This is a genomic window from Saprospiraceae bacterium (assembly GCA_016717265.1).
Classification (GTDB): Bacteria; Bacteroidota; Bacteroidia; order Chitinophagales; family Saprospiraceae; genus Vicinibacter.
Genome location: JADKFX010000001.1, coordinates 980414 through 1038084 on the forward strand (window position 1 = coordinate 980414; position 57671 = coordinate 1038084).

Consider the following 57671-nt stretch of genomic DNA (forward strand, 5'->3'; position numbering starts at 1 on the left):
TATTTGCAGTTTTCCCATTTGTGAATTTACCCATTACCTTTTTATTGTTTGAAATATGCAGTATTATGGCAATTAATACGGGTGCAGTCAAGCCATAAAGTATAGCAGAATAAATGAGTGCTTTAATTGGTGAAATGCCTATGTAATTTAAAGACAATCCTAATAATAAGGAAATTGCAATGATGATATAAAAAGCTCTGGCTTCATGAAATTTTTTATCGAGACCTTGTTCCCATCCAAAGGTTTCTGTTATAATATAGGAAAGGGAGCCACTTAAAACAGGTATTGCAATTAATCCGGTGCCAATAATTCCTATTGCAAATAATAAATATGCAGCATCACCGGCTAAAGGTTTTAATGCCATAGCAGCTTGTTCAACAGTATCTATCTGATGTATGCCACTATTGAATAATACAGTACCAGTTGTTAGTATAATAAAGAACATTACGATTCCTGAAAAAGACATTCCAAAATCGACATCTTGATTAATATCGTGAATTATTTTTTTGTTTACTATTAAATGGTGTTTTCTGTGTTTTGATTCTTCTACTTCCATGGAGGCTTGCCAAAAAAATAAATATGGAGAAATTGTAGTACCCAGAATACCGACAATCACACTAATAAATTCTTTATCAAACTTAAACGTTGGAATAAAACTAGACTTTAATATTAAAATCCAATCTTGTTTATATAAGAATGGAACCACAAGGTAAACTAGTAATGCAACACATAGATATTTTAAAATTGAAGCAATTTTATGATATGGTAAATAAATAATCAGGCCAAGTAACAGGATCGTAAATAGGACACTAAAATAGCTTGCGTCAATTTTTGGAAACAAAAGATTTCCTACAGCACCCATGCCAGCGATATCAGCTCCAATATTTAAGATAATACTTGGAAAACTAAACAATACCATAAGATATAGAACGGGTCTAGGATAATTTGCTTTTAATGCACCTGTTAATCCTTGTGAGGTAACTAATCCTATTCTTGCACACATTTGTTGTATGGAAGCCATTAAAGGAAATGCTATGAAAGCAGTCCATAATGTGGAGAGCCCAAAGGAGGCCCCAGCTTGAGAATACGTTGCAATTCCAGATGGATCATCATCACTTGCACCGGTAACTAAACCGGGTCCGAGTAGTTTCCAGAATTTGATAAGTCTATTTGAACTCACTTTTTTGGAAGTCATGTTTTATAGGAATTATAGCACAATTTAAGCTAAATTTGAAATGCAATTTTAAATTTAGGGATCTCTTGAGTCAAATATCATAAATTTAAATTGAAATTCGGGATTTACTTAATCCTTTATTTTAAGAAATTTAATTTGTATTTAATTTAAAATAGATTCTGTTTAATTTGGGGAATGGCATTTGGCTATGTATATTAAACTTAAACCTTTAGCGTAGTTGGATTGTTTCTTAACATTGCATATTGCTTCCTTTTAAATTTTAGCGCTCGAAATGTTGTTTCAGAAAGACTCTAATAAATTAATCCAATTTATTGTATTCCATTTAATTTTGGCATTGGTATTGTCGTATTGTAAATCAAAACAGGAAAGTACGAGCCCAATAATTGAAAATATTTCAGAATCCGTTTACGCTTCTGGTATTGTTAAAAGTAAAAATCAATACCAGGTATTTTCTACTGTTTCAGGAATCATTGATCAAATATTTGTAGAAGAAGGGGATACCCTAAAGAAGAATGAAGCTATTTTAAAAATTTTGAATGTTACTTCTGATATAAATGCAGAAAATGCAAAATTATCTGCCGATTTAGCAAACTTTAATACGAAAGGGGAACGGTTAAATGAATTAAAATCGAACATTGAACTTGCTCAAATTAAATTGAAAAGCGATTCTCTTCTTTGGTATCGTCAAAAAACTTTGTGGTCACAAAACATAGGAACTTTGGTAGAATTCGAACAACGCGAGTTGAATTATAAAAACGCAAAATCGAATTATCAAATAGCTGTTTTAAGATATCAGGAATCAAAAAGACAATTTGATATAGCGGCACAACAAGCTAAAAACACATTAAAGATAAGTACCTCATTAAAAAGTGATTTTATACTTCGAAGTGAGTCTGATGGTAAAGTTTACAGTATTCTTAGAGAGCGGGGAGAATTGATCAACCAAGCTAGTCCGGTTGCCATCGTTGGGGATGCAAATGATTTCATCCTGGAATTGGAAGTAGATGAGTTTGATATCACAAAACTTAAATTAAACCAAAGGCTTATCTTGAATTTGGATAGTTATAAAGGCCAGGTCTTTAATGCAAGAATTACGAAGATAAGTTCAATAATGAATGAGCGAGCCAGGTCTTTTAAAGTGGAAGCAGGTTTTACTGAAAAACCCCCATTGTTATTTCCAAATTTAACAGTAGAAGCGAATATTGTAATTCAATGGAAAGAAAATGCAATGACAATTCCTAGAGAATATTTAATAAATGATTCTTTTGTTTTAAATGCAGATAATAAACTTATCCAGCTTGAAATAGGATTGAAGGATTATAAAAAAGTAGAAATTCTTAATGGTTTGAAAATAACAGATGTGATTAACAAGCCAGGCAAATGAATTTAAAATTAATTATTGACATCTCTAAGTCTTTATTATTAGCCAGGTTCAAACAATCTTTGGTTGCTGCAATTGGCGTTACTTTTAGCATTACCATGTTTATTACATTATTAGGTTTTATGACTGGCCTTAATGATCTTTTAGATGGATTAATTTTAAATAGAACTGCACATATCAGATTGTTTAATGAAATTAAGCCAAATCAAAACCAAGCAATTAATTTATCACCTGAATTTAAAAGTTCATATAATTTTATTCAATCCATAAAGGCCAGATCAAGTCGAAGAGAAATTTACAATAGTGAATCCATTATGCAGGCTTTAAACAGTGATAAACGTGTTTTAGGAATCGCTCCAAAGATTTCCGCTCCTGTTTTCTTTAATGATGGTAATATTGAAATTACAGGAGTTATTCAGGGGATTGATGTTGTACAGGAAAGCAAGCTTTTCCATTTTTTAGATTATGTTACGGAAGGTCATTTCGAAGATATTGAATTCGTTACCAACAGTATTATATTGGGCAAAGGATTGGCAGATAAATTATTAGCGAATCTTGGTGATGTTGTGCAATTAACAACAGCACAAGGAGAGCGATTTTCTTTGAAGGTCGTTGGTTTTTTCCAATCTGGAATCGCCGAATATGATAAAGTCCAAAGTTATGCATCCATTGCAACAACGCAAAAAGTTCTCGGGAAAACAAAGAATTATATAACAGATATTCAAATTAAATTGCACAATGTAAACGAAGCAATAGGTTTAGCAAAGGAATATGAGAAATTGTTTGATACAGATGCGGAGGATATTCAAACCGCAAATGCACAATTTGAAACAGGAAGTACAGTGAGATCTATAATTTCCTATGCAGTTGGAATCACCTTGTTAATTGTAGCTGGATTTGGTATTTTTAATATCTTGAATATGATGATTTTTGAAAAAATGGAATCGATAGCCATTTTAAAAGCGACAGGATTTTCTGGAAAAGATGTGAAGAATATTTTTTTATACATAGCCTTGAGTATTGGTTTTTTTGGTGGTATAATGGGTTTATTATTCGGGTTTTTATTGTCTACAGGAATTGATCAGATTCCCTTTAAAACGGCTTCCTTACCTACGATCTCTACCTATCCAATAAACTATAGTATTAAATATTATTTGATTGGTTTAGTGTTTTCTTTGATTACTACTTATCTCGCTGGTTATTTTCCAGCCCGCAAAGCAAGTATGGTGGATCCAGTCGTTATAATTAGAGGTAAATAATATGGATAAAATTATACTGGAAGCGAAAGCAATTCGAAAATATTTTTACGATCCAGTAAAAGTGGAGATACTTAAAGATATCAATTTTTCAATTAATCGGGGTGAGTTTGTTTCTATAGTTGGAAAATCTGGTTGTGGAAAATCTACCTTATTGTATATACTTTCTACCATGGACACTGATTATGAAGGTGAATTATGGATAGATAATCAATGTATGGTCCATAAAAAGGAGGAAGAATTGGCACGGGTTCGAAATGAAAAAATTGGTTTTGTTTTTCAATTTCATTATTTATTGAATGAGTTTTCAGTATTGCGAAATGTGATGTTACCGGGAATTAAGCTTGGAAAGTATACGGAGGAAGAAGTGGAAATCAGAGCCATTGATCGACTAAAGCAATTAGGCATTGAAAAACTCGCGTTGCAAAAAGCAAGTAAATTGTCTGGAGGGGAAAAGCAAAGAGTTGCAATTGCAAGAGCACTGATTAATGATCCTTTAATTATAATGGGGGATGAACCAACGGGTAATCTTGATAAAAGTAATAGTCAAATAGTTTATAATATTTTCAAACAATTAACGGAAGAATTTAATCAAACACTATTGATTGTTACACATGACATAGAATTTGCTGAAAGAACCAATCGGATTATAGAAATGGAGGACGGAAGTATAATTAAGGAAACGTAAAAGGTGTTTCGTGGTTTTGATTGTATAGTATCCTTAGAAGTGGAACCTTAATATTTGTTTTATGTAACTTTTCTATTTTCTAATAATTTTTATTCATTTTTTTGAAGCGCTTTCCAATTTCCATTGAATTCCGTATTTGGATTGAAGGAAGAAGATTCACTTAGAATATATTCACCTCGATCATTTACCCAGGCATTTTGGTATCCCGAAGGAAGTTGAATGAGTGTTTGATTTCCATCTGTATATCGATCTACACCACGGACATAATCACTGAATTGATTATTAACACGCTCATTGGATTTTTGAGTTTGCCAATAACTGTCGGAAATGGATTTCGAAATCTGATCATTCGTTTGACTAATAATTTTACTAATTTGCCCAGCTTGATAAATTCGTTGATATACAACATCAGAAAGAATTTTTGTCACCTGTATAAATTTATTATAAAATTGAAGGGTGGGTCGACTTGATGCTTTTATGGTTAATGCAATTTTTCTACAAGCTTCTAATTTCCCTTTTGGCGCTTTAACACTATATAAATTATTAGCTGCCCAAATCGTACTTTGTAAGTTTACCATTCCTTGTGAACTCATATTGGAAATATCCAATTGACCATAAAACTCTTCCTCCAGAGTTTGATTATTTTCTTGATATTCTATTCGAATGAAGCCACTTTCCGAATTTGATTGAATAGCAGATCCTTGCTGGTATCCACTTTGAGATGGTGATTGATGGATTCGTTTTTCTTCGGTAATTTTAAATTGTAAATTTCCACGTTCTTTTTTCACGAGCTCTTTAAGACCCTGAAGGATTCCTCTTGGTGGTGGATAACCACTTGTTCCTGTAGGTCCGGAACTATAAACGGCGCGAACATCTGGAAAAGAATTTATCTGCAAATTTTGTGGAGGATTTTCAAATAGACCTTTATACCGAATTGGCAGTGTTGCATCATTGTATTCCCAATAGAGCTGATCTTTAACATTCCATCCTTCAGGGATCAGACAGGTAAAAGCAACCATACCGGTGCCCTCCCGATCTAGGATTTCATGTTTATTTAACTTTAAGTAATTTGAATTTTTTGTTTCTTGCCTACTGTAATTTACTTTGTTCTCCTGTTCCGGTTTTTCTTGTTTACTCGAACTTTGACCACAAGCAAAAAAGTAAGAGATAATACAAAGTAATCGAAAGAATATTGAAAAGTTCATATTCAAATTATTTGTTTCAAATATACCAAGAACTTATTAAAGCTTGATTATTTATTATGCAAATAAAAATTTCTTATTCAAAGTGATTAAGAAGGATCCATAGAAATTACTTTCTGAATCAGAACAATCTCGTATTTTAAGGAGTTCTTTTGGAAAAAAGCTAAATCACTTCAACTTGATTTTTAAATAGATCTTCTAATGTTTCTCGTTCTCTAATGAGATAATGTTTTCCTTCGTGAATTAATACTTCAGCAGGTCTAAAACGCGAATTATAATTAGAAGACATTGTGAAACAATATGCACCAGCATTTTTAAAGCAAAGGATATCACCAGGATGAATTTCAGCAACTACGCGATTACTAGCAAAGGTGTCTGTTTCACAGATGTAACCTACGATATTATATACTCTTGGCTTTCCAGCGGGTTTACTTACATTGATTATATGGTGGTAAGCATCATAAAACATGGGCCTTATTAAATGATTTAAACCTGAATCTACACCAGCAAAAACAGTGGATGGCGTTTGTTTAATGATATTCGTTTTTACAAAAAAGAAGCCACATTCTGAAACGAGATATTTTCCGGGTTCAAAATAGAGTTTAAGTTTTCTGCCATAGTCTTTGCAGAATTGATTAAAAGATGCAGATAAGATCTGGCCTAGTTCTTCAACATCTGTGCTTACATCATCAAGTTTATAAGGTACTTTTATGCCACTTCCAAAATCTATAAATTCGAGATCTGGGAATTTTTTAGCGGTGTCATACATGATCTCAGAGGCCAGGTTAAATACACCCGCATCAAGAATGTCTGATCCAGTATGCATATGCAAGCCATTTACTTTTAATTTTAGCGTTTCCACCAGTCGCAATACCAAAGGCATTTGGTAAATAGAAATTCCAAATTTACTATCAATGTGTCCTACAGATATTTTTTCATGACCACCTGCCATTACGTGAGGATTGATTCTCACTCCAATTTTCACATTTGGATGGTGATGTCCTATGTATTCTAAGGTTTCAATATGGTCAATATTGATCTGTACACCTAATTGAATAGCCATTTCTACTTCATCAGGTGCCACACAATTTGGAGTATAAATAATTTCTGAAGCTTTGAAACCTGCCTTTAATCCGGTCCAGATTTCCTGTACAGAAACCGTGTCAATTCCTACTCCCCATTGCCGTATAAGCTTTAAAATATTTATATTATTAAGGGCTTTGCAAGCAAAATGAATACCAAGTTCCGGCACATGAAATGCATTTTTTAGCCTATCTATTTGTCTTTTAATGATACTACTATCATAGACATACAAAGGCGTATGATAGGTTTCTATGAGTTCTTCTACAGGGATACCTTGTATAAAAAAGTGATCTTCTTTGATTTCCATTCTAAATTTTTCACAATATTAATAAGCTAATGGAATTGTTTTATGTTTTGTCCATTTTTTTAAGCATTTATAGACTAATTGTTTATCAGATTCTGAAAAATCTCTAATTCGGGTCCGATGTGCTCCATTATATTTAACCAATTTGAGAGCATTTGATTTATTGGATAGTTCAATAGCACAAGATGTCCATGGATCTTGGGCTCCATAGATATAAATCATGTTATTGCTATGGGATCTCGCTTTTTCATGCATTTTATTAATATATTCACCGTGAAAGGTCAAATCCGCATCCTTTGGAGCGAATTCCAGATTTGAAAGTTGTGGATAGATTAATAAATCACTGACTCCACTGGTATCAAAACCGTAGTATCCAAATTCAGTCATAAATTGATAATAAGCCGGTAAGAATCTTTTATAGGATACATTATCATAATAGTTAAAATCAACAACAGCCTCTATATGGTCAAATAGTTCATCTGCTTTAGCATCCTTGCTTGGAATGTCCTGACAGTCAAAACCCCATTGCCAAAATGAAAATGGATATTCCATAGATGCAAAATCAATAACTTTATCTTTATCAATTTCAAATTTTACCCCATCTCGATTTTCTAATTCAATAAGCAATAATTTTATTTCATTTCTGTGTTTCAGTAAATTTCTTTGAAATTCCCTGACTTTTTGTCGGCACTCAAGTCTGCCCACCTTTTTAGTATAGTGTTCTATAGTCCGCTTATCTTCTTGTTCTAATGCAAAGGGTGCAACATAAGCAATCGTTGCTTTTAAATCTTTAGGGTATGTTAAACTATAAAGTGCAGCGGTGGTACCTCCTTTTGAAATTCCAGTTGCTATCCAATTTTTTTTATAAATTTTAGCAAGTTTGGTTCGAATGCTATGTAAATCTTCCAGTGCCTGTTTATGATTTAATAAGCTCCAATTTATTTTTTCCGGACGAGAATCTCCAAAAAATCGATATTCAATTGAAAATTGGTTTGCATTTAAAATACTGCTTGCTTCATATATCCTATCAGCGATTTCATATCCTTCTGTAACTATTACATTTGGATTTTTAAATGCACGGTGGTACAAGAATATTTTTTGTGGAAAACTTACAGCATTCGAATCCCAATGATCTAAAGCTTGTTGAATTGTTAATTCCCAGCTAAATACAAACCCATCTTTCGAATCCATAGGTTGAATCAGAATTCCTGGAAATTCTTCTTCTAAAAAATTCTTAAGCACAAATTCATCAGTTGGTTTCTTTGCAAATAAAATGACAGAAGTAAAACAGCAAATTAAAGTAAAAAATCTTTGCATTCGTTTAGAATTGTAATAAATTAATTATTCAAACAGGAAATTATAGTCCATTGTTCAATAATAAGGAATTTTCGAATTCTATTATTATGCCTATTCTATTTTAAATAGAACTGTGAAACCATAAGGTAAATTTTAAAAAAGGATGGGCAATGGTACCTGTTTTGAATTATTATTTAATTTCTGTACCCCCGTCTCTAAAATGGCTTCAAACACATTTGGTTCGAATCCAAAACGATTTTTATAAGCACTTTTAATACCAACTATATATTTTTCTTTTGTCGATTTTTCAATTAAATGTAAGGTGCTTCCTCCAAAACCACCACCCATCATTCGGGCGCCATAAGCCATACTATTATGGGAAGCATAATTTATTAAGAAGTCTAATTCATCACAGCTGACAAGATACCATTTGCGAAGACCATCATGACCTTCAAATAGTAATTTTCCTGCTTGGGTAAAATCTGAATTTTTTAATGCTGCTACCATTGACTTTACACGAATATTTTCAGATAATACAAAATTCAGAAAATGTTGTTTTTGCAATGACAAATGTTTGCAAACTTCAATTTGTTGAAAATTATTTAATTGGCTTATTGATTTGATTTCTCCAAATAAATTTCTTGCAATAATGCGTATTTCTTCACAGGCTTTTGATCGTGCGTTATATTCTGTATCTACCAGCTTGTGCTTGATTTTTGTATCCACAACCAACCAACAAGTTTGAGAATCTGGTATTTGTATATATTGAATACTCCAGGTATCGCAATTTATTAAAAGAACATGATTTTTTTTGGCATTGAGAATTGTAATTTGATCCATCATACCGCCATCTAATCCAGAAGCTTTTTCCGCAATAACAGATAGTGAGGTTAGCTTGTCTTTTGATAAATTTAATTCTGCAAAATCATTAAGGATAGAAATAAAACCGCAGGTTATCGCTGATGAAGAAGAGAGTCCTGCACCGGATGGCAGATTTCCTCCAAATGCAAGCTTAAAATAAGGCCATTGATAAGCTTTTTCTTTTAATAAATCTAAAACACCTTTAAAATAGATTGCCCAATCAACGGGTGATTTTGATTGTCCTAGCAAATAGTGGTTCCCTTCATTTAATGAAATTATTTCCGTTTCGTAAGATGGGGTCAAGGCAAAATAAATAGATTTATCAATTGCAGCTGGAAGGCATAAGCCCCCATTGTAATCTGTATGTTCGCCAATGATATTAATTCTGCCAGGTGCTTTGTAAAAAATTGTCTTTTCGTTTTCAAAATCTTGTGGTAATTTATCTAGAAATTCCTTTAATTCCATATACAGTTTTTTATTAGGTTGCGAAAGCGTAAATTTAGATCCGGCTTCCGGTCAGCTATCGCTAAAATGGACACCTTGTTTTATTAAATTATAGGGTTGACATTTTTGTTAAACGCATATTCAAACATTTTTATTTTATTCATTCTTCATTGTTGCTCGCCTTCATTTTAGCTTGCTCCTTATTTCTATAGGCGATTTCATTTTACCATACTAACTAAATTCAATAGCCAAGACTGGCAATCAACATTATGCAAAAATATGCTCTTGTGATTATGAATCAAAATTAGTTCTGATTTTTCGATTTCGACTTACGAATCCAGGTTTTCTTTTTTGTCTGGCAACAGAAATGATGTAAGCTGTTCAAATGGGATTTTGATGGTGTAATTTTATTTTTGGACAAGACCTGAATTAAATTAAAATATCATTTGATGTTTATGCAAATTGTTTTTAGCCTTCTGGATTATCATTAATTTTAATTCTATATATTATTTTTCTGGATGTAGATTGCAGTTTGCTAGTTTCTTTTATATGTTATGATTTTGAAATATGAATTTTTTTTAAAAATATTTGGTGTTTTCAGACATTCGGGATTACATTTACACTTCGTTTAATAACACCCATTCTCAATTCTATTTTATTTAAGACACCCTGCTCAAAATCTCAACGCTATTTAATAACCCCGCTCGAAGCATTTGAGATTTTTGTAATTCATACCCTCGCTATATGGAAAAGCAATATTACCCCTTGCTAAATTTTTTAGCTATTGCAGGATTTTTTTTAAGCTTAAGTTTTGATCTTAATGCTCAAGTTGGTCGATTTAAAAATGTAAAACCTGGCAAGCTTCCTCTGGATTGCAATACAGCACCAGTCATTCATTGTCCGGCAGATTTCATTGCCTGTCCTGGCGCAAATACAACGACAGATGTTACAAAATTAGCAACCGCTGAACCCGGGAGTATAGAATGCGGAACACCCATGATTTCTTACATAGAAACGCTTGTTAAAAATGGGAGTTGTCCGGGCTCAAAATTACTTCGAAGAGTTTGGACTGCAACAGATCCAAATAATACAAATCTTCGATCTTTTTGTATACAATATATCAGTACTTTAGATACTACCGCCCCAATTTTTTTAAATTGTCCTAAGGACACGACAATACTTAGTAATTCTAAGTGTACCAGTTCTTATTATTGGACAATGCCATGGGTAACGGATGAATGTGGAAATTTTAATGTCACAAGTTCGCATATTAATGGAGGAGAATTTCCAATTGGAAATCATACTGTAGTTATAACAGCTACAGATGCCTGTGGTAATTCTTCGAGTTGCAGTTTTCATGTGGAAGTACTTTCCAATTGTTGTAATCTGGCCCCAACTATTGTCTGTCCTGCAGACTTTAATGCATGTCCAGGTTCCTCAACGAATCCATCTGTAACAGGCACAGCAGTTGCTCGTAAAGCAAGTGAGAATTGCAAAGAACCAATCGTATTTTATATTGATAAAACAACCCAAACTTCAAGTTGTAGTATTCTTATTGAACGTACTTGGTATGCTTCAGATCCAGAAAATAATCTTCTGAGTTCAAGTTGTATTCAAATAATTCGCTTAATAGACAACACCGCACCAAAATTTACTTTTTGTCCTTCAAATATTATAGTTCAATCTGAAGATGATTGCACCGCTGTAGTTACATGGCCAAACGCAATTGCTACAGATAATTGTAATCAAGTAAGTTTAATTTCCACAATTCCGTCTGGATTTAGGTTCCAATTAGGGAGCGCTGCAGTCGTTTTTATTGCAACGGATGCTTGTGGAAATACAAGCAAGTGTGAATTTTTAGTCACGGTAGAAGAAAATTGTTGTAAAAATCCACCGGTATTAAATTGTCCTGCAGATTATTCAGCTTGTCCAAGTACAAGCATTAATCCTTTAACTACTGGGATCGCTCAGGCCTTAGCCGGCAGTCCAAAATGTGGTCAACCAATAGTCAGCTTTACAGATGATACACTTCACTTTACAAATTGTTTTGTTTCCGTAAATAGAACCTGGAAAGCGGTGGATCCAAACCATCCAAATTTATTTGCATCGTGTATACAAAAAATAATACTTGAAGATAAAGTATCTCCAGTAATAACATTTTGTCCGGCAAATATAACAGTTCAATCAGGCGATGATTGCACAGCAGAAGTGAGTTGGCCAAATCCATTAGCCACAGATCAATGTGGTCCTGTTACAATAACGACCTCTGTTCCTTCTGGATTTCGTTTTCAATTAGGATTAGCAGCGGTTTCTGTACTTGCAACAGATGTATGTGGTAACACTTCCCATTGTGAATTTTTAGTCACTGTAGAAGAAAATTGTTGTAAATCAAATCCAATTATTCAATGCCCGGCAAATTTTGAATCCTGTCCTGGTTCTTTAACAGATCCAACAACTACAGGAACTGCAACGGCACAAGCTGGAAGCCCAAAATGCAATCAGCCGATCCTAAACTATACAGATGAAATATTACAGAATACAAATTGCTATACTGAAATAAATAGAACTTGGACAGCAACAGATCCTAAGTTTTCAAATCTCAAAACAAGTTGCATACAAAAAATAATTTTAAGGGATACGCAACCACCTTCGTTTATTTTTTGTCCACCAAATATTACGGTTCAATCAGATGAAGATTGCAGTGTAAATGTAAATTGGAATGAGCCTGTAGCAAGTGATGCTTGTGGAAGAACTACCATCACCACATCTATTTTATCCGGTTCCAAGTTTCAAATTGGAGTAACATTGGTAATTGTAACAGCAACAGATGAGTGTGGAAATGCATCAAGCTGTCAATTTTCAGTAACCGTAGAAGAAAATTGTTGTAAAACAATACCGAGTATTCAATGTCCATTAAACTTTAGTGCTTGTCCATCCTCTTCAACGGATCCATCAATTACAGGAATGCCAGTAGCATTTCCTGGTAGTCCAAAATGCAAAACACCATTATTAAGTTTTACAGATGAAGTGATTCAAAATACAGATTGTTATAAAGAAATTAACAGGACATGGACTGCAACCGATCCGGTATTTGCAAATTTGAAAGCAAGCTGTATTCAAAAAATTATTTTGGAGGATAAACAAGCACCAGTATTTACATTTTGTCCGCCAAATATTACAGTTCAATCTAATGATGATTGTATAGCGGAAGTGAATTGGAATAACCCAATCGCAACAGATGGATGTGGAAGTGTAAACTACACTGCATCCATTCCAAATGGTTCCAGATTGCAATTAGGTATTACAACCATTCATATAATCGCAACAGATGTATGTGGCAATACCGCTGAATGTGAGTTTACCATTACAGTGGAAGAGAACTGTTGCAATAATCCACCTGTCTTATTCTGTCCAGCCGATTATGCAGCATGTCCGGGTAGCAGTATTGATACTTCAATTACTGGACAAGCATCCGTTGATCCATTTAAACCAGTCTGTGCTCCTGCACGTTTAGAATATCGAGATTTGATTCTTTCTTCAGATCCATGTAGATTCATAATTTCAAGAATTTGGACTGCAACGAATCCTAAAAATAACCGAGTCAGTATTTGTACGCAAACAATTGTACTTGAAGATACAGATGCTCCTTTATTTACAAGCTGTCCACCGGATTTAACAATAGATCCACAATATAATTGTGAGGCCGTTGTAAGTTGGATTTCTCCAACTGCAACAGATCTATGTATAGCGCCAAATATAACTTCAAATATTCCAAGTGGAGCTGTATTTAGTAAGGGGATCACACGGGTGGTTTATACTGCAACTGATCTTTGCGGTAATTCGGCTACCTGTTGGTTTTTTGTTACGATTACAGATAAATGTTGTGATAAAAATCCAATACTAGTATGCCCAGGTAATTTTAAAGGCTGTCCAGGAATAGGTTTAGATCCAAGTGTTACAGGACAAGCAACGGCTGTAGCTGGAAGACCAGAATGCGAAAAACCGATCCTAAGTTATACAGATAGAATTATTTCTGACGGACCATGTTCCGGTGCAATTCGCGTAGAAAGAACCTGGCGCGCAGCAGACCCTTATCTTTCAGCTTTGCGCACAGAGTGTACACAACAAATTGAATTGGTAGATAATGAAGCACCGCGTATTTTTAATTTGCCACCAAATATTACTTTGAATGCCAGAGGAAATTGCGATGTAGCAGTAAATTGGTTATTACCTGAAACCTCAGATAACTGTAAATTAAAAAGTATCTTATCAAATTATATTCCGGGTACAAAATTTGGTAATGGGGAGCGTTACGTAGTGTATGTTGCTACAGATTTTTGTGGAAATGCTACAAGAGATAGTTTTAAAATTACAGTAATAGGAACAGAGATTGCGATTACATGTCCAAATGATACAACAGTAGTTCGCTCAGATCCATTTATAAATGGTGCATTTGTAGATTGGTCAATACCGAAAGTGCAATATTGTAAACCATGTGTTGATAAACTTGCAGGATTTATTTATATGGGAGAACATGAAGGACATCGATATTTTTGTTCTCAAGGTCCTTCAAATTGGAATGCTGCCAGAATTTCATGTGAATTAATGGGTGGTAAATTAGCAGTTATCAATACAGATTCTGAGAATTCCTTTGTTTCATCAAAATTAAATGGACAAACTGCCTGGATTGGAGCAACCGACCAACGCATCGAGAATAAGTTTGAATGGATTGATAACACTCCTTTTCAATTTACAAGTTGGCTACCTGGTCAACCTAATAATGGAAGTGGAAATGAAAATTATATAGAGATGCTACCAGATGGAACCTGGAACGATCAAAACGGTAACGCAGAAAGAGAATTCATTTGTGAGATTCCTTGTTTTGAATTGCAACAAATTGGGGGTCCATTAAAAGGAGAATTAATGCCTTGCGGAAATAATAAAATTAGTTATGTTGCAAGTAAAGATGGAAAATCAGATACCTGCAGTTTTTATATAAATGTTGATTGTGATAAGGAAAGCATTTATTGCAAAGCAAAAGCATTGAATAGTGCATATATGTATAATAACCGTGTAGAATTTGCAGGAATAGATACAATTACTGGAGATAATGGAGGATATCATTACTTTAATAAAGCCTGTGGAAATATAGAATCTGGAAAAACATATCCAATTTGTGTAAGTCCAGGATTTTTAAGTGGTTCCTATAAAGTGTATTGGAAAATTTGGATTGATTTTAATTCAGATGGATTTTTTGATCCGGTTACAGAAGAAGTTGTTTATGGATATGGAACGACAACGATGTGCGCAACTTTAACAATGCCTGCAAGTTTACCTTCTAAACTTACCAGAATGCGAGTTATCATGTCTTATGGAAACTATCCAGTGAGTCCATGTAGTTCACCATTATTTGGAGAGGTGGAAGATTATTGTATTTCGATGAATGGTGGAACAAATTTTGGACCATTAGATAAATCTTCATTCCTTTCTGTAAAACCAATAGAATTTGAATGTGCACAAAATTGTGAAGAGAATAAAAAGAGAATGCAAGAACAGGATGAGGACATTTTGGAATTCAATACAGATTTAATAAGTTTTGCGGTTGATCTTTTTCCGAACCCATCATCCACCAATGTAAGTATTAAAAGCAAAATGGGCGATATTGCTGAATTCGAAATATATGATAACAGCGGGAAAATGATACTGCATAGTGATCCTGTTCGAACAAAAAATGAAAACTCTTTTTCTGTTAAAACATGGAGTAATGGTATGTACACAATAATTATTCGCAGCAAATCAGCAGAACAATTAATTAAACGATTTATAGTCAATCATTAAAGATTATTTTCCCTATATTCCGAAAAGGTATGAAGCGAGCCGGTCTGTCTATTGATAGACCGGTTTTTTATTTATTTCCAGGATGTAACTTATGAATTGTTGGAAATAAAATAGTATTTTATCTTTGTTTTTTAAGGATTCTAGTGCTAATAGAAACATAATATTTTAAATATGAATAAATCCCAACTTCTTAAAGAGTTACAAACAAATACATATGTTAGGATCCAAACTTCAACGATTCATGGTATTGGGGTATTTGCAATTCAAAAAATTCCAAAAGCTTGTAGAGATATGTTCTCCAAAGTCCCAACCGAATGGCATCCATTAAGTAGACAGGAGGTAGATGAATTACCTGAATCTTCTCGCCTTTTAGTTGAAACATACTGTTTATTTGATGAACACGTATACTATGTTCCGGCAGATGGGTTTAAAACTATGGATGTTTCATTTTTTTTAAATCACAGCAGCGAGCCCAATATTATTTCTATAAATGATGGTGAATTTTTTGAAACATTAAAAGATATTGAATGCGGAGAAGAGTTGCTGATTGATTATGGATCCATCGTAGATTCTGAAGACTAGTATGCGCTTTGTTACGCTTTAAAGTAATGTCAATAAGTAAGAATTTAGAGTAAACCCAAGAAAACAGCCAAAGCTTCTACTTTGATAGATTTCCATTGTAAAAAGAATTAATATTTAGATTCTTAAATAATTCTGAATCTATTATAAATTAAAGTATTTTTGCATATGAATTACGAATCCATGAATCAAAGCTCACAAAACACTAAAGATTCAGAACAAATGAGTATTAAAGACTTAGTGCTCCTGATTCGGAATTATTGGATGGAATATTCTAAAAATCGAAGATTACTTTGGTTTTGTGTCAGTATTGGCCTTCTGTGGGGCATTTATAATAGATGGAATCAATTTAAAATTTTTGAAGCAGAGCTTAGTTTTATGCTTAATGAAGACCAGCAAGGTGCTTCAGGTTTGGAATCTGTCATTGGTCAATTTGGTGGTTTATTAGGTAATGGATCGGATGATATAAATCTTCAGAAGATTCTAGAGCTTGGAAAATCAAGACGAATTGCCGAGAAATTATTTTTCTCTAAGCTTAAAATCGATGAAAAGGAAGATTATTTAGCCAATCATTTGATTAAAGAGCTAGAGAGAACAGGTGTTTGGACTAAAAAGCCATTTTATGTATTGGAACATCCACTCAAAGGATTTTTATTTAAGAATGCAAATACGCAGGATTTTAATCGACTTGAAAATACTGCATTAAAGCAGCTGCACAGTTTATTTTTGCTAATGTTGACAACACAAGTGAGCGAGAAAACTTCAATCATGAAACTCAACATTCAATGTACGCACGAACAGCTTTCATATGAATTGGTGAGGAGACTTTTTGATGAAATGAGTAATTTTTACATTGATAAAACTATTGAAAAGCAAAGGATTACATTTAATGACTTAAGTTTGAAAACAGATTCTCTTAGAGTATTAATCCATGGAAAGCAGTATGGTTTAGCGGGGATAAAGGATACTTATCGTTCTACCTGGCTTTACCAGGAAGAGGTGCCCAAAACAATCTTAGATCAGGATATTAGAATGCTTCAGTTAGTGTATGCAGAAGCAATGAAAAATAAAGAAATTGCATCCTTTTCATTAGATCATAAAACGCCCTTTATACAGGCAATAGATCTTCCAATAATGCCACTTAAAACAATTCAACTAAGTTGGATAAAGGCTCTTTTGTTAGGATTGATTTATGGTTTAATAGTGGGTAGTTTGTTTGTATTTGGGAGGAAATTTTATAATGATCATATCCGGATTTAAAATTTATAAATTGAGTACTTTTGTTGCTCCTTTATGATAGAAACACTCATTTCATCCAAAATGCGTTTTAATTTGTTACTGAAATTCTTTCTCCACAGGAAAACTACAAAGAATCTGCGATTTTTGGAAATGGAGTCATTGGAAGCATCAACCCTTAAGAGGATAGCACTAGATTACCTCCTAAAAGCAGAAATTCTTGTAAATGTGAGTCAGGATAAGCAAAACTATTTTATAGCAAAGATTTTGTATCCATGCTATTCTAAAATTGAGTATTCTTTGTTTAAAAGCATTGGAATAGTTCAAAATATAGAAAATATTATTAGGCTTTTAGGTTCCATTGTAAAAACAGAACAATGGATTCATCGAAAATTTCGTTTTCTCTTTTTTGAATTTGAGAATTATAAAATGAACGTTACAATATTAACGGAACAAGAACTTTTATTATTGAGGGCAGGAAAGGCGTAATTATGTATCAGGAATTAGTTGCAAAAGAAAAGAAATTGGCAGTTGTTGGCTTAGGGTATGTTGGATTACCTTTAGCATTGGCGTTTGCAAAAAAATTTAAAGTCATCGGCTTTGATATTAATGAAGAGCGGATTCAAATGATGCAGAATCAGCAAGATCCATCCAGAGAAATGTCGCAAGATGCTTTTCAAAATGCGGATATAGAGTTCACAAGCTCATTGGATGTATTAAAGCAAGCTCACTTTTATATTGTTGCAGTTCCAACGCCAGTGGATGAGCATAAAGTTCCTGATTTAAAACCAATCTTAGGAGCTTCCAAAACAATTGCAAAGGTTCTTAAGAAAGGAGATTATGTGATTTATGAATCCACGGTTTATCCTGGCTGTACAGAAGAAGATTGTTTGCCATTATTGGAATTTGGATCTGAATTGAAATTAGGTAAAGATTTTAAGTTGGGTTATTCTCCAGAGCGAATCAATCCAGGAGATAAAACCAGACCCCTTGAAAGTATTTTAAAAATTGTTTCTGGTAGCGATCCAGAAGCATTAGAAGAAATTGCAAATGTTTATAATGCAATAATTATTGCAGGTATTTATAAAGCAGCAAATATTAAAGTGGCAGAAGCAGCAAAAGTTATTGAAAACAGTCAGCGGGATTTGAATATTTCATTTATGAATGAGCTCGCAATAATTTTTGACTTAATGGGAATTGATACACAAGAAGTATTGGAAGCAGCAGGTACAAAATGGAATTTTCTAAAATTTTCACCTGGATTAGTAGGTGGACATTGCATCGGTGTGGATCCATATTACCTTTTACATAAATCAAAACAATTAGGTTATGATCCTGAAGTGATATTAAGTGGAAGAAGAATCAATGATCGAATGCCAGCATTTATTGCAAAAAAATTAGTGCAGCTGCTTATTGGAAAAGGTAAAAATCCAAGTGAATGCAAGGTGCTTATAAAAGGGATAACGTTTAAAGAAAATGTGGCAGATATCAGAAATTCTAAAGTTGCAGATTTATATGATGAATTAAAAGCTTATTCTGTTAGAGTGGATGTTAATGATCCTTATGCTGATCCGAAAGAAGTAAAACATGAATATGGTATAGAAATGAAAGAAATTCCGGATCTGGATTATGATGCGATAATCATTGCAGTGGCACATCTTGAATTTCGGAATCTGGATCCCATGAGTCTGTTATCATTTATGAAAAAAGACCCCATCTTAATTGATCTGAAAGGACTTTATAAAAAACCGGAAAATGGATTTACATATTGGAGACTTTAATAATAATTTGTACGTAGGTTAAAATGAAAATCACAATAGTTGGAACGGGTTATGTAGGATTAGTAACAGGCACTTGTTTTGCAGAAACAGGGAATCATGTTTTGTGTTTAGATATAAATGAGAAAAAAATAGAAGCACTTCAGACTGGCAATATTCCAATCTTTGAGCCTGGATTAGATATTATTTTTGATCGGAACACAAAGGAGGGACGATTGTTTTTTACTACTGATTTAGATGAAGCTATTCAACATGGTGAAATTATTTTTCTTGCATTGCCTACCCCACCAGGTGAAGATGGCGCTGCTGATTTAAGTTACGTACTGAATGCGACTCAACAGATTAGTCAACGTTTGAAAAAATATACGATCCTGGTTAATAAAAGTACGGTACCCATAGGAACTGCAGAAAAAGTTGCAGAGATCTTGAGTAAAAATTTAGACCAATCGCTATTTGATGTTGTATCCAATCCTGAGTTTTTAAGAGAAGGTGTTGCAGTAGATGATTTTATGAAGCCAGATCGGGTTGTAATAGGTAGCAACTCTGAAAAAGCAAGAGACAAAATGACAGAATTGTATGAGCCTTTTGTAAGACAAGGCAATCCAATTTATCATATGGACTTGCGAAGTGCAGAATTAACAAAGTATGCAGCAAATGCATATTTAGCAACACGTATTAGTTTTATGAATGAAATTGCCAATTTATGCGATCTTACAGGTGCAAATGTTGATATGGTCCGAATTGGAATGGGAAGCGATAGCAGAATTGGAAAACGATTTTTATTTCCTGGGGTTGGATATGGAGGATCCTGCTTTCCTAAAGATGTGAATGCATTATTTCATGCTGCAGAACAAAATAATTATAATTTTCAAATTCTGAATTCAGTAATGCAGGTTAATACTTCACAAAAAAAGATTTTAAGCCAAAAAATCAAGTCGTATTTTAAGAATGTATTAGCTGGTAAAAAAATAGCAATCTGGGGCTTGGCTTTTAAACCGAATACCGATGATATCCGGGAAGCACCAGCATTAGAAATTATTCAGGATTTATTGGATGCCGGTGCTGTCATTAGTGCATATGATCCGGAAGCTTCAAAACATGTGAAACAAATCTTCGGTGATCGGATTCATTTTGCAAAAGATATGTATGAAGCAATTCAAGATGCAGATGCTCTTGCATTAATTACAGAATGGAATGTATTTCGTTCACCAGATTTTAATAGAATGAAATTGTTGATGAAGAATAAATTGATCTTTGATGGACGCAATGTATTTGAACATCATAAAATGAAGGAGATAGGATTTGATTATATAAGCATTGGAAGACATTAAGATTGATTATTGTTTAATACTTAAAAAGTAAATTATGAAATTGCAAATGGTAGATCTGGCAGGACAATATGCAAAGATTAAAAATGAAGTGGATCAATCAATCCAGGATGTTTTGAATTCTACTATGTATATCGGTGGTTCCGTTGTGAAAGAATTTAAAGACAATTTGGAATCTTATCTTAATGTCAAACATGTAATCCCATGTGCCAATGGAACAGATGCTTTGCAAATTGCATTCATGGCATTGGATTTACAGCCTGGAGATGAAGTCATTGTTCCTGCTTTTACCTATGTTGCAACTGCAGAAGTCATTGCATTATTAAAACTTAAACCCGTAATGGTGGATGTGAATCTAGATGATTTTAATATTAGTATTGAAGAAATAAAAAATAACATTACGCCTAAAACAAAAGCGATTGTACCGGTTCATTTATTTGGTCAATGTGCCTTCATGGAAGAAATTATGAAGATTGCAGATCAACATAATTTATATGTAGTTGAAGATAATGCCCAGGCAATTGGATCGGATTATTATTTTTCAAATGGTCTAAAAACCAAGGCGGGGACTATCGGCCATATTGGCTGTACTTCCTTTTTCCCTTCAAAAAATCTTGGATGCTATGGAGATGGTGGAGCTATTTTCACAAATGATGATCACATGGCAAATGAAATTCGAATGATCGCTAATCATGGACAAGGTGCTACCAGATATTATCACGATGTTGTGGGTGTGAATTCAAGATTAGATGCGATCCAGGCGGCAATCCTTAATGTTAAATTGAAATATTTAGATCAATATGCAACCAATAGGAGAACTGCAGCTGATTATTACGATGCTGCATTTAAAGATATGCAAGCGGTCATTACACCTTTCCGCAATACACATTCCTCGCATGTTTTTCATCAATACACACTTCGGATAACAAATGGAAAAAGAGATGCACTAAAAGATTATTTGGATATTAAAGGGATTCCATCCGCAATTTATTACCCAGTACCATTATATGAGCAAAAAGCCTATATAGCATATCGGGGTGCAGTGCGTTTTTTACCTGTTACTGAATTATTAAGCAAAGAAGTTATTTCCTTACCCATGCATACGGAGTTAACTTCTGAAATTCAAGATCTTATTATTAATGAAGTGAAATCTTTTTTAAATTCATAAAACTATAATGAATTCATTTTATGCACATCCAACAGCCATAATTGATGATGGATGTATCATTGGTGAAGGAACCAAAATTTGGCACTTCAGTCATATTATGCCGAAATGTACAATTGGAAAAAACTGCAATATTGGTCAAAATGTGGTGATTTCACCAGATGTAATTTTAGGTAATAATGTAAAAGTTCAAAATAATGTTTCCATTTATACCGGTGTTATTTGTGATGATGATGTATTTCTGGGCCCTTCTATGGTTTTTACAAATGTAATAAATCCAAGAAGTGCTGTAAACAGGAAAAATCAATATGCTCGTACAACGGTGCGCAAAGGTGCTTCCATTGGTGCAAATGCTACAATCGTTTGTGGAAATGATATTGGTGAATATGCATTTATTGGAGCTGGTGCGGTGGTTACTAAAGAAGTTCCTTCCTATGCTTTGGTCATTGGAAATCCAGCAAGGCAATCTGGTTGGATGAGTGAATTTGGTCACAAGTTGAATTTTAATAAAGATGGAATCGCAATTTGTCCGGAATCAAATGAGAAATATCAGTTGTTGAATAACAGAGTAAGTAAGTTGTTATGATTAAAAGATTTGCATTGGTTGGAGCCGGAGGCTACATCGCTCCCCGACATATGAAAGCGATTAAAGAAACTGAAAATTTATTAGTTGCAGCCTTAGATAAAAATGATTCCGTTGGAATCCTCGATTCTTATTTTCCAGAATCTGATTTTTTTACTGAGTTTGAACGCTTTGATAGACATTTAGAAAAGCTAAAGCGGAAAAATTTGGGTATTCACTATTTAAGTGTTTGTTCACCAAATTATTTGCACGATGCACATATCCGTTTTGGTTTACGATTAGGCTCAGATGTAATTTGCGAGAAACCATTAGTATTAAATCCATGGAATATTGATGCCTTACAAGAGATGGAACAAGAAACTGGAAAAAAAGTAAACACAATTTTACAACTCCGGTTGCATTCAAAAGTTATTGAACTTCGAAATAATTTACTTGCGGATAAACGAGATCATAAATATAATGTTGACCTTGTTTATATTACTTCTCGTGGAAAATGGTATTATAGTTCCTGGAAAGGTGATTTAAGTAAATCAGGGGGGATTGCAACAAATATTGGTGTGCATTTTTATGATTTATTGGGTTGGTTATTTGGAGATGTCCAAAATAATATTGTACATATCCATACGGAAGATCGCGTTGCTGGTTATCTGGAGTATGAAAGAGCTCATGTAAAATATTTTTTAAGTATTAATGAAGAAACCTTGCCACCGGAAGTCAGACAAACTGGCAAGAAAACATATAGGCGTTTGGATATTGATAATACGGAATTTGAGTTTAGTGAAGGCTTTACAGATTTACATACTTTATCCTATCAGGAAATATTAAAAAGCAAAGGATTTGGACTGGAAGAATCAAGAATGTCTATCCAAACGGTTCATGATATTCGGAATAAAAAGGCCATTGGATTGCTTGGTGATTATCACCCCTTAGCCAAATTATAATAAGTTTTATATGAAAACCCAACTCGTTGCAGAAATAGCACAAGCACATGATGGCAGCTTGGGTATTTTGCATTCTTATATCGATGCACTTTCAACTACAGGTGTACAAACGATTAAATTTCAAATTCACATTGCAGATGCAGAAAGTAGTGAATTTGAAAAATTTAGAATTCCATTTTCATATGTTGATGCTTCCCGAAAAGATTATTGGAAACGAATGGAATTCTCAAAAGAGCAATGGATTCTCATAAAAAATCATTGTGAAGAAAAAGGAATGGAATTTTTAGCAACTCCTTTTAGCTTAGCAGCTGTTCGATTATTAGAAGAATTACAAGTAAAGAGATATAAAATTGGTTCAGGGGATATCTCGAATTTATTATTAGTAGATAAAATTGCTGAAACCCGTAAACCTATCATTTTATCAAGTGGCATGAGCGATTGGCAAGAATTAGATCGTGCAGTAAACTATATTAGAAAGTTGCATAATTCAATTTCAATTATGCAATGTACAACTGCTTATCCTTGTCCACCAGAGCAAATAGGACTTCATTTAATTCAAGAAATTAAAAATCGATATCATTGTCCGGTTGGATTTTCAGACCATAGTGGTTCTATATTTGCGGGAATTGCTGCAGTAGCTTTAGGAGCAACGATTTTGGAATTTCATGCAGTTTTTGATAGAAGAATGTTTGGTCCAGATTCAAAAGCTTCAATCACTATAGATGAAATAAAAACATTAGCGGAAGCAATATCATTTGTAGAGAAGGCATTTACTTTAACTAATTTTAAAGAAGCAAGTGGAAATTTTGAAGAATTGAAAACAATGTTTGGAAAATCATTGGTAACAAATAAAAGTTTAAGTGCTGGACATACTTTGACAAAAGATGATTTGGAAACAGCAAAGCCATCTGGAAGAGGAATTCCTGCCAGTGATTTTGAGAAATTAATAGAAAGAAAATTATTAATAAATAAAGAACAATACGAATTTATCAATTGGTCAGATATACAAAATGGTTAAAAGGAAAATTTGTGTAGTAATTACAGCCAGACCAAGTTATAGCAGAATCAGATCTGCATTAACAGCGATTAAGCAACACCCTGGTTTGGAACTTCAATTGGTGGTAGCTGCATCTGCTTTATTGGATCGCTATGGTACAGCTTATAAATATATTGAAAGTGATGGGTTTGAAATTGCTGCAAAAGTTTTTAATGTATTAGAAGGAGAAAATTTAACAGCTCAAGCAAAAACAACCGGACTCGGTATTTTGGAATTGGCATCTGTTTTTGAAAATCTAAAGCCAGATGCTGTAGTTACTGTTGCAGATCGTTTTGAAACTATGGCAACGGCGGTTGCCGCGAGCTACATGAATATTCCGCTAATCCATATACAAGGTGGGGAGGTAACAGGTAGCATTGATGAAAAAGTGAGACATGCTATCACAAAATTATCCGATATCCATTTGGTAGCATCTTTAGATGCTCGGGAAAGAGTATTAAAATTAGGAGAAGATTCTGAATATGTAATTGTAACCGGATGCCCATCAATTGACATTGCAAATGAAATCTATTCTGAAATGAGTCATGATTTTGATCCAATTAAAAAATATGGTGGTGTTGGTGTTGATCACTTTAATCTTGACGAATTTGTGGTTGTTTTACAGCATCCGGTAACGACAGAATATCAGGAAGCAAGAAAGCAAATTGAAATGACTTTACAAGCGGTATTCGATTTAAATATTTCTTGTCTTTGGTTTTGGCCAAATGTTGATGCAGGATCTGATGGCACTTCAAAAGGAATTCGGGCTTTTAGAGAGAAATATCCGCAATCTAAGATCCATTTTTTTAAAAATATGGAGCCTGAAGATTTTTTGCGATTATTGAAAAAAGCAAAATGTTTAATAGGTAATTCAAGTGTAGGAATTCGGGAATGTTCTTTTTTAGGCATTCCAGTTGTAAATATTGGCACAAGACAACAAGGTAGAATTAGAGGTAAAAATGTTTATGAAACAAAACATCAGTACAACGATTTAGTAAAGGCTATTAAATTTCAAATGAATCATGGCCCTTATGCACAGGAAATTATTTATGGTGAAGGAAATGCTGGAATTAAAATCGCAAATACCATTTCAAGTATTCCTTTGCGATTTAATAAAATGATAAGCTATTGAACACGATGGATAAACCGGTCGTATGGATTGCAGAACCAGACGGGTTTTCGAATCCGGCAAAAGTACTTTTGGAAGCAAACGCACAGGTTATTTATCAAACGATTAACCCTGATCAAATTCCGCAAATATTGAATGCATGTGATGCATTTTGGTTTCGATTGAAATTTACCATCAATCGATCTAATTTAGTAAAAAATCAACGCTGTAAAATAATTATAACTCCGGTAACTGGTTTAGATCATATGGATCTGGATGCTTGTAATGAAATGGGAATTAAGATTCTTAGTTTAAAAGGGGAAACAGATTTTTTAAAAGACGTAAGAGCTACTGCAGAACATACATTTGCCTTGATGTTGAGTTTAATCCGGAAGATCGTACCCGCTGTAAATCATACCCTATTGGGAAATTTTAATAGAAATTTGTTTAAAGGAACAGAATTATATAATAAAACCTTAGGAATTATTGGTTTTGGAAGACTCGGAACTATGGTAGCTCAATATGCTTTAGTTTTTGGAATGAAAGTAATATTTTATGATATAAAAGAAAGTTCAAATCCAGGAATAGGAAAATGCGAGTTTAAAAATTTGAAAGATTTACTTGCAGAATCGGATATAGTTAGTCTCCATGTCGACTTAAAAACGGAGAACCGCAATATGGTGAATCAAGATTTCCTTTCTAAAATGAAAAAGAATGCAATTTTAATAAACACCTCCCGGGGTGCATTAATAGATGAAAATGCACTCGTCCAGTATTTATTATCCGGGCATGTTTCTGGAGCTGCTTTAGATGTATTAGCAGATGAACCAAATGTAAATTATGATAGTACCTTGTTTAATTATTTCAAAACCCATGATAATTTGATAATCACACCGCATATAGGAGGTAATACAGAAGAATCATTTGAGAAGACAGAACTTTTTTTAGTGCAAAAATTAATGGAAACTTTTAGTAATGTCTAGAATACTTGGAATTATACCGGCTAGAGCAGGATCCAAGAGAATTCCTGGGAAAAATTTAAAAAATTTGGCAGGTAAACCCTTAATTCAGTATTCGATTGAAGCAGCATTAGAGTCTAAATTATTGACAGATATTGTAATTACATCAGATAGTTTAGAAATATTGAATGGAGCTTATTTTAATGGACAACCGATTTACACTATTTTACGACCTAGTGAAATGGCTGAAGACACTTCTTTAGCTATTGAATATGTTCTTCATAGTTTAGATTTTATGACTGAACATTATGACAAGCAATATGAATATGTAGTTATTATTCAACCTTCAAGTCCTTTTACCAAAGGATTTGATATTGATCAGACGATTGATTTGCTGTTAAACAGTCATGCAGAATGTGCTGCAAGCGTAAAGGAAATTGAGCACGACCTGCATCCTTCAAAATTTAAATTAATCCAGGGTAATCGATTGGTCTCTTTATTCGAAAAGGAGGATGGCAAGATGGCTGCTCATCAATTGGAGAAAGTATTTGTAAGAAATGGTTCGGTATATATTTCAAATGTTGCAATAGTAAGGCAGGGAACGCTGCTTACAGAAGATTGCGTACCTTATATAATGCCAGCAAGTAGATCTTTAGATATAAACACTGAAACTGACTTTCTATTTGCAGAATTTTTAATTCAACAATTGAAGAGATGAAAATTGTAATGCAACACTTAAAAACCGGCGAAACATTTTTAGAAGAGTTGCCAATACCATTTATTACGCCCAATTCTTGTTTGATCCAATCCACTTGTTCTTTGATTTCTCCTGGAACTGAAAAGATGTTGGTTCAATTTGGTAAAGCAAATATTGTTGAGAAAATTCAACAACAACCAGATAAAGTTAAGCAAGTCCTTGATAAAATTCTAAATGACGGTTTATTTGCAACTTTGGATGCGGTAAATTCTAAATTAGAACAACCAATTGCATTAGGCTATAGCAGTGTAGGGGTCATTCACGCAGTTGGTAATAATGTGCATGAGTTTCAAATTGGAGATCGAGTAGTAAGTAATGGTTACCATGCAGAATTTAATCTGGTTTCTAAAAATTTATGTGTAAAAATTCCAGACCATGTTTCAGATGAAGAAGCTTCATTTACCTTATTAGGTGCTATTGCATTACAAGGAATTCGATTAGCAAAAGTGGAGCTTGGAGAGAAAATGGCGGTTATTGGTTTGGGCCTTATAGGATTGTTGACCTGTCAAATTTTAAAAGCAAATGGTTGTGAGGTAATTGGAATTGATGTGTCAACCAAGGCAATAGAAAAGGCTGAGTCGTTAGGAATTTTATGCTACAATAGCAAGGACTCAAAGGCTTTGGATCTTTATAATACAGCTTTTGCAGGAATTGGTGTAGATGGTGTTTTAATTACTGCCTCATCTAAAGATCACATCATTAATTATGCAGCTGAAATTTGCAGAACTAGAGGCCGGATTGTTTTATTAGGCGTTGTTGGAAATGAAATTAAGCGAGATTTATTTTATAAAAAGGAATTGCAATTTCAGGTTTCCTGTAGTTATGGGCCAGGTCGCTATGATCCGTCCTATGAAGATAAAGGCATTGATTATCCCATAGGTTTTGTACGATGGACTGAAAAGCGAAATATGGAGGCGGTGCTGCAATTAATGCAAAAGAGATTATTAAATATAAATCCTTTGATTTTAAGCAGAACAAGCTTTGAATTTGTAATAGAGCAATGCTATCAGAAATTGGATGAATTGCAATATGGAAATATTATTCAGTATACTGCGCATTCTGTAAATTCAAAAGTGTCAACAATTGAAATCCAGGAACCAATCCATTCGAAGCAGCCAATTACTATCGGTATGATTGGGTCAGGTTCTTTTACTGCATCCATTCTCTTGCCTGTTATTCGAAAATTTAATCCGAATTTAAAAATATTAATAAGTAATCAAGCAGGTGCTGCAGCCTTAGCCAAGAAATTTGGATTTCAGAAACTAAGTTCAGATTCCCAACAAATATGGGATGATCCGGAAATTAATTTGGTAATTATTGCCAATAGACATCATCTACATGGTAAAAGTATTTTAAAAGCATTAGCGTGTGGTAAAGATATTTTTATAGAGAAACCCTTAACAATTTTCAAAGAGGAATTGGAATTGATAAAAATGAAATTAAATTCTAACAATAGAATTATTGTTGGCTATAATCGAAGATTTTCAGAGTACATTCAGAAAATTATGAGTGTTATCAAGCCTTACCAGGATCAGCTTTGTATTAGTTATCTTATTAATGCCGGACATATTGATAATAAACATTGGGTGCAAGATCCAGAAATTGGTGGTGGACGCATTTTAGGAGAGTTATGTCATTTTGTTGACTTATGTAATTATTTAATTAATTCAGAAGTTACGCAGGTGCAAGCAATTTCACAAGATCATTCAAAAGTTGCATTGGCTAATAATGTAAGTGTTCAACTAAAGTATCAAAATGGAAGTATTGCGAGTATTCAATATTTTAGTAATGGATCGAAGAAACTCCCGAAGGAGAATATTAAATTATTTTTTGGTGGAAACTGTATAGAATTAAATAATTTTAAATCTATTAAATCCTATGGTCTTAATGTATCAACCGGTATATTTTCAAAACAGGATAAAGGGTATGAACAACAATTTAAAGAGGTTTTAAATCCAATATCAGATGCTTTTGGTAAAAAATACCAGGAACAGATTATTCATACAAGCGAAGTCTGTTTTCAAATTATTGAAAAATTACAAATGAACTCTCAAATTGGATAAAGCGAATGAAGATTATTCAAGTGGTAGGCGCAAGACCTAATTTTATGAAGGTAGCACCTTTGCATAGAGCACTCTGTAAGAGTCCTCAATGTACCCCATTAATAGTTCATACGGGTCAACATTTTGACGAACAGATGAGCGCCATCTTTTTTGATCAGTTGGAATTGCCAAAGCCAGATTTTTATTTAGGTGTAGGCTCCGGATCTCCTACTCAAGTGAGTGCAAGAATAATGTTAGCATTTGAAGACATTCTTATGCAAGAGAAACCAGATTTGGTTGTCGTGGTAGGAGATGTTACTTCTACTTTTGCTACCGCATTAACGAGTGTTCGGCAGAATATAAAAATTGCGCATGTCGAGGCAGGCTTACGGAGCTATGATAGAACCATGCCGGAAGAAATTAATAGGATACTTACAGACCAAATTAGTGACTTGCTATTTACTACAGAAGCTTCTGCTATGGACAATTTGCGAAGCGAAAATATTCCAGAAAGTAAAATACATTTTGTGGGAAACTGTATGATAGATTCTTTAATTCATTTTCTTCCAAAGGCGAACTCAGAAAAAATTGGTAAAGAATTAGAAATTTCTAACCATCCTTATATTGTTATGACTATGCATAGACCTTCTAATGTGGATACCAAAGAAGGTTTGCAAAAATTGGTAAACATGATTCGTCAGCTTACAAAATTTATTCAAGTTGTTTTTCCTGTTCACCCAAGAACGAGAAGTAATTTAGAATTATTTAATTTTTGGGATCAATTAACAGCAATAAAGCAACTTCATATGACAAAAGCTTTGGGCTATATAGAGTTTCTTGGATTAATGAAAGGGAGTACGGCTATTTTAACAGATTCTGGAGGCGTACAAGAAGAATCTACTTTTTTAAAAATTCCATGTCTTACCTTTCGAAAAACTACTGAAAGACCTATAACTGTGGAGCTTGGTAGTAATATATTGATACATGAATTGGATGTTAATACTACCATTAGGCACCTAAAAAATATATTAAATGGAGATATAAAACAATCCATTATTCCGGATTTATGGGATGGATTTGCAGGAGATCGGATTGCAAGAATATTGCTCAGTACTGAATCTGAATCACATTGATTGCTAAAATTTTATTATATTTTAATACGATCCGGTATATAAAGCCAAAGCAACTTTTTTATTGGATGTATTATAAAATGAAGTGGAACATCACAAATTCATTTAGTCCAATGAATAATAAATTTCAATCAACTATCAAGCCACCAAAAGTTGAATTTGAATATTTATTTGTTCCAAATTATCAAATTCAACATTTGTCATTTCATTTACTCAATCAGACTAAAGAATTTGAAACTAGAATAGATTGGAATTTTAATGAGTATGGAAAATTATGGAATTATCATTTGCAGTATTTGCAGTATTTAGCAGATGAAGAAATTGCAATTAGTTATCGGTATTTCGTACTAAAAGATATATCACAATGTATTCTTAACGGCAATGTTTGCCTGGAGCCTTATCCTGTGTCTTTAAGGCTTATCCATTCTTTGATTTTTATTTCCAAACATCAAATAAGCGATGCGGTTATAAGCCATGCCATTTTAAAACAAGTTCATTTTCTGGAGAAAAATTTGGAGTTTCATTTATTGGCAAATCATTTACTTGAAAATTATATTTCCTTGTGTTTTGTATTTGCTATGCTAGGGAATCCAATAAAATTGAATATTTATTTACCCTTGTTAATATATGAACTAAAGCAACAAGTATTAAGTGATGGAGCGCACTATGAAAGGACACCAACTTACCATGCAAATTTATTATACCGATTGCAATTGTTGTATCAGCTAATGGAAGCGACAGAGTTTAAGGAGCAAACATTTACGGAATTGCAAAATTTTATTTCAAGAATGATTTCATGGATTAAAAAAATGGAAAGTGGGGATGCAGGATTTCCTTTGTTTAATGATTCCGTTCTAAGTCAAACTCCATCTTTTAGTGCATTGATTAAATTTGCAGTAACTAAGCAAATTTTAGTTTTGGAGCTAGGTTTGTCAAGTAGTGGGTTTCGAATATTGGAAAATGAATTTTTTAAAGTAATCATAAATTGTGGAGAAATTTTACCTTCATTTCAGCCCGGTCATGCCCATTCTGATATGTTGCATTTTATGGTATATCAGGGTCGTAATCTTATTCTTGCAGATTGTGGGGTATCCACTTATGAAATTGGAAGTAATCGGTTAAATGAACGATCCACAAAAATGCATAATACAGTTTCTTATAATTTGGAAAACCAATCCCAAATATGGCAGTCATTTCGAATCGCAAAAAGAGCTCAAATACAAATTTTAAAGGAATCCGAAAATACCATCGAAGCAGAAGTTATATGGCATACTGGGTTCAGGCATAAACGGTTATTTTTTCTGGATCAGCATCGTATTGTTATTCAAGATACCGTTAACTCTGCAGAAATTAGAACCATGGACATCATGTCAAATTTTCATTTTGACATACAAGAAGTTGAATTCAATGAAGATCAGATTTATTTAGATCAATTTAATATTGAATTGAAATTTGAAGGAAAAACAGATTCTCAATTGGAGAATTATGAACAAGCAGTTGACTTTAATGTTATCAAAACAAGTAAAAAAGTAATCGTCCATTTTGAAGATTCATTAAAAACAGTGATAAAATATATAGTTTGAAAACCATTTTGTATCTGAGTTATTTTTATTATCCTGATTTAAGTGCTGGTTCTTTTAGAAATACGGCACTTTCTAAAATGTTATCAAAAAAACTTTCAGGAGATACTCGTATACATTTGGTTTGCACCCAACCGAATCGTTACTATAATGTCGAAACAAAACTACCATCGGTTGAACATCTTGGAAATTTGACAATTCACAGGATTGATGTGCCTCAACACAAGAACAAATTTCTAAAGCAAGTTATTTCATTTTATTATTATCAACGAGGGGTCTGGAAGATTATTAAGGAATTAAATCTTAGTTTTATATTCGCTTCTACCTCAAAAATATTTACCGGATATCTGGCCTATCGAATTGCTAGCGTAAGAAAAGTACCTTATTATATTGATTTGAGAGATTTATTCTCGGAAAATATTGCGGAATTGGAATTGTTCCCTTTTTTTAATAAATTTTTATCTAAATGGATTTACAAGAATATTGAACGGCCTACATTAATGAATGCAGCCCATATAAATATTAATTCTGATGGATTTCGCTCTAGTTTGCCAAAAGAATTTAAAGGAACGATTAGCTTTTATCCAAATGGTATTGACGATGAGTTTATCGGCTGGATCCAGGACCCTAGCCTAGGTAGATCTAAAATGGTGGTATGTTATGCTGGAAATATAGGAGAAGCTCAAGGCTTGCATAGATTAATTCCGGAATTGGCAGTTTCTTTAAAAGAAAGTCATCGTTTTATTATTATTGGGGATGGTTCTGCAAAACATAAACTGCAAAATGAAATCGTAAGACTTAAACTCAAGAATGTAAAACTCATACCTCCAGTGAAAAGGACTATGTTATTAGATTATTATAGAACTGCACATTATTTATTGCTCCATTTAAATGATTATAAATCCTTTGAAAAAGTACTGCCTTCAAAAATATTTGAATATGCCGGTGGGAATATTCCTATTTTAGCAGGTGTTTCTGGCTATGCAAAAACGTTTCTCGAAACAGAGGTAAAACAAAATTGTTATATATTTAAACCTTGTGATGTAGGTATGATTCGTAATTATTTAGAACTAAATTTATATAGTACACAGAGCCGTACAGAATTTTCTGAAAAATATAGCCGCGAGAATATCACAAATCAAATGGCGAATTCTATATTGTCAACGATTCAGAAATTTAATGGATGATTTCAAAATTTTAATTGTTGCGAATTCTAGTTGGAATATCATAAATTTCAGATTCGCATTAATTCAACATTTGAAAGATCAAGGGTTTATGATAACAGTGGTCGCTCCTGAGGATCCTTATTCTAGTGAAATTCGTCAGTGTTCGTTTCTAAATTTTATTCCATTGAAGAATTTGCAAGCGAATAGTATAAATATTTTCCGGGATTTATTTTTAGTAAAAGAACTTTACTCAATTTACAAGAGGGAGCATCCTGATTTAATATTGCAATTTACGATTAAGCCAAATATTTATGGCAGTCTTGCAGCAAAATTGTTAAATCTGAAAGTAGTTTCTACAATTACAGGATTAGGTTATGCATTTACTAAACAAAGATGGTTTCAAAAACCAATTGAGTTTATTTATAAGTTGGCACTTTCATTCAACGAATTCGTATTTTTTCATAATGCAGATGATTTGAATTATTTTATTGATAAATCAATTCTAAAATTTGGAGTGGGTTCAGTGATACCTGGTAGCGGAGTGGATACGGATTATTTTAAGAAATCGGCTACTGATGAAAAATCATCGTATTTTAATTTTCTTTTTCTGGGCAGATTAATAGAAGAGAAAGGGGTTAGAGAATTTGTTGAAGCTGCAAAGTTGATTAAGCGGGATCATAGAAATTGTTGTTTTTACATTGCCGGTAAGTTTTTAGAAAAGGGAAATAGTGCTATTCCGAGAACTGAATTAAATGCCTGGATTCAAGAGCAGCGTATTGAATATTTAGGGGATTCAAAAGATGTAAAATCCTTGATTTCAAATTGCGATGTGGTTGTTTTACCATCCTACCGGGAAGGTTTGCCAAGAGCTATTCTGGAAGCAATGGCAATGGAAAAACCTGTGATCGTAACAGATGTGCCTGGCTGTAGAGATTTGGTATTAAATTCAATGAATGGGTATATCGTTCCACCGAGAAATATTAAGTTATTAGCAAAAGCATTTGAACAAATGTTGGAATTGTCAACAAATGAAAGAATAGCAATGGGTCTTGCTGGTCGGCAAATGGTTTTAGATAAATATGATTTAAAAATTATATTGACTCACTATGATATATTATTGAGGAAATTGGATTTGTTAAAAGAGGCATAATTGCTAGTTATAGAAATCCACAATGGAAATATCATTAATTTTAAAAAACAAAAAGTACTATCAGAACAGAATTCGAAGAATCATTCCATATCTGGATCTCCAGGGTAGTTCTGTATTAGATTTGGGATGTGGACAAATGGTATTGTATGAGTCTATGGGTCCTAAGCTAAGAGAGTATCTTGGTATTGATAATTTTCCTTTTTCGAATAAGGAATATTTTATTTTGGGAGATCTAAAAAATTCAAATTTACTTCCAGCTAAACACTTTGATTTTATTTTTATATTAGGGGTTATAGATCATTTTATAAAAGATGAGAAACTAAATTTAGTTAGTTTATGCAAAAATAAATTTCAGAATTCACTTATCATTAGTCAGAGAAACGAGCACTCTTTGATAAATAAATGGTTGCAGCAGAATAAATGCACAATAAAAATTGAAGATAGTTTTGAAAATAATAAGATAGAAATCATCTATCTGTTAAAATTACCCTTATTTGCTTTTGTATTTGACTTAACAAAGCTTAAAAGCCTTCGAAGTATTCTAAGTACAGAATTTGTATATATTATTTCAAAGGGGTAAGGATAAAATCCTTTACTATAGTTGAAATAACATCTTGTGCTAATGATAACTTGTCATTTGAAATGACATAATCAAAATTTTTAGCATATTCCAATTCAGTGCTTGCCTTTTGAATTCTGCGTTCAAGACTTTCTGGAGTTTCGGTACCTCTCAGTAATAAACGTTGTCGAAGTACTTCTAAGCTTGAAGCCTTAACATAGATAGATAGTATATTCTCTTTGAATTTGGATTCAATAAAGTGAGCACCTTTTACATCAATATCGAAAAGTGCAATTTTGTTTTCGTCCCAGATTCGTTCAACTTCGTTTACCAGGGTTCCATAGTATTGTCCAGGATATACTTCCTGGTATTCAAAAAACTTATGATTTTCTATTGCAGTATTAAATTCAGAATGGGTATAAAAAAAATAATTAAGTCCATTTATTTCATCTTTTCGAGCGAGACGAGTAGTTGCAGAAATAGAAAAAGAAAGCTCCTTAAATTGATTTAATAAATAACGGGCAATGGTTGTTTTTCCAGATCCTGAAGGTGCAGTAAGTATGATTATTTTACCGCGTAAAAATTCCATCATAAAACATTCGCCATTTGTTCTTTAATTTTTTCAAGATCATCTTTCATATTGACGACCAATTTTTGGATTGGAGAGTATTGAGCTTTTGATCCTAAGGTATTTATTTCTCTTCCGATTTCCTGACTAATAAAATTTAATTTACGAGATTTGATAGTGCCTTTTGTATTCAATTCGTCTAAGAAATATTCACAATGTTGTTTAAGTCTTACTTTTTCTTCAGTAATGTCAAGACGTTCTAAATAATATAATAATTCTTGTTCAAAGCGATTTCTATCAATATTCTCACCTTCAAAATTAGCATTTAGTGCTTTTAATAATTTTTCTTTCAATAATTTAGTTCTATCAGGATCTTCTTTTTCAACTTTTTGTAAATGATCTAAAATACCTCTTGTTCGTAATTCCATATCATTTGCTATGATATTCCCTTCAATAGAACGAAAATCATTGAGCTTTTCAATAGCTTCATTTAATAGATCCAGGGTAAAATGGTATTCTTCATTAGAAATAAGAGTATCCTGTGAAACGATCACATTTGGAAACTTCATAATAGCATTTAGAATGTCTGAATGGCTAAGATCGATTTCGTCAGAAAGTGACTTTATTTGATTATAGAATGTTAGGAAAAGGTTTTTATTGATACTAAATTCTTCGTCCCCACCTTTAGAATCGACGGAAATATTTAGGTCCATTTTACCACGAATCACTTTATCATTCAATATTTTCCTCAAGTCTAGTTCGTGTTGACGATAACTATTTGGGATTTTAAGACGAAAATCGTTGACTTTTGAATTTACACAACGAATTTCGATTACGATTTCTTTGCCCTGGAAATGGCCCTTAGAATTACCAAAACCAGTCATTGACAACAACATAGGCTAAAATTGAACCGCAAAGGTAGTTATATATTTATGAAACCACCCTGCAAGTCCCTTGAATACGCATTCTTTCGAGCTATCTGATTGATATAGAAAAAGTTAGAATAAGTTTTTTTTAATAAAAAATCATCGAAATGTTTTGCGAACCGATGAAAATTGCGAAATTTGCCACGCTCTTTAAGGGTCGTAATTCATAACTGTCTAAATATCAAGGAAATGAGAAAAGCTGATTTAGTAGCATTGATCTCAGAAAAATCAGGTGTTCCAAAGGTAGATGTACTAGTCTCCATGGAAATGTTTTTTAAGGAGGTAAAGCAATCCCTGGCTACAGGTGAGAATGTTTACATCCGGGGTTTTGGATCTTTTGTAATAAAGAAAAGAGCTAAAAAAATCGGAAGGCATATTAAAAAGAATGTCGCAATTGAGATTCCTGAGCATTATATTCCTTCATTTAAGCCAGCGAAAATATTTGTTGACCATGTAAAGCTTGGTAAAGAACCAGAAGGGGTAGATTATGAGGAGGATGAAAATGAAGACCAATAATGATTTTTTCTCCTGGTAGGCTGGGATTTTTGTTTTTTGGACTATTATTGATATTCTATTTCGGATTTAACATAACATCGCCGGATTTAAGAGTTTCATCAAAGACCAAAAGCCAAACTTTAAAAGCAACGGGATTGGAAAATATAGAAAAAGGGGCTTTAAAATCCCTGACACCAAGTCAGAAAGCTGAATTGGACCAATTTAACAAATTGAAAACTGAGTTAAAATTAGATCAGGAAAAAGTTGAGATCTTGAAAAAAATATCTGGCTTTTGGTTTAATTTAAATCAGTATTCTTTAGCAGGTGGATATGCTAAGAAGGTAGCAGAAATAGAAAAAACGGAAGAAGCTTGGAAAATAGCTGGTTCAAGTTTTTTATATGGACTTGACGGAAGTGCTGAACTTAAACTACAGCAGTTTTGTCAGCAAGAAGCAGTATTTTGTTTTGAACAAGCAATTTCATTAAATACCGCGGAACCTTCTTATCAATTATACCTGGCAATGGCTTATGTAAAGTTGCCTGGAGCAGAACCAATGAAAGGTATTAAAATGATGCTTGATTTGGAGACTAAATTTCCCGAATATCTTGATTTGCAATTGCAATTAGCAGAATTAGGAATTCAAACCGGTCAATTTGAGAAAGCAAAACTTCGAATAGAAAAAATAATTATAAAAGAACCAAAAAATTCTAAAGCCAACTGTTTAATGTTGCAAATTTTGGAATCTTTGGGTCAAACAAAAGATTTAAATAAATATCAATTACTTTGTAAATAATAAAATATGCCTTGCGGTAAAAAAAGAAAAAGACATAAAATCGCGACGCACAAGCGCAAAAAGCGATTAAGAAAAAACAGGCACAAGAAGAAGAACAGGTAGAAGTATTTACTCTGCGGGACTTAGGCTTAAACCTAAGGAAATGGATCATTTACCTTTTGAATCCCATACCCCATTTAAGAAAAAATACCTCTTTCAATTTAATAAATTGGAATTGGAACCTGTTTCTGCTACCCTTGAACCGAAAAATATCCTCATTGCTGGATTTTAAATTTGTAAGAATTTATGATTTCCATAATTCTCTTGCAAATTGGAAATTCGAATTAAAATACAGCAATGAAAATGGGATTCGGCTTTTGCCATTTCTTCCTTTTGTGTTTGGCTTAGATTCCGCATCATTTATATAGATGCATGGAAAAAGAATTAATTATCTCGGCCCAATTGGGCTCAGTAGAGATTGCTTTGCTTGAAGATAAGAAGCTCGTCGAACTTCATAAACAGAAAGCAAATACACAATATAATGTTGGAGATATCTTTCTCGGACAGATCAAGAAATTAATGCCCGGCCTGAATGCCGCATTTGTTGATATTGGTCATAAGAAAGAATCCTTTCTGCATTATACAGATATGGGCCCTCTATTCAACTCAGATGTAACCTACACCCAAGAAGCAATGGAAGGTAAATACACCTCCAGCTTACTCGAACATTTTGAATTAAAGCCCGAAATTCATAAAAATGGAAAAGTTTCTCAAATCACGGATAAACGGGTAAACCTGTTAGTTCAAATATTAAAGGAACCCATTTCTACAAAAGGGCATCGATTGACTTGTGAAATTACGATTCCTGGGAGGTTTTTAGTGCTCACTCCTTTTTCTAATACAATTGCAATTTCTAAGAAAATAGCGAATACAGATGAGCGGAATCGTTTATTTCATGTAGTTGAATCAATTCGTCCTAAAAATTTTGGGATCGTCGTGAGGACGGCTGCGGAAGGGAAGAAGGTCGCTGAAATGCATGAAGAAATTAATATGCTTTGTGAAAAGTGGAAGGTCCTGCATAGTCAACTTTACAAAGCGAAAGCTCCGATGAAATTGTTGAGTGAACTCGATAAAACATCCAGTATTATTAGAGATTTATTGAATCCAACATTTACTAATATTGTAGTGAATGACAGAGATATTTTCGAAGGGATCAAAATTTATTTAGAGAATAACTTACCGGAAAAAACAAATATTGTTCAATTTTATAAGGGTAGCAAACCTATTTTTGAACATTTTGGAGTCAAACGACAAATAAAACATGCATTTGGACAAACTGCAACTTTAAGTAGTGGAGCGTATGTTGTTATTGAGCATACTGAAGCTATGCATGTAGTGGATGTAAATAGCGGTCCTAAATCACAACGTTTGGATCAAGAAAATGCAGCACTTCAGGTGAATGTTGAAGCTGCTGAAGAAATAGCCCGACAATTAAGATTAAGAGATATCGGTGGATTAATAGTTATTGACTTTATTGATATGAAAAATAATGATAATAAAGTCGAGTTATACAATGCTATGAAAAAATTTATGGAGCAGGATCGGTCTCAACATACGATTCTTCCGCTGAGTAAATTTGGTCTTATGCAAATTACACGTCAAAGAGAACGTCAGGAGTTGAAGTTAGATACCTCTGAAGTTTGTCCTTCATGCACAGGTACAGGTAAAGTAAATGCATCCATTTTTTTAGTAGACATGATTGAAAAAGATCTGGATTTTATATTATCTACAAGGCCTACAAAGCATTTAGTGCTTGAAGTTCATCCATATGTTGCAGCGTTTCTAAAAAAAGGTTTTTGGAATTATTCCTGGAAATGGTATTTCAAACATCATAAAAAAGTAAAAATTAGAGAAAATCAAGATTTACCTTTGATTGAATTTAAATTTTTTGATGGTCCGGAAGAAGAAATCCGCTTTAAAGCATAATCCTTATTTTTTTAAATACGTTTTGCTACCCGTATATTTACAGGACGAATAATGCGAAATGGCTCATTTTAATACAGTACTTATTTGTCCTCAGCATTGGGGACTTGGCCACGTGACTCGAACGATTCCGATCATACGATATTTTATAAGTAAAAATTGTAAAATAATTTTGGCTAGTTCAGGAGCTGGATTGGAGCTTTTAAAAAAGGAGTTTCCAGATTTACCATTATATGAGATACCTGATTATGGAATAAATTATCCATTTAAATCCATGTATTTAAATATTGCATATCAATTTTTTAAAATGAATTATGCAATGATTCAAGAACATTTTGTTTTAAAAAGACTTTGTAAGGAACACCATGTTGATCTTTTGGTTTCTGACTCAAGATTGGGTGCTGCCCAGAGAAAAATACCTTCTGTAATCATTGCGCACCATTTGCATTTTCGATTAATGTTTAAGTTTGTCGAGTGGATTTGTGATACGTGGATGAAATTATTTTACATCCAGTTTGATCAATTATGGGTTCCAGATGTTCAAGGATCCCAAAATTTATCTGGTGATCTTGCGCATTTATACCGTTCAAGAAAGCACTTTTTTATTGGAATATTGAGCCGATTTCAAAAATTAAATATTCCAATAAAATATGATTATTGTTTTATGCTTTCAGGCCCTGAACCTCAACGCACATATTTAGAAGAAATTATTTTAAAGCAAGTTGAAAACCTTAAGCCTTCAAAGTGTATATTAATCCGGGGGACCAGTAAAGGTATAAACATTGATGCCTATGCTTTAAATTATCAATCCTTTTTAGAGATTAAAAATTTGGTGACTGGTCATGAACTAAATGCAATCATGTGTGCTTCTGAGTTTATTATTTGCCGGTCAGGTTATTCTACGTTGTTGGATCTTGCGATTATACAAAAACCGGCCTTACTAATACCAACACCAGGACAACCAGAGCAAGAATATTTAGCAGACCAACTCATGGAAAGTGGACTTTTCTATACGGTAAATCAAGATGCATTTCAATTAGAGACCGATCTCCATAAAGCGATACAATTTAAAGGTTATGTGCCAATTAGTGGAACCTTAAATCTAGAAGAGAGACTGGATGAATTGTTATTAAAACTAAAACAAAAATTTCCGGATAGGTAGTTTATTCTAATAAAATTATAGAATTAATAATTTCATATATAATTTTTATTTATAGGATTCTAAGAATTTATAAAAATCTTGAATAGATATTATTTTAATGGGTATATCCATTTTTTGAAAAGGAAGCAAGATTTAAAAAAAAATCCGGGAAAATCTCCTTTCCCGGATTGCGTTTAATTTTTGGTTATTAAACTATGCTACTGAAACAAAGATAGAAGAAAGTTTTATTCCACAATGATCTTTTGTGAAATTATTTTTTCACCTTGAATGATTTTAAGGATCAAAGTGCCCTTGGCTTCATTCCGGATATTAATTTCTTTATTATATATACCATCAAAATTATCAAGCTTTTCTATATAAATTTCTTTGCCATTCAGGTCCAATACCTGTATTGTTGTAGGTTCTTTTAATCCTATAAAATTTATTTTCATTTGGCCATTGCTAGGATTTGGACTACTCGCAAGATATTCAACATTTAAAGATTGAGTTTTAGTAGCGTGAACTTCCAGATTTTTATTATGATGATCTCCAGATCCTTCCAATTCTGAATCCTTAGTTTCACTTTCTGAGTTCATACTTTTGGAGTTTTCAGTTTCATGTTTTCTAATAATAATCCTTTTATTAATTTTTGAATCTCCAGAATGATTTCCAATTTCTTTGATAATTTGTTCACCATCTTTATTTTTTATGATAATACATTTATTCCCATTGGACCCAGCTTTGCAACAATTCATTTTTTCATTTACGCCAGGATGGCACGCTTTAATATTAATTGCATCTGCGGTTCTTTCCTGAAGCGTAGCTTTCACGGTTTTTATTTTAGTACCTCTTAAATAACTTAATCTAACTTTATCACCTGGCTTATTATCAGATAATGCTTCTAATATTTCATCCACAGTATTTGTTTCTTTGCCATCGATAGAAAGTAAAATGTCGCCTTCTTCTAAGCCTGCTTTTTGGGCTGCGGAACCTTCAAATATTTCAAGAATTTGAGCACCATTATTTCCATTTACATTTTCTAATTGAACACCCAAAACTGCTTTATTTAAGGGTGAATGAGAATTGGCTAACTCGGAATTAATCCTTTCCAACTCTTTAGCTTCAGGATGAACCGATGATCGTTCGGCACCTTCAATAAGCAGTATTTCTGAATTTTTTCCATCTTTAAGAATAACTTCTAAATCTTTTTCCAAAATATTATTTTCATCTAAATCCGAAATTTCAAGGGTGTCAATTATTTCTTTTTGAGTTTCTTTCCCATTAATATTTTCAATAATTATTTTTTTGATTATAATTTTTGATTTCGTTTCAGCTTGAGCCAAGAGGCCATTGCAAACTGCGCAAAGTAATAAACTTAAAAAGGATAATTTTTTCATCGTTATTTTTTTAATTATAAAATTATTTAATCTGTTTGTTGTAAATCATGTTGAATCATGCCTTGATCATTATCTTCATATTCAAATTCCTGAATCTCCTTTTCTGTTATGTTTCTAATAATTATAAAGGTTTTAGATTCATTAGGGGCATAACATTTTAATTGAGTAGGCAAGATTAATGAACCACCATCTAAGGAATACATAGTATCTGTATGGGAGGTGTTATTTAAGCTTGCAAAAACCTTATGCGAGAGATTCAGTTCTTTCGTTAGGTTTATTTCAATGCGTTTGAAAATATTCTCATTTTCATCTTCAATTGGTGTGTATACTAAATCTTGATTTGAAAATATTTTTTCAGCAGGGATCTTAGGAATGGACTTTTTGTATTTTTTTGGTTTTAACGGAGTTTGTATTTTCTGAAATTTCTTTTCATCTGGGATCTTATTAATTGAAATTGTATTTATTTCATTTTCAGTATTAATCGATAAATGAGAATCATTCATTGTAGCTGGAATTATTTGAGTATTCATAAATCCTTTTGTGCTAAAAAGCAAACACACTAGTATGGAAGCGGTAGCAAGACTAGAAAGAAAATCATTTTTAGGAGTCTTAATTTTTAATACGGTTTCAATTCGCTTTTTGAGCTGATTTTTTTGTCTGAAAAATGGTAATGAAAAGGCAGGTATAAATCCGGAACTTTCTTCTATTTTAAGGATTAATTTAGCATATTGAATAGGTGTTTTTAAATAATTGCAGACAGAAGCATCTGCTACCAATTCCCGTTCTAATTTAAGATGGCTTAAGAGGATATGAACAGCAGGATTGAAAAAATATATAATTTCAATTAGATTCATTAGCAAATTCGTCCAGTGGTCTTTATTATAGACGTGCGATAATTCATGTGCCAAAATACATTCAGCCTCTTGTTCCGAAAGTTGATTAATCCAGGAGGTAGGAATAATTATTACTGGCTTCAGGACCCCCGTAAGAAATGCACTTCCAATTTTTTCGCTTTCCAAAAGAACTATTGACTTCTTTATGGAATAATAATTTTTTAAATTTTGAAATAATTTATTCCAAATCTGATCTTGTAAAGGGGATGATTTATTTATTAATCTTTTGATATAAAAGTGGCTGAAGACAAATCTTGTCAAAAAAACAAGTGCGCCAATGAGCCAAATTTGATTTACCCATTTAAGAACTTCGGGAGTATTCAACCAATTACTTATAAGTTCGGATGGATAGAAAGAAAATGTTTTTTGATTTAAAAGATAAAAAAATGTAAATAAGTTAAGAAACAGAAACACGATAAGTGCAATGAATGAAAGTACATATTGTAGTCTTGTATCTTTTTTACAAATTAACCGAAGCATCCACAGGACCAACACAATGATTGCACCTTGCCAAAGCGAATGAATTAATGTGGCTGCAAAAAGCTCTTGCCAGGCAAAAGCATTCGTTACTTCCATGTTTTTCATGCAGATTGTTTATTTTCCAAATCTTTTAATAGTTTTTTGAGATCAGAAATTTCCTCAGTAGAAGCTTTATAATTACCCAAGGTTTGCATTACCATTTCCATCGGGGAGCCTTCAAAAACCTGATCAATCATATCTTTTAGAAAATTTTTCTTCACCATAAGTTCTTTAATAGCAGCTTTATATATATGGAGTTTTCCTTCAGCTTCACGCACACAGAGCCCTTTATCCATCATAATTTGTAACATTTTTAAAGAAGTTGTATAGCCTACTTCTTTTTTCTCATTCATGAGTCCATTTACTTTTTTTACGGTACAAGGACCGTATTTCCAAAGTATTTGAAGTATTTCCAACTCGCCGTCTGTGGGTTTATTAATTATTTTAGTCATCTGGTCGTATTTAGCAATTGGTGTTACAAAGTTTGTATAATTCAAGGTAAATCTACGAACCTTTTCGTATTTTTAATATTTATTTAACTTTTTTTAAAAAAAAGAAAGAATTTTTGAAAGTCGAGCGAGGAAATAAAATTTTGAGAAAGTTTAATTATTAGATTATTATTTCTAATTTTTACTCTTATTATTTAAAATTCAATATTATATTTTATAGAAGCTTTCAAATAACAGAATTATTGGAACTCGATAAAAACAATTAAATCTTGTTGAATTTTTAGTATGCATGTTGTTTTTCATGCAATATACCTAGCTTTTTACCTGCGTTTTAACGTTTTGGGTACATTTAGATTTAGGAAATCTGGTCTTTTGATAATTTGCAAAGTAGTAGAATTAAGACATTAAATTTTTTTAAATATTCAGGTATTTTGGAGATTCTATTGCTTTTTATAGGAGTTTATAATGAATTTTAAATAAGGTTATTAAGTGTATTTCATAATTAAAAAATGGATCATTCGGAGGAATTCTATTTTATATTATTTAGAATATTAATAGCATTATCCTAAGCTGAATGTGTTTAATATCTATTTACTTTTTAGTGTACAGTGGTCCTTTTGAACCACCTAAAAAATGGCGCTTTGGAGGTATTGTATAGCATCTATACCCGTCGCATCTTTGTTATGTCAAAGGGAATTATTGAAATAGATTCATAAAAGGTAACAAATTGAAAGAAACACCCTAAAATAATTTTTACCTACCTCTGGTCAATTTAAAAACCGGACCCATTCAGATCCGTAAATCTGTTGCGTTCGGTTTTTTTCTTATTATTTAATAATATTAAAAATTATTATCTGAGTTCATCAATGAGCTCATCAGAAGGGTGTTGCCATTGGATTCCGATATTTATTAAATATAATATAAGGAGCATACCAAAATAAATGAAAGCCATAATAAAAACAGATTTCCAGATGGTATTTACAATGGATTGTTTGAAAAAGTATTTGCTAATCATTAAGATTGCTACAATTTCTACAGCTTCAATAATATAAGGTCTAAAGAGCACAAAAGGGTGATAAAAATAGCTTATGACATTGATTCCTATTTGAATTAACATTAATTGTCCAAAAAAATAGGTTATAGAGGTAGCTCTTTCGGCAATATTATAGTTGGATTTTGGAAAAACTATAAAACTGCTAATCACAAAAAGAGGTATTAGAAGGGCCGCGAGAAATTGTGAATAAGAATTTAAAAAGGAATCAAAAATAAGATCACTTTTTAATAGTGTATATTCCATAGCGGAAATACCATTTTGTTCTTCCTCGATTTTATCAATTTGAAGTAAATTAAACAGCAAAAGGTTTAAACCGGTATTTAGTAGCCAATACTTTGTCGGGACATAATAATTTGCGCGATAACCTTCTACATAATCTTGAACGACCCCTATAGGTCTAGTGAAGAGGTTTTTTACGGTAGTTGTATAACTGGATTCAAAGTTAAAAAAAAAATCAATAATATTTCCGGTATAAAACCCGGATGAAAGTCGCTGTTTGGCAAAGGTAAATCCGCAGTTACTGCAGAATTTGCCGGAATCCTCGAAACCGCATTGTGGACATTTAAGAAGTGGAGACTCAGGCATAAGCGAAAATCAAATGACGGCTAAAGTTCTTATAATTTTTAGAATCTTCTCATTATTTTTCAAGATAAGAGTATCTTATTTGAAAATTTTGATTTGAATTAGCTTGAAAGTGGCTTAGGAATTTGGCATAATTTATGCAATTAAAGTATGTTTTTGTGAATATTGTATTGATTCTGGAATATTAAATTCAAAATTTAATGTAGTTTCGCAGGTAGCAAACAAAATCCAATTTTATGAAAAATCCCTTTTTTCTTTTTTTTATTTTCTTAATTTTAGGGGCCTGTGTTTCTAATAAAAAGCATAAATCACTGATGGCTGATTATAGGAAGCTACAAACTGAAATGGATGATTCGCAACGGGCAATTACAAAAAAAGAATTAGAAAACTACAATCTGGAGCGCAAACTTGTTGAATGTGGTTATAAAAGTAATTATGGAGATACCAAGATTGAAGATTTAAAAACGCAATTGGATGTAACTCAGAAAACAAATATCATGCTTAAGGAAATGATTGAGCAATCTTTAGGTAGTTTTAAAACGCATGTAGTGTATTTACAAAAGGCACTCGATGAAATTAATGAAAAAGACCAACAAATTAATGTACTTTCATCTGCGCTTCAGAAAAAGGATTCAGTAAATGTCATTTTAGTCAAGCGGGTAAAAAATTCTATTACAGATAAACGTTTTAAGAAGTCATTGGAAAAAATTGGGATAACGTTTTAATAGCAACAAAAACTTAATTTTGTTTTATCTTATTACGATGTTTTTAATTCCTCATTAAGCAAGATGTAAACATTGATTTTATTTTTTTGCACAGGGCACTTCAAGTTTAATCTAATCGCATCGTTTGTTTTCGTTCCTTGACCATTTCCGGGTAACTTTGTTTATTTACCATTGCATTATAGCAGGCTGCAATGCGTTCCTGCTTGGTAGCTAAAGTTTTAGCATGATCAATCCATTTTGAAAAGTAGCTTTGGTGAGCTGGAGTAAGGGATTGGAAAAAGGAATATACCCTAGGATTTTCTTCAAGACATCTTATTAATTCCGTATTCAATTGATATTTGTTTGGATCCAATTCAATTTTAACGAATAGCGAATCACCTTGTTTTTTTTTAATTCCTTTTCTTATGTTGGCATTTAAAGCTAGAATAAAATCGCCTTCTCCCATTGGCAATAAATTCATACCGGAGATCGGAAAGCGATCTAAAAAACCTTTGACAGGATATGATTTTTTTACATTGGGATTGAGCTTTTGAGCTAATTCAGCTGGGATTTGAATATAGGTCCAGCCTGTTTTTTCGCCTTGTTTTTGAAATTTCAGAATATTTGTTTTAAATGAAAGCATATTTGTAAATTCATTTTTGTTTTTCACAATGAATGACGACTACCGAGTTTGGATCCAGGTTTATATATCCATAATCGTAGCAAATTTTATAATTCCAACCTTTTTGTGTTTTATAGTAATGAGTAAAATACCGGAAATCAAAACCGGATTCACTTAATTTAGTTTTGGAAATTTTCGTTCGTCCTTCTTTCGAAGTAAAAGCAGCAAGAATTCTTCGGTTTTTGCGGAGGATGTAATTAATGTTACGCATGGTACAATTTGAATCGCTGTTTCGTATATTATTGAAATAGCTTCTACATTGGTCATCGCAAAATTTTTTATCCTGTCGGCCATGCATAGGGTTACCACAATGCATGCACTGTCGTGCTGGTGTCATAAGTGTTTATTTAAAACAAATATAGCGGATTTCTAAAAAAAAAACGATTACAAACGGATATTTTCGGAAGTAAGCGGGTAAAATAATGGGTCATGGTGAGATTTCCCTCAAATTTGTTTCGCCAGATCATATTGAAATGGTAAATAACACATTTAATTTATTATTTAACTTTAAAATTTTAGTATTATGAACAGCCTAAAAAACAGTGTTCGGCTCATTGGAAATCTGGGTGCAAATCCAGACATTAAATCATTTGAAAAGGGTAACAAAGTGGCTCGGTTTACTTTAGCTACGAATGATAGCTATACCGATAAGGACGGCAAAAAGGTTACCGAAACGCAATGGCACACGATGGTGGCCTGGGGAAAAACTGCAGATATTGTGGAAGAGTTCTTGACTAAAGGAAGTGAGGTTGCAATTGAAGGTAAATTAACCTCTAGATCGTATGAAGGAAAAGACGGAGAAAAGAAGTATATCACAGAGGTTGTTATCCATGAAGTCCTGTTACTTGGAAAGAAGGTTGCCCAGGAAGTTCAAATGTCATAGATGCATCTTTATTATTTTGGATATCCTTTTGTCAAATGAGTTAAGAAACTTATGTCGTTGGAAGCGTGAATAGTATTCAAGAAAAAGGAAGAATTTAGTTATTTGCAATTTATCGACAGGTTTTTGGCAAATATATTGCACAGTTGACGATCTATCCTAAATCCATTTAATGCTTTTCATTCATGAATGTCTTTAATGATACTTTTAATGGATACATTTAATTGGTACTCTTGAAGAATGTCTATAATGGATACGATAAATGGATACTTTTAATTGGTGCTTTTGAAGAACGTCTTTAATGGATACGTTTAATAGATATTTTAATGAGTAACTTTTATGGATACTATTGGTGGATACTATTAATGGACACGTTTAATTGGTACTTTTGAAGAATGTCTATAATGGATACGATGAATGGATACGTTTAATTGGTGCTTTTGATGAACGTCTTTATTTAATGCTTTTCATTCATGAATGTCTTTAATGGATACTTTTAATGGATAGGTTTAATTGGTACTTTTGAAGGACGTTTTTAATAGAAACGTTTAATAGATATTTTTGATGGGTAACTTTTATGGATACTATTTATGGATACTATTAATGTGCACAATTAATGGATAGGTTTAATTGGTACTTTTGAAGAATGTCCTTAATGAATACTTTTAATGGATTCGTTTAATAGATATTTTTGAAGAAAGTCTTTATTGGACACATTTATTAAATACTGTTTCTGAATACCTTCAATGTAGACGATAACAAATGGATTTAGAAAGAAGCTTTAGATTTATTTATTGCTATTGAAAATGAAAAATAATTAAATAAAGTAAAGCATGCTTCAATAGAATACAAAGTATTTAAACATAAGTAGGATTGTGATCTGACTTTAATTCGGCTTTTGGATTAAATTTGAAACTATGGATTCAATTTAATCTTTTGCATCACGGTTAAATCTTAAGTTTAGAATTTATAAAGCGTATCAATTCAATAGCTATTAAAAAAAATTGCTTGTTGAATAAAATACGAAGCATGTATTATTCAAAATTCTTTCTGTAGTTCAATTGTTTTTATCAGAATTTGTTTTCATGATTTTTAATTCAAGTGAATGGATTCCAGGAATTTTAAGATCACGGCTAAATTGATCGATTGCTAAATCGTATTTTCCTGGGAATGGAAAACGGATTTTTGTTTGCAGTAAAATTTCAGTTGTGCATTTTGAATTTGAACAATCACCATAAGGTTTTCCAGTTTCATCGTATAGTTCCAAACTAACAATTTGATCTTTAGAATTTTGATCTGGAAAAGTAGTTTTACATTGTATATACAGATTCCGGAAGTGTAAATCTGGAATATGATCAATAGCTAAAATGATATCATATCGGGAAATGGTGTCCACTATTTCCCAACTATATTGAATAGTTTGATTATATTCCCAAGTATCGCTTTTAATATTGAATTTTTGTTTATATAATTCATGCGAATTACATGAGAAAAAGAACAAAAGTAGAAGACTAAAAACGTTTAACTTAACAGTTTTATTAGTCATTATTGTTGTTAGGTTTATTAATTGAAGTACTCTTTCATTCTTTCGAAAAATCCTTTCTCGTCTTTACCGGGATGCGGTTTGAAATTAGGCATATTGCGAAGTTTTTCAAGAATAGCTTTTTCTTCCGTACTTAGATTTTTTGGAGTCCAGATTGTAATGTGTATCAATTGATCACCTTTTTCATAGGATTGAACAGATGGGAGTCCCAGGTCTTTAAGTCTGAAAATTTTTCCAGCTTGAGTTCCAGCAGGTACTTTGATTTTGGCCGCACTTTGTAATGTGGGGACTTCCATTTGACATCCTAATGCAGCATCTGCAATATTTAAATATAAATCATAATGAACGTTTATACCATCCCGGGTAAAATGTTCATGTGGTTTTTGTTCAATACTGATTAATAGATCACCTGTTGGCCCACCATTACTTCCAGCATTTCCTTTGCCGCGCATGGACAATTGCATTCCATCTTCAACACCAGCTGGTATCTGAATATCTAATGTTTCTTCACCAACTTCCATACCTGAACCGCGACAAGAAGTACAAGCTACAGAGATCGTTTGTCCGGTACCATTACAAGTTGGACACGCAGCCGTGGTTTGCATTTGACCGAGAAAAGTACTTCTTACTTGACGGACATATCCCTGACCATTACAGGTATTACAAGTCTTAACAGATTTACTGTCTTTCGCTCCAGAGCCATGACAAGTTTTGCATGTGATCTGCTTTTTTACTTTTATTTTTTTATTAATTCCACTAGCAATTTCTTCTAGTGTCATTGAAACTTTAATTCTTAGATTGCTGCCCTTGGTTCCAGAATGGGTTCTTCCACCACCACCACTACGCCCAAAAAATGATTCAAATGGTGAGCCTGAGTCGCCAAATACATCCCCAAAATGACTAAAAATATCATCCATGGTCATTCCAGCACCACCTCCACCACCAAATCCAGCATTAGGATCTACACCAGCATGCCCATAGCGATCATAACGAGCTTTTTTATCTGCATCGCTTAATACTTCATATGCTTCTGCAGCTTCTTTAAATTTATCTTCTGCAGATTTATCACCCGGGTTTCTATCCGGGTGAAATTGCATTGCTACCTTTCTGTATGCTTTCTTTATTGCATCTGCATCAGATCCTTTAGAAACGCCTAGTATTTCGTAATAATCTCTTTTCGCCATTATATGATTCCAGCTTTAAATAATAATTGGTTTACTTATTTAGCAACCACCACTTTAGCAAAGCGTATTATTTTGTGATTTAATGTATATCCTTTTTCTAAGGTATCGAAAACTTTTCCTTTCATATTTTCGTCTTGTGTAGGAAACTCAGTGATCGCTTCATGAAATTGAGGATCAAATAATTTTCCATCAGATTCCATAACTTCTAATCCTTTTGAATGCAACAAATTTTGTAACTTATGATAAACTAATTTCATTCCTTCGGGAAATATTTGAGCATTGTTTTGATCTTCCGATAACTTCTTGGCCCGATCAAAATCATCCAGTACAAATAATAAATCTTGTATGAGTTCTTGAGAAGCATTCCGAATTAATTCGATGCGTTCTTTGATCGTCCTTTTTTTATAATTGTCAAACTCAGCAAATAATCTTAAATATTTATCTTTTTGTTCAGAAAGTTCAGCTTTCAAAGTATCCAATTCAATAGTAGCTATAGAATCTGAGGGTACTTCAATGGGACTTTGTTGGCTTTCCCCCCCATTTTTTGGTACTTCAATATTTATTTTTGAATTTTGTTCTTCTGTCATCATAATTACATGGAGCTATTGAATTTTTAGAAGGTCAATAATTCTGCCAGTTAGAAAAACTAGTCAAATTGTCAGTTTTTCTTAACTTGATAAGCCAAAAAATCATCTAAATCTCTGATATTTGGATTATTAAGGACAATTAGCTGGTCTGGGCCAATTAAAAATTTATTTGGAATAAATCCTATTTTATACAATTGGGCAAGTTTACTTTTTAAAAGTTCTAGTTCAATAATATGATTAGGCCAGATCAAGCCATCTTGAGCTATTGCTGCTAAGGCTTGTTCAGAATTATTTTCTTCCAAAGCAATACTTAAAAATTCGATTCCGCTTGCATTTTTAAATGATTTATCCTTGTATTTTTCATACATCATTACCAAAATTGGGTTTTCTTTACGACATGGGCCACACCAAGATCCCCAAAAATCCAATAACACATACTTTCCTTTAAAGCTATTTAGATTTAAAGTCTGTCCGTGAATATCTTTTGTTTCAAATGAAGGCGCCGGTTGTCCTAAAACCAACATAGGTTTAAAGAAAAAATAATAAATTAAATAGCCAAAAAAAACAATACTGCCTAACCAAATCAAGTATTTCAACATATTCTAATTAATTGCCTGCAATATTAATCTATTTTTGAGGCTTCATATTCATTCCTTATAAATATTCAACTTTCATTATGAAACGAACGATTATCCCAGGAACCATTCCTACAGGTGATTTTCATCAATATCTTTTAGGTGCAGTCGCTCCACGTCCTATTGCATTTGTAAGTACCATTGACGAACAAGGACGCACAAATCTTGCTCCCTATAGTTTTTTTAATGCATTTAGTAGCAATCCGCCAATCTTGGTTTTTTCTTCAAATCGAAGGGTCGATGGCAATACAACAAAAGATACTTTACATAATATTCAGGTGTCGATGGAATGTGTGGTTAATGTGGTAAATTATGAAATTGTACGCCAAATGATGGTTTGTTCCGTTGATTTTCCCAATGACATTAGTGAATTTGAACAATCTGGTTTGACTCCTCAACCTGCAAGCCAAGTTGCGCCACCGCTCGTTAAAGAATCTCCTGTAAATATGGAATGCAAAGTCACCGATATTATCACTTTGGGCGATAAAGGAGGTGCAGGGCATTTAATTTTATGCAAAGTACTCTGTATCCACATCAAGGAAGAAATTTTAGATGAGAACCAACGAATTGATCCAAATAAAATTGATTTAATGGGCAGAATGGGACGCGCATTTTATGTGAGAGCAAGTGGTGCAGCAATTTTGACAATGCCACAATCTCAGCAACTTCCAATCGTTGGTTATCCAAATTTGCCAGAACATATTAAATCCAGCACAATTTTAACTGCAAATGTAATTGGTGCACTTTCAGGAATGAAGCATTTGCCCTCTAAAGAACAAGCGATCCAAACATTGCAACAATACGATGATCTTAAATTTATTTACAGCGAAGATTTAATCGCAATCCATAACAAAGCATTGGAGCTATTTAATAATAATCAATTGGATTTAACAGCAGCTATATTAATGAGTCATTGAGAAGGCAGGAATCCCTTTTTTTAATAACTTAATTCCAAATTAAAGAAAATCACTTTAACGAATTTTACTGAGTTCTTTTTTAAGTTTCTTAACAAACCAGGGACCTTCATAAATCATACCGGAATAAATCTGAATCCAATCTGCACCGCATTCCATTCGTACGAATGCATCTTTAGAATTCATAATTCCACCGACACCGATTAAAGCTACACTATTATCAACTTTTAATTGTAGGTATTTTAAAGCTTGCTTAGCTTTAAAAGTAAGTGCTTCACCACTGAGCCCCCCAGCTTCTTTTGCAATTTCTTTTTCAATTAAACTCAGGGGTCTGTCTGTCGTTGTATTACTAATAATAATTCCTGAAAACCGATTTTCTTTGACGACTTCTATAATGTCATCTAATGCGCGCTCATCTAAATCGGGTGCTATTTTTAGAAATAATGGTTTAGGCTTTTCTAATCGTTCATTCTCCAATTGTAAGCTTGAAAGCAATATCCCTAAAGGTTCTTTGTCTTGTAATTGTCTAAGTCCGGGTGTATTTGGTGAGCTTACATTAATTGTAAAATAATCAACCGAATTATATAATATTTTAAAGCAAATTAAATAATCATCCACCGCCTTTTCAGCTGGAGTTATTTTATTTTTCCCAATATTACCACCAAGAATTAATCCTGAAGGTTTCTGAAAAGCTTGAAGCTTTTTAGCGAGTGCATGTGCACCTTGATTGTTGAACCCCATTCTGTTAATAATGGAGTGATCTTTTTTTAAACGAAATAATCTAGGCTTTTCATTTCCAACTTGTGCTAATGGCGTCACCGTACCTAATTCTATATGTCCAAAGCCCAGGACAGCAAGCACATTTAGCCATCTGCCGTCTTTATCAAAACCAGCAGCTAACCCAATGGGGTTATTGGCTTTCATACCGCAAAGTACAGTTTTTAGTTTGTCGGATTCAAAGTGAAAAGATCTTTTTAAAAAGTAATTAAGAATCGGAATTTTCAGGGTAACAGAAAGTAAATCCATTGCCAGATAATGTGCATTCTCTGCATCTATTTTAAAAAATAAATATCTAAGAATTTTCCACATACATTTTCGGATCAATCTTCATCTACTTTTAATTGTAATTTATTTTTAAAATCTTCCAATTTTGTGTTTGTAGAAATCATCAAATCCCATTTTTCTTTTGCAGATAATATTTTAATTGATTTTTTTTCTTCTAAAGCCGCTAATGCTGGATCGATTTCAATCTGGTATTTTATGTTTTTCTCTTTGAATGTTTGACGAATTTTTTCATCCAATTTTAATTCAGCCCGAATGGCTTCTCTGGAAATGACATTTCCAACTGCAAGTGTTATCGTGTTTTTATCATTTTTTAAAATTACATTTTGCAGTATAACTTTTAATGAATTTGATTTTTCTTCTTCTTTACATTGTTCCCAAAATTTAGCAACATTTTCTTCATTAAATTCAATTAGACGTTCTACTCTTTGTTTTTCATCAGCTTCGATTTTTTGTTTAATTTTATCCAGGTTTCCAAGTTTAGGAATTGAAATTGGATCTTTTAAAAGCTGTGTTGGAGCAACTATAACTTTTTTAATAACAACAGGCTCTGTTTTAATTTCAGTTGTTTTAAATTCAGTAACTGCTTCAAAATTAACTATGGGAGTTTTTTTTTCAGGTTCCGCTAAATGCATCTGATTGAATCCTGAATTTTTTCTGGAAAAATAGCATAATTTGAGTAATAAAATTTCAGTATGTAATCGTTTATTTCTTGCGCGAACTAAATTCACATCCGCTTCATTAATTAAGTCTAACCAAGCTACAAGCATAGAAATACTGCATGCATCGGCTTGATCTGCATATTTTTTCTTATGAAGTGCACTCCCTTCAAATAAGTCCTGCATCTTCGGATCTTTTAGAATCATGAGATTTCGCAAATGGCCAGCTAAACCTTCTAATAAAATTTCAGGATCAAATCCTAAATTTAAAATTGCATCAAATTGAATGAGCGCGGTATCTACATGTTCGCTTAAAAAGGCATCTATAAACTTAAAAAAATATTCATAATCCAACACATTTAAATTCTCAGCAACATCTTTATAAACGATTGTTTTGCCTGAAAAACTTTTAATACGGTCAAACATGGATAGTGCATCTCTTAATGCACCATCAGCTTTTTGTGCAATGAGGTGAAGTCCCTCATCTTCAGCATTTATTCCTTCTTGTTTACATATTTTATCAAGTTGTAAAACGATATCTTTTTCACGAATTCTTCTGAAATCATAAATTTGACAGCGACTTAGAATCGTTGGAATTATTTTATGCTTTTCGGTAGTTGCTAAAATAAATTTGGCAAATGGAGGAGGCTCTTCGAGCGTTTTAAGAAATGCATTAAATGCAGCGGTCGAAAGCATGTGTACTTCATCAACAATATAGATTTTGTATTTTCCGGTTTGCGGTTGATATCGCACCTGATCTACTAATTCCCGGATATCCTCAACGGAGTTATTTGAAGCTGCATCTAATTCAAAAATATTGAACGAAGCATTTTCCATAAAGGATCTACAGGAATTGCAGGAATTACAAGGTTCCCAATCTGATGTTGGCGATTCACAATTTAAAACTTTAGCAAGAATTCTTGCACAAGTGGTCTTTCCTACTCCTCTTGGGCCACAAAATAAAAATGCATGTGCGATTTGACCTTTTGCCAGAGCATTCTTTAAAGTATGCGCAACATGCTCTTGCCCAATGACATCTGACCATTTTAAAGGTCTATATTTTCTTGCTGATACTACAAATGAGTCCATAATTTTAAAAGAATACAAAAGTAATGAGAAAAGGAGATCTGATGGAATTAAAATGGCCCAAATATTGGAAAAATGGAAGTCATCGCATTAGAACTTTAGGTTTAAGCTTTCGTTCATTGATTTTATACGACATTTTTAAACTAGGTTATTTCTGCCATGAATTGAATATGTTTCCATTGCAATGACAATGAATTCGCTTTTCGTTTGCATTTAAAATTGAATTTTTTAAATTTTGTTATCCAAAAACTTTAAAATAGATTTCATTTTAATAGTCTATTTCAGTTTAATTGCAATTCTTTGATGCGAATACAACAACTATTTAAACAATTTCTTTACTTTGTTCTTTATTAGTTTATATGAAAATCGCACTGGCACAACTCAACTATCATATTGGAAATTTTGATAACAATTTTTCCATTATGAAGGATGCTGTAATTTCAGCTAAAGCACAAAATGCAGATTTAATTTGTTTTAGCGAATTAGCAACCTGTGGTTACCCACCAAGAGATTTTCTAGAGTTTAAGGATTTTATCAAACAATCCATTCAAGTTGTCAATCAATTATGCGAATTATCCGATGGAATTGGCATTGTTGTAGGCGCTCCTACGGTAAATCCAAATTTGGAAGGAAAAGATCTTTATAATTCTGCCTTTTTTTTATTTAATAAGAAAGTACAATCTATAACACATAAAGCATTACTCCCAAATTATGATATTTTTGATGAGTATCGTTATTTTGAACCAAATAGGAATTTCGAAACTATAATTTTTAAGGAAAAGCGAATTGCTATTACGATTTGTGAAGATATCTGGAATCTTGGAAATAAGAACCCAATGTACACCATTTGTCCATTGGATGAAATCATTGAAGAAAAACCAGATTTTATTCTAAACCTTTCAGCTTCACCATTTGATTTTGAGCACACAAAATTTCGATTAGATGTGATCCGTGCAAATGTTCTGAAGTATAAAATTCCCATGTTTTATATTAATTGCGTAGGATCCCAAACAGACATATTGTTTGACGGTGGTTCCGCTGTTTTAAGTGCTGATGGTTTGTGTTTTGATGAATTACCTTTTTTTGAACCCTGTATTCAATATTATAATTTAGAGGAAGTTCAGAAAGGAGGAGTTTCTAACGAACAGAGAAAAGTTGAAATTGAGCTTATTTATAAAGGATTAGTGCTGGGGATTAAAGATTATTTTGCCAAAATGGGATTCTCAAAAGCTATTTTAGGATTATCTGGAGGAATTGATTCTGCATTAACAGCGGTATTAGCAGTAGATGCTTTAGGTAAGGAAAATGTTAAAGTATTATTGCTGCCATCACAATATTCAAGTACCGGTTCAGTTACCGATGCAGAAGCACTTGCTAAGAATCTTGGGATTTCATATGACATAATACCAATTCAAGAGGTTTTCGACCAATATGAAATGACGCTATTACCCTATTTTAAAGATGTACCAGAGAATGTTACAGAAGAAAATATTCAAGCCCGGATTCGCGGTATGTTGCTCATGGCATTTTCAAATAAATTTTCTTATATTTTATTAAATACTACAAATAAAAGTGAGATGGCTGTAGGATATGGCACATTATATGGCGATTTATGCGGTGGATTGGCAGTGTTAGCCGATGTATATAAATCGCAGGTTTACCTATTAGCTCATTATGTGAATCGGAATTCAGAAATCATTCCAATAAATACGATTCAAAAACCACCTTCAGCTGAATTGCGACCAGGTCAAAAGGATTCTGATAGTCTTCCTGATTATAGCATTCTAGATAAAATTTTATATCAATACATAGAAAAGCGACAAGGCCCTAATGAAATTATTGCCTTAGGTTTTGATGAAGCTACGGTATTGCGATCTCTAAAAATGGTAAATCGGGCTGAGTTCAAAAGGTATCAATCACCCCCGGTCATTCGGGTCTCTTCAAAATCATTTGGCCTTGGAAGACGATTGCCAATAGAAGGAAAATATTTATGTTAAGTTTTAATAAATTATTTTTTAAAAATTCGGTTACTGGTTTTATTTATTTTATTGTACATGTTACAATCCTCAACCAGAATTATCGTTTAAACAGATCAAATAGTTTATGAATAGGGTATTTTAATGAATTAGAATTTAATGTAAATTATTTAACAATATGGAATGGCACCTAAGAAGCGATCCAAAATTCTAATTTGTAATATCCATTATTAATAACGTATTAAATGCAAACAAATAAACCTGGTGGATTAGATTGGACTTTATTGATCATTCTTACAGGAATATGGGGTTTTAGTTATTATTTTATTAAACA

Annotated in this window: 50 protein-coding genes (2 of these 50 running past the window's edge); 31 read left to right on the forward strand and 19 right to left on the reverse strand. The window is 32.8% G+C overall.

Going from position 1 to position 57671, the window contains the following annotated elements; all coding sequences use genetic code 11:
• Positions 1 to 1195 carry the 5' portion of a divalent metal cation transporter gene (locus IPO86_03860; GenBank protein MBK9727235.1) on the reverse strand. The gene continues 74 nt to the left of window position 1, outside the view, so the window shows 1195 of its 1269 coding nt (coding positions 1-1195); it begins with the start codon at positions 1193 to 1195; the stop codon falls past the left edge of the window.
• A gap of 382 nt (positions 1196 to 1577) precedes the next feature.
• On the opposite strand from IPO86_03860, the gene IPO86_03865 reads away from it, so the two are divergent.
• From IPO86_03865 to IPO86_03875, 3 genes are read left to right on the forward strand one after another with little or no spacing between them, the layout of a single operon-like run.
• Entirely contained in the window at positions 1578 to 2579 is a 1002-nt protein-coding gene (locus tag IPO86_03865; protein MBK9727236.1) for an HlyD family efflux transporter periplasmic adaptor subunit, read from the forward strand.
• Positions 2576 to 3835 (forward strand): ABC transporter permease, encoded by a 1260-nt coding sequence (locus tag IPO86_03870; protein ID MBK9727237.1) that lies wholly within the window; start codon positions 2576 to 2578, stop codon positions 3833 to 3835. The genes IPO86_03865 and IPO86_03870 overlap by 4 nt, the downstream gene beginning before the upstream one ends.
• Position 3836: 1 nt before the next feature.
• Positions 3837 to 4520: an ABC transporter ATP-binding protein gene (locus IPO86_03875; GenBank protein MBK9727238.1), complete on the forward strand. Its 684-nt coding sequence runs from the start codon at positions 3837 to 3839 to the stop codon at positions 4518 to 4520.
• Positions 4521 to 4609: 89 nt separating this feature from the next.
• Here the strand turns inward: IPO86_03875 and IPO86_03880 are convergent, their stop codons facing one another.
• The 4 genes from IPO86_03880 to galK form a co-directional block, all read right to left on the reverse strand.
• The gene (locus tag IPO86_03880) at positions 4610 to 5725 is read right to left on the reverse strand and encodes a hypothetical protein (GenBank protein ID MBK9727239.1); all 1116 of its coding nucleotides are present in this window, start codon (positions 5723 to 5725) and stop codon (positions 4610 to 4612) included.
• Positions 5726 to 5885: 160 nt separating this feature from the next.
• Positions 5886 to 7112, reverse strand: coding sequence for a diaminopimelate decarboxylase (gene lysA, locus IPO86_03885; GenBank protein ID MBK9727240.1), 1227 nt, complete (start codon positions 7110 to 7112; stop codon positions 5886 to 5888).
• A gap of 18 nt (positions 7113 to 7130) precedes the next feature.
• A complete protein-coding gene (locus IPO86_03890; protein ID MBK9727241.1) occupies positions 7131 to 8426 on the reverse strand; it encodes a hypothetical protein in 1296 nt (431 codons plus the stop codon).
• Between the two features lie 132 nt (positions 8427 to 8558).
• Positions 8559 to 9731, reverse strand: a complete 1173-nt coding sequence (galK, locus tag IPO86_03895) for a galactokinase (protein MBK9727242.1) — start codon at positions 9729 to 9731, stop codon at positions 8559 to 8561.
• A 723-nt stretch (positions 9732 to 10454) separates the two neighbouring features.
• On the opposite strand from galK, the gene IPO86_03900 reads away from it, so the two are divergent.
• From IPO86_03900 to IPO86_03990, 19 genes are all read left to right on the forward strand, one after another.
• A complete protein-coding gene (locus IPO86_03900; protein ID MBK9727243.1) occupies positions 10455 to 15548 on the forward strand; it encodes an HYR domain-containing protein in 5094 nt (1697 codons plus the stop codon).
• Positions 15549 to 15719: 171 nt separating this feature from the next.
• Positions 15720 to 16130 (forward strand): SET domain-containing protein-lysine N-methyltransferase, encoded by a 411-nt coding sequence (locus tag IPO86_03905; protein MBK9727244.1) that lies wholly within the window; start codon positions 15720 to 15722, stop codon positions 16128 to 16130.
• A 165-nt stretch (positions 16131 to 16295) separates the two neighbouring features.
• Positions 16296 to 17387: a hypothetical protein gene (locus IPO86_03910; protein ID MBK9727245.1), complete on the forward strand. Its 1092-nt coding sequence runs from the start codon at positions 16296 to 16298 to the stop codon at positions 17385 to 17387.
• A gap of 129 nt (positions 17388 to 17516) precedes the next feature.
• On the forward strand, positions 17517 to 17852 hold the full coding sequence (locus IPO86_03915) for a hypothetical protein (protein MBK9727246.1): 336 nt from the start codon (positions 17517 to 17519) through the stop codon (positions 17850 to 17852).
• 2 nt (positions 17853 to 17854) lie between these two features.
• A complete protein-coding gene (locus IPO86_03920) occupies positions 17855 to 19144 on the forward strand; it encodes a nucleotide sugar dehydrogenase (protein MBK9727247.1) in 1290 nt (429 codons plus the stop codon).
• 23 nt (positions 19145 to 19167) lie between these two features.
• Positions 19168 to 20472, forward strand: a complete 1305-nt coding sequence (locus IPO86_03925) for a UDP-glucose/GDP-mannose dehydrogenase family protein (GenBank protein MBK9727248.1) — start codon at positions 19168 to 19170, stop codon at positions 20470 to 20472.
• Positions 20473 to 20503: 31 nt separating this feature from the next.
• Positions 20504 to 21637 (forward strand): DegT/DnrJ/EryC1/StrS family aminotransferase, encoded by a 1134-nt coding sequence (locus tag IPO86_03930; protein ID MBK9727249.1) that lies wholly within the window; start codon positions 20504 to 20506, stop codon positions 21635 to 21637.
• Between the two features lie 7 nt (positions 21638 to 21644).
• Positions 21645 to 22220 (forward strand): N-acetyltransferase, encoded by a 576-nt coding sequence (locus IPO86_03935; protein ID MBK9727250.1) that lies wholly within the window; start codon positions 21645 to 21647, stop codon positions 22218 to 22220.
• Positions 22220 to 23158 carry a Gfo/Idh/MocA family oxidoreductase gene (locus tag IPO86_03940; protein ID MBK9727251.1) on the forward strand — a complete coding sequence of 313 codons (939 nt, stop codon included), beginning with the start codon at positions 22220 to 22222 and terminating at the stop codon, positions 23156 to 23158. Before IPO86_03935 ends, IPO86_03940 begins: the two co-directional genes overlap by 1 nt.
• Positions 23159 to 23168: 10 nt before the next feature.
• On the forward strand, positions 23169 to 24176 hold the full coding sequence (locus IPO86_03945; GenBank protein MBK9727252.1) for an N-acetylneuraminate synthase family protein: 1008 nt from the start codon (positions 23169 to 23171) through the stop codon (positions 24174 to 24176).
• Complete coding sequence (gene neuC, locus IPO86_03950) at positions 24169 to 25326, forward strand: UDP-N-acetylglucosamine 2-epimerase (hydrolyzing) (protein MBK9727253.1); 1158 nt, start codon at positions 24169 to 24171, stop codon at positions 25324 to 25326. The genes IPO86_03945 and neuC overlap by 8 nt, the downstream gene beginning before the upstream one ends.
• Before the next feature lie 5 nt (positions 25327 to 25331).
• Positions 25332 to 26285: a hypothetical protein gene (locus tag IPO86_03955; GenBank protein MBK9727254.1), complete on the forward strand. Its 954-nt coding sequence runs from the start codon at positions 25332 to 25334 to the stop codon at positions 26283 to 26285.
• Positions 26278 to 26979 (forward strand): acylneuraminate cytidylyltransferase family protein, encoded by a 702-nt coding sequence (locus IPO86_03960; GenBank protein ID MBK9727255.1) that lies wholly within the window; start codon positions 26278 to 26280, stop codon positions 26977 to 26979. The genes IPO86_03955 and IPO86_03960 overlap by 8 nt, the downstream gene beginning before the upstream one ends.
• Positions 26976 to 29081 (forward strand): bi-domain-containing oxidoreductase, encoded by a 2106-nt coding sequence (locus tag IPO86_03965; protein ID MBK9727256.1) that lies wholly within the window; start codon positions 26976 to 26978, stop codon positions 29079 to 29081. The genes IPO86_03960 and IPO86_03965 overlap by 4 nt, the downstream gene beginning before the upstream one ends.
• 5 nt (positions 29082 to 29086) lie before the next feature.
• Positions 29087 to 30193 (forward strand): UDP-N-acetylglucosamine 2-epimerase (non-hydrolyzing), encoded by a 1107-nt coding sequence (gene wecB / locus IPO86_03970; GenBank protein ID MBK9727257.1) that lies wholly within the window; start codon positions 29087 to 29089, stop codon positions 30191 to 30193.
• Between the two features lie 110 nt (positions 30194 to 30303).
• On the forward strand, positions 30304 to 31773 hold the full coding sequence (locus tag IPO86_03975; GenBank protein MBK9727258.1) for a heparinase II/III-family protein: 1470 nt from the start codon (positions 30304 to 30306) through the stop codon (positions 31771 to 31773).
• The gene (locus IPO86_03980) at positions 31770 to 32957 is read left to right on the forward strand and encodes a glycosyltransferase family 4 protein (GenBank protein ID MBK9727259.1); all 1188 of its coding nucleotides are present in this window, start codon (positions 31770 to 31772) and stop codon (positions 32955 to 32957) included. Before IPO86_03975 ends, IPO86_03980 begins: the two co-directional genes overlap by 4 nt.
• Positions 32950 to 34086: a glycosyltransferase family 4 protein gene (locus tag IPO86_03985; GenBank protein ID MBK9727260.1), complete on the forward strand. Its 1137-nt coding sequence runs from the start codon at positions 32950 to 32952 to the stop codon at positions 34084 to 34086. The genes IPO86_03980 and IPO86_03985 overlap by 8 nt, the downstream gene beginning before the upstream one ends.
• Before the next feature lie 22 nt (positions 34087 to 34108).
• Positions 34109 to 34666 (forward strand): hypothetical protein, encoded by a 558-nt coding sequence (locus IPO86_03990; GenBank protein ID MBK9727261.1) that lies wholly within the window; start codon positions 34109 to 34111, stop codon positions 34664 to 34666.
• Here the strand turns inward: IPO86_03990 and gmk are convergent.
• The gene (gmk, locus tag IPO86_03995; protein ID MBK9727262.1) at positions 34650 to 35234 is read right to left on the reverse strand and encodes a guanylate kinase; all 585 of its coding nucleotides are present in this window, start codon (positions 35232 to 35234) and stop codon (positions 34650 to 34652) included. The genes IPO86_03990 and gmk overlap by 17 nt on opposite strands.
• A complete protein-coding gene (locus tag IPO86_04000) occupies positions 35234 to 36109 on the reverse strand; it encodes a YicC family protein (protein ID MBK9727263.1) in 876 nt (291 codons plus the stop codon). The genes gmk and IPO86_04000 overlap by 1 nt, the downstream gene beginning before the upstream one ends.
• Before the next feature lie 219 nt (positions 36110 to 36328).
• Between IPO86_04000 and IPO86_04005 the strand changes: the two genes are divergently transcribed.
• The 4 genes from IPO86_04005 (at position 36329) to IPO86_04020 (ending at position 40552) form a co-directional block, all read left to right on the forward strand.
• Positions 36329 to 36655 (forward strand): integration host factor subunit beta, encoded by a 327-nt coding sequence (locus IPO86_04005; GenBank protein MBK9727264.1) that lies wholly within the window; start codon positions 36329 to 36331, stop codon positions 36653 to 36655.
• Entirely contained in the window at positions 36655 to 37428 is a 774-nt protein-coding gene (locus IPO86_04010) for a hypothetical protein (protein ID MBK9727265.1), read from the forward strand. Before IPO86_04005 ends, IPO86_04010 begins: the two co-directional genes overlap by 1 nt.
• 411 nt (positions 37429 to 37839) lie before the next feature.
• A complete protein-coding gene (locus IPO86_04015; GenBank protein ID MBK9727266.1) occupies positions 37840 to 39393 on the forward strand; it encodes an Rne/Rng family ribonuclease in 1554 nt (517 codons plus the stop codon).
• A 58-nt stretch (positions 39394 to 39451) separates the two neighbouring features.
• Complete coding sequence (locus tag IPO86_04020; protein MBK9727267.1) at positions 39452 to 40552, forward strand: glycosyltransferase; 1101 nt, start codon at positions 39452 to 39454, stop codon at positions 40550 to 40552.
• Positions 40553 to 40776: 224 nt separating this feature from the next.
• Here the strand turns inward: IPO86_04020 and IPO86_04025 are convergent, their stop codons facing one another.
• From IPO86_04025 to IPO86_04040, 4 genes are all read right to left on the reverse strand, one after another.
• A complete protein-coding gene (locus tag IPO86_04025) occupies positions 40777 to 41928 on the reverse strand; it encodes a PDZ domain-containing protein (GenBank protein ID MBK9727268.1) in 1152 nt (383 codons plus the stop codon).
• Positions 41929 to 41954: 26 nt separating this feature from the next.
• Positions 41955 to 43406 (reverse strand): M56 family metallopeptidase, encoded by a 1452-nt coding sequence (locus IPO86_04030; GenBank protein MBK9727269.1) that lies wholly within the window; start codon positions 43404 to 43406, stop codon positions 41955 to 41957.
• Entirely contained in the window at positions 43403 to 43792 is a 390-nt protein-coding gene (locus IPO86_04035; protein ID MBK9727270.1) for a BlaI/MecI/CopY family transcriptional regulator, read from the reverse strand. Before IPO86_04035 ends, IPO86_04030 begins: the two co-directional genes overlap by 4 nt.
• An 847-nt stretch (positions 43793 to 44639) precedes the next feature.
• On the reverse strand, positions 44640 to 45428 hold the full coding sequence (locus IPO86_04040; GenBank protein MBK9727271.1) for a zinc ribbon domain-containing protein: 789 nt from the start codon (positions 45426 to 45428) through the stop codon (positions 44640 to 44642).
• A 233-nt stretch (positions 45429 to 45661) separates the two neighbouring features.
• Between IPO86_04040 and IPO86_04045 the strand changes: the two genes are divergently transcribed.
• Positions 45662 to 46150 (forward strand): hypothetical protein, encoded by a 489-nt coding sequence (locus tag IPO86_04045; GenBank protein MBK9727272.1) that lies wholly within the window; start codon positions 45662 to 45664, stop codon positions 46148 to 46150.
• A 106-nt stretch (positions 46151 to 46256) separates the two neighbouring features.
• Here IPO86_04045 and IPO86_04050 read toward each other — a convergent pair whose 3' ends face one another.
• Both IPO86_04050 and IPO86_04055 read right to left on the reverse strand, forming a co-directional pair.
• On the reverse strand, positions 46257 to 46799 hold the full coding sequence (locus IPO86_04050; protein ID MBK9727273.1) for a DUF1905 domain-containing protein: 543 nt from the start codon (positions 46797 to 46799) through the stop codon (positions 46257 to 46259).
• Entirely contained in the window at positions 46783 to 47127 is a 345-nt protein-coding gene (locus IPO86_04055) for a hypothetical protein (protein MBK9727274.1), read from the reverse strand. The genes IPO86_04050 and IPO86_04055 overlap by 17 nt, the downstream gene beginning before the upstream one ends.
• Before the next feature lie 207 nt (positions 47128 to 47334).
• Between IPO86_04055 and ssb the strand changes: the two genes are divergently transcribed.
• The gene (gene ssb, locus IPO86_04060) at positions 47335 to 47694 is read left to right on the forward strand and encodes a single-stranded DNA-binding protein (GenBank protein ID MBK9727275.1); all 360 of its coding nucleotides are present in this window, start codon (positions 47335 to 47337) and stop codon (positions 47692 to 47694) included.
• A gap of 1054 nt (positions 47695 to 48748) precedes the next feature.
• On the opposite strand, the gene IPO86_04065 is transcribed toward ssb, so the two are convergent.
• From IPO86_04065 to IPO86_04080, 4 genes are all read right to left on the reverse strand, one after another.
• The gene (locus tag IPO86_04065) at positions 48749 to 49237 is read right to left on the reverse strand and encodes a gliding motility lipoprotein GldH (GenBank protein MBK9727276.1); all 489 of its coding nucleotides are present in this window, start codon (positions 49235 to 49237) and stop codon (positions 48749 to 48751) included.
• Positions 49238 to 49254: 17 nt separating this feature from the next.
• Complete coding sequence (gene dnaJ, locus IPO86_04070; protein MBK9727277.1) at positions 49255 to 50418, reverse strand: molecular chaperone DnaJ; 1164 nt, start codon at positions 50416 to 50418, stop codon at positions 49255 to 49257.
• Positions 50419 to 50453: 35 nt separating this feature from the next.
• Positions 50454 to 51008, reverse strand: a complete 555-nt coding sequence (locus tag IPO86_04075) for a nucleotide exchange factor GrpE (GenBank protein MBK9727278.1) — start codon at positions 51006 to 51008, stop codon at positions 50454 to 50456.
• A gap of 68 nt (positions 51009 to 51076) precedes the next feature.
• Positions 51077 to 51604, reverse strand: coding sequence for a TlpA family protein disulfide reductase (locus tag IPO86_04080; protein ID MBK9727279.1), 528 nt, complete (start codon positions 51602 to 51604; stop codon positions 51077 to 51079).
• 77 nt (positions 51605 to 51681) lie between these two features.
• Between IPO86_04080 and IPO86_04085 the strand changes: the two genes are divergently transcribed.
• Positions 51682 to 52557, forward strand: a complete 876-nt coding sequence (locus tag IPO86_04085) for a flavin reductase family protein (GenBank protein MBK9727280.1) — start codon at positions 51682 to 51684, stop codon at positions 52555 to 52557.
• A gap of 54 nt (positions 52558 to 52611) precedes the next feature.
• On the opposite strand, the gene IPO86_04090 is transcribed toward IPO86_04085, so the two are convergent.
• Positions 52612 to 53643 carry a quinone-dependent dihydroorotate dehydrogenase gene (locus IPO86_04090; GenBank protein ID MBK9727281.1) on the reverse strand — a complete coding sequence of 344 codons (1032 nt, stop codon included), beginning with the start codon at positions 53641 to 53643 and terminating at the stop codon, positions 52612 to 52614.
• An 11-nt stretch (positions 53644 to 53654) separates the two neighbouring features.
• Positions 53655 to 55364 carry a DNA polymerase III subunit gamma/tau gene (gene dnaX, locus IPO86_04095; GenBank protein MBK9727282.1) on the reverse strand — a complete coding sequence of 570 codons (1710 nt, stop codon included), beginning with the start codon at positions 55362 to 55364 and terminating at the stop codon, positions 53655 to 53657.
• A gap of 356 nt (positions 55365 to 55720) precedes the next feature.
• Here dnaX and IPO86_04100 point away from each other — a divergent pair, with 356 nt between their 5' ends.
• Together IPO86_04100 and IPO86_04105 are read left to right on the forward strand one after the other, a co-directional pair.
• Complete coding sequence (locus IPO86_04100; protein MBK9727283.1) at positions 55721 to 57358, forward strand: NAD+ synthase; 1638 nt, start codon at positions 55721 to 55723, stop codon at positions 57356 to 57358.
• 224 nt (positions 57359 to 57582) lie between these two features.
• Positions 57583 to 57671: the beginning of an EamA family transporter gene (locus IPO86_04105; protein ID MBK9727284.1), read on the forward strand. Its footprint extends 808 nt past the window's final position; the window shows 89 of its 897 coding nt (coding positions 1-89); the start codon lies at positions 57583 to 57585; its stop codon lies beyond the right edge, outside the window.

What these genes read in the sequence shown, in the direction of transcription:
- IPO86_03990 (MBK9727261.1), top strand. Translation starts at nt 34,109, where the DNA reads ATGGAAATATCATTAATTTTAAAAAACAAAAAGTACTATCAGAACAGA.
- IPO86_04015 (MBK9727266.1), top strand. Translation starts at nt 37,840, where the DNA reads ATGGAAAAAGAATTAATTATCTCGGCCCAATTGGGCTCAGTAGAGATT.
- IPO86_04040 (MBK9727271.1), bottom strand. Translation starts at nt 45,428, where the DNA reads ATGCCTGAGTCTCCACTTCTTAAATGTCCACAATGCGGTTTCGAGGAT.
- IPO86_03975 (MBK9727258.1), top strand. Translation starts at nt 30,304, where the DNA reads ATGAATAATAAATTTCAATCAACTATCAAGCCACCAAAAGTTGAATTT.
- IPO86_04090 (MBK9727281.1), bottom strand. Translation starts at nt 53,643, where the DNA reads ATGTGGAAAATTCTTAGATATTTATTTTTTAAAATAGATGCAGAGAAT.
- IPO86_04100 (MBK9727283.1), top strand. Translation starts at nt 55,721, where the DNA reads ATGAAAATCGCACTGGCACAACTCAACTATCATATTGGAAATTTTGAT.
- IPO86_03925 (MBK9727248.1), top strand. Translation starts at nt 19,168, where the DNA reads ATGAAAATCACAATAGTTGGAACGGGTTATGTAGGATTAGTAACAGGC.
- IPO86_03870 (MBK9727237.1), top strand. Translation starts at nt 2,576, where the DNA reads ATGAATTTAAAATTAATTATTGACATCTCTAAGTCTTTATTATTAGCC.
- IPO86_04045 (MBK9727272.1), top strand. Translation starts at nt 45,662, where the DNA reads ATGAAAAATCCCTTTTTTCTTTTTTTTATTTTCTTAATTTTAGGGGCC.
- IPO86_03880 (MBK9727239.1), bottom strand. Translation starts at nt 5,725, where the DNA reads ATGAACTTTTCAATATTCTTTCGATTACTTTGTATTATCTCTTACTTT.
- IPO86_04030 (MBK9727269.1), bottom strand. Translation starts at nt 43,406, where the DNA reads ATGAAAAACATGGAAGTAACGAATGCTTTTGCCTGGCAAGAGCTTTTT.
- IPO86_03985 (MBK9727260.1), top strand. Translation starts at nt 32,950, where the DNA reads ATGGATGATTTCAAAATTTTAATTGTTGCGAATTCTAGTTGGAATATC.
- IPO86_03935 (MBK9727250.1), top strand. Translation starts at nt 21,645, where the DNA reads ATGAATTCATTTTATGCACATCCAACAGCCATAATTGATGATGGATGT.
- IPO86_03915 (MBK9727246.1), top strand. Translation starts at nt 17,517, where the DNA reads ATGGAGTCATTGGAAGCATCAACCCTTAAGAGGATAGCACTAGATTAC.
- IPO86_04075 (MBK9727278.1), bottom strand. Translation starts at nt 51,008, where the DNA reads ATGATGACAGAAGAACAAAATTCAAAAATAAATATTGAAGTACCAAAA.
- IPO86_03960 (MBK9727255.1), top strand. Translation starts at nt 26,278, where the DNA reads ATGTCTAGAATACTTGGAATTATACCGGCTAGAGCAGGATCCAAGAGA.
- neuC (MBK9727253.1), top strand. Translation starts at nt 24,169, where the DNA reads ATGGTTAAAAGGAAAATTTGTGTAGTAATTACAGCCAGACCAAGTTAT.
- lysA (MBK9727240.1), bottom strand. Translation starts at nt 7,112, where the DNA reads ATGGAAATCAAAGAAGATCACTTTTTTATACAAGGTATCCCTGTAGAA.
- dnaX (MBK9727282.1), bottom strand. Translation starts at nt 55,364, where the DNA reads ATGGACTCATTTGTAGTATCAGCAAGAAAATATAGACCTTTAAAATGG.
- gmk (MBK9727262.1), bottom strand. Translation starts at nt 35,234, where the DNA reads ATGGAATTTTTACGCGGTAAAATAATCATACTTACTGCACCTTCAGGA.
- IPO86_03900 (MBK9727243.1), top strand. Translation starts at nt 10,455, where the DNA reads ATGGAAAAGCAATATTACCCCTTGCTAAATTTTTTAGCTATTGCAGGA.
- IPO86_03905 (MBK9727244.1), top strand. Translation starts at nt 15,720, where the DNA reads ATGAATAAATCCCAACTTCTTAAAGAGTTACAAACAAATACATATGTT.
- IPO86_04080 (MBK9727279.1), bottom strand. Translation starts at nt 51,604, where the DNA reads ATGTTGAAATACTTGATTTGGTTAGGCAGTATTGTTTTTTTTGGCTAT.
- IPO86_03875 (MBK9727238.1), top strand. Translation starts at nt 3,837, where the DNA reads ATGGATAAAATTATACTGGAAGCGAAAGCAATTCGAAAATATTTTTAC.
- IPO86_03955 (MBK9727254.1), top strand. Translation starts at nt 25,332, where the DNA reads ATGGATAAACCGGTCGTATGGATTGCAGAACCAGACGGGTTTTCGAAT.
- ssb (MBK9727275.1), top strand. Translation starts at nt 47,335, where the DNA reads ATGAACAGCCTAAAAAACAGTGTTCGGCTCATTGGAAATCTGGGTGCA.
- IPO86_04035 (MBK9727270.1), bottom strand. Translation starts at nt 43,792, where the DNA reads ATGACTAAAATAATTAATAAACCCACAGACGGCGAGTTGGAAATACTT.
- IPO86_04005 (MBK9727264.1), top strand. Translation starts at nt 36,329, where the DNA reads ATGAGAAAAGCTGATTTAGTAGCATTGATCTCAGAAAAATCAGGTGTT.
- IPO86_04055 (MBK9727274.1), bottom strand. Translation starts at nt 47,127, where the DNA reads ATGCATTGTGGTAACCCTATGCATGGCCGACAGGATAAAAAATTTTGC.
- IPO86_04000 (MBK9727263.1), bottom strand. Translation starts at nt 36,109, where the DNA reads ATGTTGTTGTCAATGACTGGTTTTGGTAATTCTAAGGGCCATTTCCAG.
- wecB (MBK9727257.1), top strand. Translation starts at nt 29,087, where the DNA reads ATGAAGATTATTCAAGTGGTAGGCGCAAGACCTAATTTTATGAAGGTA.
- IPO86_04020 (MBK9727267.1), top strand. Translation starts at nt 39,452, where the DNA reads ATGGCTCATTTTAATACAGTACTTATTTGTCCTCAGCATTGGGGACTT.
- dnaJ (MBK9727277.1), bottom strand. Translation starts at nt 50,418, where the DNA reads ATGGCGAAAAGAGATTATTACGAAATACTAGGCGTTTCTAAAGGATCT.
- IPO86_04085 (MBK9727280.1), top strand. Translation starts at nt 51,682, where the DNA reads ATGAAACGAACGATTATCCCAGGAACCATTCCTACAGGTGATTTTCAT.
- IPO86_03910 (MBK9727245.1), top strand. Translation starts at nt 16,296, where the DNA reads ATGAATTACGAATCCATGAATCAAAGCTCACAAAACACTAAAGATTCA.
- IPO86_03920 (MBK9727247.1), top strand. Translation starts at nt 17,855, where the DNA reads ATGTATCAGGAATTAGTTGCAAAAGAAAAGAAATTGGCAGTTGTTGGC.
- IPO86_04065 (MBK9727276.1), bottom strand. Translation starts at nt 49,237, where the DNA reads ATGACTAATAAAACTGTTAAGTTAAACGTTTTTAGTCTTCTACTTTTG.
- IPO86_04010 (MBK9727265.1), top strand. Translation starts at nt 36,655, where the DNA reads ATGATTTTTTCTCCTGGTAGGCTGGGATTTTTGTTTTTTGGACTATTA.
- IPO86_03965 (MBK9727256.1), top strand. Translation starts at nt 26,976, where the DNA reads ATGAAAATTGTAATGCAACACTTAAAAACCGGCGAAACATTTTTAGAA.
- IPO86_03890 (MBK9727241.1), bottom strand. Translation starts at nt 8,426, where the DNA reads ATGCAAAGATTTTTTACTTTAATTTGCTGTTTTACTTCTGTCATTTTA.
- galK (MBK9727242.1), bottom strand. Translation starts at nt 9,731, where the DNA reads ATGGAATTAAAGGAATTTCTAGATAAATTACCACAAGATTTTGAAAAC.
- IPO86_03945 (MBK9727252.1), top strand. Translation starts at nt 23,169, where the DNA reads ATGAAAACCCAACTCGTTGCAGAAATAGCACAAGCACATGATGGCAGC.
- IPO86_04025 (MBK9727268.1), bottom strand. Translation starts at nt 41,928, where the DNA reads ATGAAAAAATTATCCTTTTTAAGTTTATTACTTTGCGCAGTTTGCAAT.